Annotated in this window: 54 protein-coding genes, 1 tRNA gene and 1 pseudogene (2 of these 56 cut by a window edge); 28 read left to right on the top strand and 28 right to left on the bottom strand. The window is 67.6% G+C overall.

Translation table 11 applies throughout. The features are described 5' to 3' along the window. From JK358_RS34785 to JK358_RS34770, 4 genes are all read right to left on the bottom strand, one after another. Positions 1-83: the start of a DUF501 domain-containing protein gene (locus JK358_RS34785; RefSeq protein ID WP_201956428.1), read on the bottom strand. The gene continues 457 nt to the left of window position 1, outside the view; only the first 83 of its 540 coding nucleotides appear in the window; it begins with the start codon at positions 81-83; the stop codon falls past the left edge of the window. Further along, positions 80-682 carry an FtsB family cell division protein gene (locus JK358_RS34780; RefSeq protein ID WP_201956425.1) on the bottom strand — a complete coding sequence of 201 codons (603 nt, stop codon included), beginning with the start codon at positions 680-682 and terminating at the stop codon, positions 80-82. The genes JK358_RS34785 and JK358_RS34780 overlap by 4 nt, the downstream gene beginning before the upstream one ends. Positions 683-866: 184 nt before the next feature. Beyond that, positions 867-2,153 carry a phosphopyruvate hydratase gene (gene eno / locus JK358_RS34775; protein WP_201956412.1) on the bottom strand — a complete coding sequence of 429 codons (1,287 nt, stop codon included), beginning with the start codon at positions 2,151-2,153 and terminating at the stop codon, positions 867-869. A gap of 233 nt (positions 2,154-2,386) precedes the next feature. Next, a complete protein-coding gene (locus tag JK358_RS34770; RefSeq protein ID WP_372440784.1) occupies positions 2,387-3,142 on the bottom strand; it encodes a lytic transglycosylase domain-containing protein in 756 nt (251 codons plus the stop codon). A gap of 222 nt (positions 3,143-3,364) precedes the next feature. Between JK358_RS34770 and JK358_RS34765 the strand changes: the two genes are divergently transcribed. The 6 genes and pseudogenes from JK358_RS34765 (at position 3,365) to JK358_RS34740 (ending at position 11,150) form a co-directional block, all read left to right on the top strand. Then, on the top strand, positions 3,365-4,447 hold the full coding sequence (locus tag JK358_RS34765) for a TauD/TfdA family dioxygenase (RefSeq protein WP_232852413.1): 1,083 nt from the start codon (positions 3,365-3,367) through the stop codon (positions 4,445-4,447). 23 nt (positions 4,448-4,470) lie between these two features. After that, complete coding sequence (locus JK358_RS34760; RefSeq protein WP_201956551.1) at positions 4,471-5,433, top strand: ornithine cyclodeaminase family protein; 963 nt, start codon at positions 4,471-4,473, stop codon at positions 5,431-5,433. A gap of 186 nt (positions 5,434-5,619) precedes the next feature. Then, positions 5,620-7,131 (top strand): type III PLP-dependent enzyme domain-containing protein, encoded by a 1,512-nt coding sequence (locus JK358_RS34755; RefSeq protein WP_232852412.1) that lies wholly within the window; start codon positions 5,620-5,622, stop codon positions 7,129-7,131. Between the two features lie 178 nt (positions 7,132-7,309). Further along, positions 7,310-8,344: pseudogene (locus tag JK358_RS34750) on the top strand (PLP-dependent cysteine synthase family protein); the annotation flags it as partial. A 308-nt stretch (positions 8,345-8,652) separates the two neighbouring features. Further along, positions 8,653-10,050: an MATE family efflux transporter gene (locus tag JK358_RS34745; RefSeq protein WP_201956373.1), complete on the top strand. Its 1,398-nt coding sequence runs from the start codon at positions 8,653-8,655 to the stop codon at positions 10,048-10,050. Positions 10,051-10,190: 140 nt separating this feature from the next. After that, the gene (locus JK358_RS34740; RefSeq protein ID WP_201956370.1) at positions 10,191-11,150 is read left to right on the top strand and encodes a phosphodiesterase; all 960 of its coding nucleotides are present in this window, start codon (positions 10,191-10,193) and stop codon (positions 11,148-11,150) included. Positions 11,151-11,219: 69 nt separating this feature from the next. Here JK358_RS34740 and JK358_RS34735 read toward each other — a convergent pair whose 3' ends face one another. Beyond that, positions 11,220-12,650, bottom strand: coding sequence for a stealth family protein (locus JK358_RS34735; protein ID WP_307817885.1), 1,431 nt, complete (start codon positions 12,648-12,650; stop codon positions 11,220-11,222). Positions 12,651-13,085: 435 nt separating this feature from the next. On the opposite strand from JK358_RS34735, the gene JK358_RS34730 reads away from it, so the two are divergent. Next, entirely contained in the window at positions 13,086-13,571 is a 486-nt protein-coding gene (locus JK358_RS34730; RefSeq protein WP_201956364.1) for a hypothetical protein, read from the top strand. Positions 13,572-13,731: 160 nt separating this feature from the next. Further along, complete coding sequence (locus tag JK358_RS34725; protein WP_201956548.1) at positions 13,732-14,307, top strand: TerD family protein; 576 nt, start codon at positions 13,732-13,734, stop codon at positions 14,305-14,307. A gap of 112 nt (positions 14,308-14,419) precedes the next feature. Here the strand turns inward: JK358_RS34725 and JK358_RS34720 are convergent, their stop codons facing one another. The 6 genes from JK358_RS34720 to JK358_RS34695 form a co-directional block, all read right to left on the bottom strand. After that, on the bottom strand, positions 14,420-15,121 hold the full coding sequence (locus JK358_RS34720; protein WP_201956361.1) for a sensor domain-containing protein: 702 nt from the start codon (positions 15,119-15,121) through the stop codon (positions 14,420-14,422). 93 nt (positions 15,122-15,214) lie between these two features. Further along, positions 15,215-16,183 (bottom strand): STM3941 family protein, encoded by a 969-nt coding sequence (locus JK358_RS34715; protein ID WP_201956359.1) that lies wholly within the window; start codon positions 16,181-16,183, stop codon positions 15,215-15,217. A 91-nt stretch (positions 16,184-16,274) separates the two neighbouring features. After that, complete coding sequence (locus JK358_RS34710) at positions 16,275-16,973, bottom strand: nucleoside triphosphate pyrophosphohydrolase (protein WP_232852432.1); 699 nt, start codon at positions 16,971-16,973, stop codon at positions 16,275-16,277. A gap of 53 nt (positions 16,974-17,026) precedes the next feature. After that, positions 17,027-20,644, bottom strand: a complete 3,618-nt coding sequence (mfd, locus tag JK358_RS34705; protein WP_201956356.1) for a transcription-repair coupling factor — start codon at positions 20,642-20,644, stop codon at positions 17,027-17,029. 187 nt (positions 20,645-20,831) lie between these two features. After that, complete coding sequence (locus JK358_RS34700; protein WP_201956354.1) at positions 20,832-21,479, bottom strand: TetR family transcriptional regulator; 648 nt, start codon at positions 21,477-21,479, stop codon at positions 20,832-20,834. 202 nt (positions 21,480-21,681) lie between these two features. Continuing rightward, a complete protein-coding gene (locus tag JK358_RS34695) occupies positions 21,682-22,350 on the bottom strand; it encodes a TetR/AcrR family transcriptional regulator (protein WP_232852411.1) in 669 nt (222 codons plus the stop codon). A 188-nt stretch (positions 22,351-22,538) separates the two neighbouring features. Here JK358_RS34695 and JK358_RS34690 point away from each other — a divergent pair. The 5 genes from JK358_RS34690 (at position 22,539) to JK358_RS34670 (ending at position 26,316) form a co-directional block, all read left to right on the top strand. Beyond that, positions 22,539-22,609: transfer RNA gene (locus JK358_RS34690), tRNA-Gln, on the top strand. A 107-nt stretch (positions 22,610-22,716) separates the two neighbouring features. Then, on the top strand, positions 22,717-24,198 hold the full coding sequence (gene glmU, locus JK358_RS34685) for a bifunctional UDP-N-acetylglucosamine diphosphorylase/glucosamine-1-phosphate N-acetyltransferase GlmU (protein WP_201956350.1): 1,482 nt from the start codon (positions 22,717-22,719) through the stop codon (positions 24,196-24,198). After that, positions 24,195-25,175 (top strand): ribose-phosphate diphosphokinase, encoded by a 981-nt coding sequence (locus JK358_RS34680; RefSeq protein ID WP_201956346.1) that lies wholly within the window; start codon positions 24,195-24,197, stop codon positions 25,173-25,175. The genes glmU and JK358_RS34680 overlap by 4 nt, the downstream gene beginning before the upstream one ends. A gap of 163 nt (positions 25,176-25,338) precedes the next feature. Next, on the top strand, positions 25,339-25,656 hold the full coding sequence (locus tag JK358_RS34675) for a hypothetical protein (RefSeq protein ID WP_232852410.1): 318 nt from the start codon (positions 25,339-25,341) through the stop codon (positions 25,654-25,656). 21 nt (positions 25,657-25,677) lie between these two features. Continuing rightward, positions 25,678-26,316, top strand: coding sequence for a DUF2461 domain-containing protein (locus tag JK358_RS34670; protein ID WP_201956343.1), 639 nt, complete (start codon positions 25,678-25,680; stop codon positions 26,314-26,316). On the opposite strand, the gene JK358_RS34665 is transcribed toward JK358_RS34670, so the two are convergent. Continuing rightward, positions 26,300-26,761: a hypothetical protein gene (locus JK358_RS34665; protein ID WP_232852409.1), complete on the bottom strand. Its 462-nt coding sequence runs from the start codon at positions 26,759-26,761 to the stop codon at positions 26,300-26,302. The two genes, JK358_RS34670 and JK358_RS34665, sit on opposite strands and share 17 nt — an antisense overlap. Before the next feature lie 145 nt (positions 26,762-26,906). Between JK358_RS34665 and JK358_RS34660 the strand changes: the two genes are divergently transcribed. The 3 genes from JK358_RS34660 to JK358_RS34650 are packed head-to-tail and all read left to right on the top strand — an operon-like array spanning position 26,907 to position 28,574. After that, positions 26,907-27,242, top strand: coding sequence for a hypothetical protein (locus JK358_RS34660; protein ID WP_201956341.1), 336 nt, complete (start codon positions 26,907-26,909; stop codon positions 27,240-27,242). Then, a complete protein-coding gene (locus JK358_RS34655; protein WP_201956338.1) occupies positions 27,223-27,747 on the top strand; it encodes a DUF6879 family protein in 525 nt (174 codons plus the stop codon). Before JK358_RS34660 ends, JK358_RS34655 begins: the two co-directional genes overlap by 20 nt. After that, a complete protein-coding gene (locus JK358_RS34650; protein WP_201956335.1) occupies positions 27,744-28,574 on the top strand; it encodes a helix-turn-helix domain-containing protein in 831 nt (276 codons plus the stop codon). The genes JK358_RS34655 and JK358_RS34650 overlap by 4 nt, the downstream gene beginning before the upstream one ends. An 87-nt stretch (positions 28,575-28,661) precedes the next feature. On the opposite strand, the gene egtD is transcribed toward JK358_RS34650, so the two are convergent. The 4 genes from egtD to egtA are packed head-to-tail and all read right to left on the bottom strand — an operon-like array spanning position 28,662 to position 33,179. Next, on the bottom strand, positions 28,662-29,633 hold the full coding sequence (egtD, locus tag JK358_RS34645) for an L-histidine N(alpha)-methyltransferase (protein WP_201956332.1): 972 nt from the start codon (positions 29,631-29,633) through the stop codon (positions 28,662-28,664). Next, positions 29,630-30,532, bottom strand: a complete 903-nt coding sequence (locus JK358_RS34640) for a class II glutamine amidotransferase (protein ID WP_201956320.1) — start codon at positions 30,530-30,532, stop codon at positions 29,630-29,632. The genes egtD and JK358_RS34640 overlap by 4 nt, the downstream gene beginning before the upstream one ends. After that, positions 30,532-31,875 carry an ergothioneine biosynthesis protein EgtB gene (gene egtB, locus JK358_RS34635; protein WP_201956317.1) on the bottom strand — a complete coding sequence of 448 codons (1,344 nt, stop codon included), beginning with the start codon at positions 31,873-31,875 and terminating at the stop codon, positions 30,532-30,534. Before egtB ends, JK358_RS34640 begins: the two co-directional genes overlap by 1 nt. Further along, entirely contained in the window at positions 31,872-33,179 is a 1,308-nt protein-coding gene (gene egtA, locus JK358_RS34630; RefSeq protein WP_201956295.1) for an ergothioneine biosynthesis glutamate--cysteine ligase EgtA, read from the bottom strand. The genes egtB and egtA overlap by 4 nt, the downstream gene beginning before the upstream one ends. Before the next feature lie 210 nt (positions 33,180-33,389). On the opposite strand from egtA, the gene JK358_RS34625 reads away from it, so the two are divergent. Then, positions 33,390-34,565: an aminotransferase class V-fold PLP-dependent enzyme gene (locus JK358_RS34625; RefSeq protein WP_201956281.1), complete on the top strand. Its 1,176-nt coding sequence runs from the start codon at positions 33,390-33,392 to the stop codon at positions 34,563-34,565. Between the two features lie 33 nt (positions 34,566-34,598). Further along, positions 34,599-36,245 (top strand): fatty acyl-AMP ligase, encoded by a 1,647-nt coding sequence (locus JK358_RS34620; RefSeq protein ID WP_201956278.1) that lies wholly within the window; start codon positions 34,599-34,601, stop codon positions 36,243-36,245. A gap of 133 nt (positions 36,246-36,378) precedes the next feature. Here the strand turns inward: JK358_RS34620 and JK358_RS34615 are convergent, their stop codons facing one another. Genes JK358_RS34615 through JK358_RS34605 form a run of 3 tightly spaced genes read right to left on the bottom strand, consistent with a single transcriptional unit; the run spans position 36,379 to position 37,560 of the window. Continuing rightward, positions 36,379-36,588: a tautomerase family protein gene (locus tag JK358_RS34615; RefSeq protein ID WP_201956276.1), complete on the bottom strand. Its 210-nt coding sequence runs from the start codon at positions 36,586-36,588 to the stop codon at positions 36,379-36,381. A 1-nt stretch (position 36,589) separates the two neighbouring features. Continuing rightward, positions 36,590-36,979, bottom strand: coding sequence for a nuclear transport factor 2 family protein (locus tag JK358_RS34610; protein WP_201956273.1), 390 nt, complete (start codon positions 36,977-36,979; stop codon positions 36,590-36,592). Beyond that, entirely contained in the window at positions 36,976-37,560 is a 585-nt protein-coding gene (locus tag JK358_RS34605) for a flavodoxin family protein (protein WP_201956262.1), read from the bottom strand. The genes JK358_RS34610 and JK358_RS34605 overlap by 4 nt, the downstream gene beginning before the upstream one ends. Positions 37,561-37,655: 95 nt before the next feature. Between JK358_RS34605 and JK358_RS34600 the strand changes: the two genes are divergently transcribed. Next, positions 37,656-38,555 (top strand): LysR family transcriptional regulator, encoded by a 900-nt coding sequence (locus JK358_RS34600; protein ID WP_201956259.1) that lies wholly within the window; start codon positions 37,656-37,658, stop codon positions 38,553-38,555. Position 38,556: 1 nt separating this feature from the next. Here the strand turns inward: JK358_RS34600 and pth are convergent, their stop codons facing one another. From pth to JK358_RS34585, 3 genes are all read right to left on the bottom strand, one after another. Next, positions 38,557-39,138: an aminoacyl-tRNA hydrolase gene (gene pth / locus JK358_RS34595; protein WP_201956248.1), complete on the bottom strand. Its 582-nt coding sequence runs from the start codon at positions 39,136-39,138 to the stop codon at positions 38,557-38,559. 22 nt (positions 39,139-39,160) lie between these two features. After that, positions 39,161-39,757, bottom strand: coding sequence for a 50S ribosomal protein L25/general stress protein Ctc (locus tag JK358_RS34590; protein ID WP_201956245.1), 597 nt, complete (start codon positions 39,755-39,757; stop codon positions 39,161-39,163). A 229-nt stretch (positions 39,758-39,986) separates the two neighbouring features. Further along, a complete protein-coding gene (locus JK358_RS34585; protein WP_201956242.1) occupies positions 39,987-40,646 on the bottom strand; it encodes a lysophospholipid acyltransferase family protein in 660 nt (219 codons plus the stop codon). A gap of 118 nt (positions 40,647-40,764) precedes the next feature. Between JK358_RS34585 and JK358_RS34580 the strand changes: the two genes are divergently transcribed. Together JK358_RS34580 and JK358_RS34575 are read left to right on the top strand one after the other, a co-directional pair. Then, positions 40,765-41,319: a TetR/AcrR family transcriptional regulator gene (locus tag JK358_RS34580; protein ID WP_201956239.1), complete on the top strand. Its 555-nt coding sequence runs from the start codon at positions 40,765-40,767 to the stop codon at positions 41,317-41,319. An 83-nt stretch (positions 41,320-41,402) separates the two neighbouring features. Further along, complete coding sequence (locus tag JK358_RS34575) at positions 41,403-43,034, top strand: peptide chain release factor 3 (RefSeq protein ID WP_201956238.1); 1,632 nt, start codon at positions 41,403-41,405, stop codon at positions 43,032-43,034. Positions 43,035-43,048: 14 nt separating this feature from the next. Here the strand turns inward: JK358_RS34575 and JK358_RS34570 are convergent, their stop codons facing one another. Both JK358_RS34570 and JK358_RS39660 read right to left on the bottom strand, forming a co-directional pair. Continuing rightward, a complete protein-coding gene (locus JK358_RS34570; protein WP_201956235.1) occupies positions 43,049-43,573 on the bottom strand; it encodes a nuclear transport factor 2 family protein in 525 nt (174 codons plus the stop codon). A gap of 88 nt (positions 43,574-43,661) precedes the next feature. Next, positions 43,662-44,546, bottom strand: coding sequence for a DUF4393 domain-containing protein (locus tag JK358_RS39660; protein ID WP_232852408.1), 885 nt, complete (start codon positions 44,544-44,546; stop codon positions 43,662-43,664). A gap of 390 nt (positions 44,547-44,936) precedes the next feature. Between JK358_RS39660 and JK358_RS34560 the strand changes: the two genes are divergently transcribed. Together JK358_RS34560 and JK358_RS34555 are read left to right on the top strand one after the other, a co-directional pair. After that, entirely contained in the window at positions 44,937-46,220 is a 1,284-nt protein-coding gene (locus JK358_RS34560; protein ID WP_201956232.1) for a DUF445 domain-containing protein, read from the top strand. Further along, a complete protein-coding gene (locus JK358_RS34555; protein ID WP_232852407.1) occupies positions 46,211-47,053 on the top strand; it encodes an Abi-alpha family protein in 843 nt (280 codons plus the stop codon). The genes JK358_RS34560 and JK358_RS34555 overlap by 10 nt, the downstream gene beginning before the upstream one ends. Before the next feature lie 67 nt (positions 47,054-47,120). Here JK358_RS34555 and JK358_RS34550 read toward each other — a convergent pair whose 3' ends face one another. The 3 genes from JK358_RS34550 to JK358_RS34540 form a co-directional block, all read right to left on the bottom strand. Further along, complete coding sequence (locus JK358_RS34550; RefSeq protein ID WP_201956229.1) at positions 47,121-48,941, bottom strand: ABC-F family ATP-binding cassette domain-containing protein; 1,821 nt, start codon at positions 48,939-48,941, stop codon at positions 47,121-47,123. An 83-nt stretch (positions 48,942-49,024) separates the two neighbouring features. Beyond that, a complete protein-coding gene (locus JK358_RS34545; protein WP_201956227.1) occupies positions 49,025-49,957 on the bottom strand; it encodes a 4-(cytidine 5'-diphospho)-2-C-methyl-D-erythritol kinase in 933 nt (310 codons plus the stop codon). Positions 49,958-50,047: 90 nt separating this feature from the next. After that, entirely contained in the window at positions 50,048-50,800 is a 753-nt protein-coding gene (locus tag JK358_RS34540; RefSeq protein WP_201956224.1) for an SDR family oxidoreductase, read from the bottom strand. Positions 50,801-50,894: 94 nt separating this feature from the next. On the opposite strand from JK358_RS34540, the gene JK358_RS34535 reads away from it, so the two are divergent. The 5 genes from JK358_RS34535 to JK358_RS34515 all read left to right on the top strand — a co-directional run bounded on the left by JK358_RS34535 (position 50,895) and on the right by JK358_RS34515 (position 55,761). Continuing rightward, on the top strand, positions 50,895-51,485 hold the full coding sequence (locus JK358_RS34535; protein WP_201956221.1) for a TetR/AcrR family transcriptional regulator: 591 nt from the start codon (positions 50,895-50,897) through the stop codon (positions 51,483-51,485). Positions 51,486-51,667: 182 nt separating this feature from the next. Beyond that, entirely contained in the window at positions 51,668-51,874 is a 207-nt protein-coding gene (locus JK358_RS34530; protein ID WP_201956220.1) for a heavy-metal-associated domain-containing protein, read from the top strand. 1 nt (position 51,875) lies between these two features. After that, a complete protein-coding gene (locus JK358_RS34525) occupies positions 51,876-52,775 on the top strand; it encodes a DUF8832 domain-containing protein (protein ID WP_201956217.1) in 900 nt (299 codons plus the stop codon). 98 nt (positions 52,776-52,873) lie between these two features. Next, positions 52,874-55,066, top strand: a complete 2,193-nt coding sequence (locus JK358_RS34520; protein WP_232852427.1) for a heavy metal translocating P-type ATPase — start codon at positions 52,874-52,876, stop codon at positions 55,064-55,066. A gap of 194 nt (positions 55,067-55,260) precedes the next feature. Next, a complete protein-coding gene (locus JK358_RS34515; RefSeq protein ID WP_201956212.1) occupies positions 55,261-55,761 on the top strand; it encodes an LpqN/LpqT family lipoprotein in 501 nt (166 codons plus the stop codon). Here the strand turns inward: JK358_RS34515 and rsmA are convergent. Then, positions 55,758-56,479: the 3' portion of a 16S rRNA (adenine(1518)-N(6)/adenine(1519)-N(6))-dimethyltransferase RsmA gene (rsmA, locus tag JK358_RS34510; RefSeq protein WP_201956209.1), read on the bottom strand. The gene runs 169 nt beyond the window's last position; the window shows 722 of its 891 coding nt (coding positions 170-891); the start codon falls outside the window, past its right edge; its stop codon occupies positions 55,758-55,760. The two genes, JK358_RS34515 and rsmA, sit on opposite strands and share 4 nt — an antisense overlap.

The following is a 56,479-nucleotide window of genomic DNA, read 5'->3' as shown; positions in this document are numbered from 1 at the left end:
ATGACGCCGCGGGGCTCCCGGCCCAGTTGGTCGGCGACGATCTCGAGATCCCGCTCGCTGGGGTTGGTCTCGGATTCGGTCACCGGGATTGTCCTTCCTGGGGGGCGTCTGCGGGGGGATCGGCGGGTTGCGGCGAGGAGATGCTGCGCCACAGCTGGGTGTAGAAGGGGTCCGGGGCGCGTGTCTTCGCGGGATACGAGGGCACGGCGGACTCCTCGATACTCGGCACCTGCACGATGTACGGGGTTTCGCCGGGCATCACGAGGCGCAGTCGGTCACGCGCCTCGGTTTTGATGTAGTTCGGATCCTGTTGCTGGGCACGGCGATCGCGCAGGCGCGCCACATCGTCCTGCAACTGTTCGCGCTGGGCGGCGAGTTCGGAAGCCTCGGCGCGCTGCGTGAAGTAGGTGCGCAGCGGGACCGCGAGGGTCAGCGCGAGGCCGCACAGCACCGCGGCCAGCAGGACCGCGCGTCCCGTGGAGAGTCCGAGGATCTTGCGGTCGTGCCGCGGGGTTTTCACGGACTTGGTTGCCCGGCGTTGCGCGGCACGCTGACCTGCGGCGGTCTTGGCGGTGTCAGCACCGCCCTGCTTACCGCGGGCGGCTCGCGCCTTGGACGGCCGCGACGGGCGGCGGTCACCTCGTCCGGCCGGACTGGAACCGCGCGCTCGTCGCTCCGTCATCTCACACCTCGACTGGTAGTGGGGTTCGGCGCAAGCCCCGAACCCCCTTGTCGGTCAAGGGTTCCTCGCTCGGAACCCCGGAAGCTCTCGTCTGCCGGGGTTCCTGGGCGGAACCCCGAGAGCTCCCTGTCGGTCAGGGGTTTCAGGGGTGTAACCCCTGAGAGCCCCCGAGAGTTGGGACTTTTCAGCCTTCGAACGCGAAACGGGGGAAGGCGACATCCCCCGCGTAGCGAGCCGAGTCACCGAGGGCGTCCTCGATGCGCAGCAGCTGGTTGTACTTGGCGACGCGCTCGGAGCGAGCGGGAGCGCCGGTCTTGATCTGGCCCGAGCCGACAGCGACCGCGAGGTCGGCGATGGTGGTGTCCTCGGTCTCGCCGGAGCGGTGCGACATCATCGTCTTGTAGCCGTTGCGGTGGGCCAGGTCGACGGCGTCGAGGGTTTCGGTGAGGGTGCCGATCTGGTTGACCTTCACCAGGAGTGCGTTGGCCGCGCCCTTGGCGATGCCCTCCTCGAGGCGCTCGGGGTTGGTGACGAACAGGTCGTCGCCGACCAGCTGCACCTTGTCGCCGATGGCGTCGGTCAGCGAGACCCAGCCGTCCCAGTCGTCCTCGGACAGCGGGTCCTCGATCGAGACGATCGGGTAGGAGGCCAGCAGTTCGGCGTAGAACTTGCTCATCTCGTCGGCGGTGTGCGGCTTGCCCTCGAACTTGTAACCCTCACCGGTGGTGTAGAACTCGGTGGCGGCGACGTCCAGGGCCAGGGCGATCTCGGAGCCCAGCTTGTAGCCGGCCTTCTCGATGGCGACGCCGATCAGGTCCAGCGCGGCGCGGGTGTTAGCGACGTCGGGGGCGAAGCCGCCCTCGTCGCCGAGACCGGTGGCCAGGCCCTGGGCCTTGAGTACCGACTTGAGCGAGTGGTAGACCTCGGCGCCCCAGCGCAGCGCCTCCTTGAAGGTGGGCGCGCCGATCGGGGCGATCATGAATTCCTGCACGTCCACACCGGTGTCGGCGTGCGCGCCACCGTTGAGGATGTTCATCATGGGGACCGGCAGGACGTGGGCGTTGGGGCCGCCGACGTAGCGGAACAGCTCCAGGCCCGAGGATTCGGCGGCGGCGCGGGCCACGGCCAGCGAGACGCCGAGCAGGGCGTTGGCGCCCAGGCGCGACTTGTCCGGGGTGCCGTCGGTGTCCAGCAGCGCCTGGTCGACGGTGCGCTGCTCGACCGCGTCCAGGCCGATCACGGCCGGGGCGATCTCGTCGAGGACGCCCTCGACGGCCTTGCGCACACCCTTGCCCTGGTAGCGGTCGCCACCGTCACGCAGCTCGACGGCCTCGTGCTCACCGGTGGAGGCGCCGGACGGGACCGCCGCGCGAGTGAGGGTGCCGTCGTCGAGAACGATCTCGACCTCGACAGTGGGGTTGCCACGCGAATCCAGGATCTCGCGAGCTCCGACCTGTTCGATGATGGCCACGAAACGACACTCCTTCGGCTGCTGACACGGCAGGTCGCACGGCATGCGCCGTGCGCCCCCGAGCCTAGCAGTGCCTAATTTGCCCTCCGCTTCGCTCCGGGCGTGTTCGCGGCCCTGCAAGCTCGGTCTTCCCTCCTCCGCTCCTCCGCTTCGCTCCCCCGCTCCGTCAGTCCAGACCGAGCCGGGCTGCGAACTTGAATGCGCTCCGGCACAGCGCGGTCCAGCCGAGTAGCTCAGGCTTTGCGGCCCACCGAGTAGGCGGCGGCGCGGTCGCGGACTTTGTTCATGTACGCCGTGGACTGGTTGTAGGTGAGCAGGGCCTTCTGCCAGCCGGGGGCGGCGGTGAGGTCGCCGCCCATGGCGCAGAGGTAGCGGGCGGCGGTGAGGGCGGCGTCGTCGATGTTGTCGGGGTCGGCTATGCCGTCGCCGTTGGCGTCGACGCCCCAGCGGGTCCAGGTTTCGGGGATGAATTGCAAAGGGCCGACGGCTCGGTCGTAGACGGTGTCGCCGTCGAGTTTGCCGCCGTCGGAATCCTTGATGAGCATGACGCCGGGGGAACCGTCGAGGGCCGCGCCGCGGATGCCGGGTGAGACCTTGCCGTCGTCGGCCACGTCGGCGCCGCGGTGGGTGCCGTGTTTGCTTTCGACACTGGCGATTCCGGCGACGGTGGTCCAGCCGATGCCGCATTCCGGGCGGGAGCGCGCCATGACGGCGGCGGCATAGCCGTACGCCTGCAACGACACCTGCGGGATGCCGAGGGAGCCTTGCTGCTGCGCCCAGGCGCTCAACTGCAGGGCGGTGCGGCCGGGCGCGTCGAGGTCGATGGCGGGGAGCGGCGCGCCCGCGGGGGGCGGCATGTCGTCGGGGATGGGCGTGAGATCCGCTGAGCCGCAACCGGTCAGCAGCACGAGAGCAGCCGCCGTGCCCAACAGGCCGGCGCGTGAGAGTACGGCGCGGAGACCGGCCTTGGTGGGACGCACCCTGTTCATCATCCAGATGAATCGGCGTGTCAGCCAGGAACGTGAACGACGACTCCCCGGACACGCCGTCGGCCGATCGGTTCGTTACGCTGCCGCCGCGGGTGTTTGATACTTGTCAGCTATCTTTCGGATTCAGAATTAGGTAAGCCTTGCCAAATTTGAGTGCGGCGCATACGGTCTCACTCCGAGCGAGAATCCCAACCGTCACCTCCGATGCCAGGAAGGTACACCTTGGCGAAAAGCGTTCTCTCCGAACGTAAGGCGCTTCACCCCTCGGAACTCGAACGACGCGATCTGCCGGCGGACGCCGCCCGCGCGGTTCGCTCCCTCGCAGCTGAGATTTCCGTCACACTAGACGCGAACGCGGCGACGGCGGCCACGCTGACCGATCCGGCCCTGCTGCACCACATCGACACCCGCTACCGCGAACTTCCGGCGACCGTGCACGAGGCCATGCGCCCGCCCGCCGGCGACACGGGAGTCACGATCATCGGCAGCATCCCGCTGCGCGACGACGAACTGGGCCGCACCCCGATCGACTGGCAGCAGGCCGCCGCCTGGGCCGGACACCCCGAACGTCGTTGCGCCTCTTACGAACTCGATATCGTCATGCTACTGCTGGCGCGCTGCGCGGGCGAGCCCTTCGGCTGGCAGGGCCAGCAGGCGGGCCGCCTGGTGAACAACATCCTGCCGACGCCCGGCAAGGAGCACGAGCAGTCCGGCGCCAGCTCCACCACGCTGCTGGCCCCGCACACCGAGGACGCCTTCCACCCGCAGCGCGCCAACCTGCTCATGCTGGGCTGCCTGCGCAATCCGGACCTGGTCGGCACCACGGTGTCGTCGGTGCGGCGCGTGGAACTCGATGCGGCACAACGAGATCAACTCTCCAGACCGCTGCTGCCGATCCTGCCCGACGTCTCCTACGGAACAGACTTCCCGGATGCCGAGACGCCACCCATCCCCACCCTGAGCGAGGTGGACGGGCAGCACATCTTCCGCTTCGATCCGGCATACACCCCGCTCGACGACGCGGACCTCGACTACCGCACCGCCTACGCCCGGCTCACATCGGAACTCGAAAGAGTCTGTATCGCGGCCGCTTTGGAACCCGGCGAAGTGCTCTTGGTGGACAATGACGTGGTGGTGCACGGACGTGTGCCGTTCAGCCCCCGATACGACGGCACCGACCGCTGGCTCAAACGCGTGAACATCCGGCTGCCGCAACGCCTCCGCCCGGCGGCGGAAGCGACCGAAACCGGGTATGGCCAGTGTGTGGTGGCGCCGTTCCGCACGACCCTAGGAATCCACACGTGAATACCCGACCCACCCCGCTACGCGTGCTCAGCCGTAGCGATCTAGCCGATGTCCCGATCAGCCCGGCCGAGGTGGTGCGTGCCGTCGAAGACGCGTATCTCGCTCTGGCATCGGGAGATTCGGATAACCCGCGCAAACTCAGCGTGGCGCATCCGGACGGCTGGTCGGTGGCCTACGCCATGCTCGGCCGTGACGGCCGCAGGCGCGTGGTCGCCATGAAGACCTCGTACAAGTTCGACCCGCACCACGACCGCTCCACCAAGCGGTACTACACCACGATCACGCTCTACGACGACGCCACGGGCCTGCCCATCGCCATGATGGACTGCGCCCGGGTCGGCGCGCTGCGCACACCGGCGGTGTCGGCGTTGCTGGTGCGGGAGACGGTGCGGCCGGGCGCGCGCAGTGCGCTGCTCATCGGCACCGGTACACAGGGCCGCAATGCCCTCCCCCATCTGCTGGCGGCGAACCCGCAGCTGCACCGGCTCATGCTCTACGGCACCCATCCGGAAGGGCTGGAGGCCGTGTATCGCCAACTGTTGCAACATAATCCACAAGCGGAACTGGAAATCGTGAGCGATCCCCATGTCGCCGCCCGCACCGCCGACGTGATCCTGGCCGCGGCCGGGCCCGGCACCCGGGTGGCCATCGAGGCCAAGGATCTGGCCCCCGGCTCCACCGTCGTGCTGGTCGGCTACGGCCTGGCCCCGTCCACCCTCGCCGAGGCCGATCGCGTGGTCGCGACGAGCGCCGAGCAGATGTCGCTGACCGGCACCGATATGGCGGGCCCGGACGGCCGACTACGCCGCGTCGACGCCGAGCTACCCGAGATCCTCAACCGGCGCGCGGTGGGCCGGATCGGCGACGACGAAAAAATCTTCGTGTACAACAGCGGCCTGGTGCTCACCGATGTGGCGGTCGCGCACGCACTGGCCGCGCGGGCGATTGCGGAGGGGCGCGGCACCAACGTGCCGCTGTGGGATTGACCCGCACCGCTCGAGCGGAATTCCGCCATTGAGCCGACAGGAATGGCGGGGCTCGTGGAAGAATCGCGGCGCGTAGCAGGTGTAGAAAGCCATCGTCACAAATATCGCATTTCACGCGCCATTATTCGAGGAAACCACAGCTGTGTCCACGCTGTGCGCTATAGCGAAGGGGAATTTCAGACGCACATGGAAACCACACCGGTTCCGGACATTTCACCCATTGCCGCCGCGCCGATGCGCGCACATCGCGACGAATGGGAGGAACGGCTACTCGAACACCCGGAAAAACTGTACGCACTCGCGGCCATGACGGACGGCCCGTTCCACGTCATGTACCCCGGCCGAGTCGGCCGGAACATCCAGGGCTTTCGCGCCGCCTTCGAGAACGCGCAGGTGAACGCGTACGCCATCTACTACGGCAAGAAGGCGAACAAGGCCGCCTGCGTGGTCACCGAATGCGTGAAACACGGTGCCGGAGTGGATGTCTCGAGCATCGCCGAACTGGACTCCGCGCTGCGCGGCCTGGTCGCGGGCCGCGATCTGGTGGTCACCGGCCCGGCCAAGTCGGACGAACTGCTGCGCCGGGCCGCCCACGCCGACGCGCTCATCACCCTCGACGCACCGGACGAACTGCTGCGCGTACTCGGCCTCGGCATCCCCGCCCGGGTCACGCTGCGGGTCCGCGCACCGGGCTCACAGAGCCGTTTCGGCATGGATGACGCCCAACTGGATTGGGCAACAGCGAAAATCGCCGAGGCGCAAACCACCGGCAAGCGAATTCTACTGGAGGGATTCAGCTTTCACCTGTCCGGATATCGCACCGAACCGCGCGCCCGGCTGGCACATCGCCTCATCGACCGCTGTCTCGCGGCGCGCGCCCACTGCCCCGAGGTATCGATGATTTCCATCGGCGGCGGGTTCGGCGTGGACTACGTCGCCGCCGCGGATTGGAAGACATTCCGGGAAGAGATGACCGACAGCTGGTTTCACGCGGGCCGGATGCCCGCGCCGGACAACCTCTACCCCTACCATTTCGAGAATCCCGGCCCCGGCATGCTCACCGAGATCCTGCTCACCGAGCAGGCCGAATCCGGGCGCACCCTGGCCGACCGGCTGAACGAGCACCGGGTGCGGCTGGCCATCGAACCGGGCCGGGCCCTGCTCGATCGCGCGGGCAGCACGGTCTTCCGCGTCCAGGGCGTCAAGGAACTCGACGCCGACGGGCACCGGTACCTCATGCTGACCGCCGACGGCACCAGCCTGAGCCTGTCCGAGCAGTGGTTCGCGAGTGAATACCTGCCCGATCCGGAACTGGTCTCACCGCCCGGCTCCGCTGCCGACGCCGCGCTCCCGGCCTGCGTCGGGGGCGCCTCCTGCCTGGAAGACGACATGATCAGCTGGCGTCGAATTCCGCTGCCGCGCAGGGCGCGCCCCGGCGATCTGCTCGTCTACCCGAATACGGCCGGCTATCAAATGGACAGCAATGAATCCGCCTTCCATCAATTGCCGGTGCCGCGGAAAATCGTGCTGCGCGACAACGCCGACGGCGGTTTCGCCGTCGAGTTCGACGAAGTATCGGCCGTGCCGTCCCGACGGCCGCTGCGGTTACTGCTGCGCAGCGTTATCGGCTGGGTCCGGCCGAAACGCGACACACGATCGGCACCGGCCCTGCCCGCGCTGGATGCCCGCCCGCACTAAGGTTTTCAGTTCGTCGGACTCGGGGTGCGGGACCCGGTGGCCCTGTGTCACCGGCCGTGCTTACGGGTAATCTGAGCGAACCACGAGCATTCACAGCGCAAATTCCGGGAAAGGCATCGCACGCCCTTCCGGCCACAGAATTCATCCGCATCGCAAGTTTCCGCGAGGAGGCACATTAATGTCGGTTGTCACGCGCGTGACCGACTTGATCGGCGAGACGCCGCTGTTCGAGCTCGCGGTACACCCCGTCACCGGGACGAGAGTATTTCTCAAGCTCGAGACCATGAATCCCACCGGCGCCGCGAAGATTCGGATGGCGCGGGCCATGGTGCTCGATGCCGAGCGGCGGGATCTGCTGCGTCCGGGCGGGCACATCATCGAATCCACGTCGGGCAATACCGGCCTGGGTCTGGCCGTGGTGGCGCGGGAGCGCGGATACGACTTCACCGCGGTGGTCGATCACCACGCCTGCCGGTCGAAGCTCAACGCCATGCGGGCCATGGGGACCGAGCTGGTGTTCGTGGCCGAGGACGGCGACGGAAATCTGGCCACCTCGGCGCGCGAGGAGCTGGCCGAGAAGCTGGCCATCGACGAGGGGCCCACCGCGCATTTCCCGGCGCAGCACGACAATCTGGCCAATGGCATCGGCTATCACGCGCTGGCCGAGGAGCTGGTGGCCGATCTCGGCCGGGTCGACATCCTGATCGGGGCGGTGGGTACCGGGGGTTCGCTGTTCGGTACCGCGGAGGGGTTGCGGAAACTGGACCGGCAGACCCGGTTGGTCGGGGTGGAGCCGGAGGGGTCCATCGCCTTCGGCGGTCCCGCGCACGACTACTGGCAGTCCGGCACCGGCACGCCGCTGGGCGCGGACCCGGGTATCCAGGTCGATCGCGATCTGCACCTGATTGAAGAGTCCGATCGCGTCAAAGTCTCCGATGTGGACGCTTTCGCGGCCGCCCGCGTCCTGGGCGCCGAACTCGGTTTGCTGATCGGTGGATCCTCCGGCAGCGCGGTGTATGCCGCGCTCACCCGGATCGCCGACTACCCCGCCGGCTCGACCGTCGTCGTCATGATCAACGACGACGGCGAGAAGTATCTGGACACCGTCTTCGACGACGAGTGGATGAACGACCGCGACCTCATCGACAAGGCCCGCGAGGCCGAGATCGCCGGACTGCTGCGCGAATACGCGGCCGCGCACCGGCCCAGCCCCGCCGACTACCTGGTGCTGCACCACCTGTACTCCACCCTGCCCGACGCGTACGCGAGCGCGCACGGTCTCACCGGTGCGGCGCTGCGCGAGTACGCCGATCGGCAGGTGCCCGAGGCCAAGCTGATCCACCTGCTGCGCACGGCCGAACTGTCCCCGCGCGAGATCGGCGAGGTGCTGACCGCCGGCGAGGCCGGTGTGGTCGAGGTGCTGGAACGCCAACTGCGACGGCGCGAGGAGCAGACCGCCGTCCTCGCCCAGATGATCACCGAGATGAAGGTGAGCCGCTTGCTCGACGAGGTCACCGCCAAATGATCACCGTTCCCCGGCAGACCGACGGACGGCAGCTCACCGCCCTCGCGACGCCGATCGCGCTCACCCAGCTGGCGCAGGTCGCGGTGTCGACCACCAATATCGCGCTCATGGGCACGCTCGGGGTGGCGCAGGTGGCGGCCGGCGGGCTGGCCATGGTGCTGTTCAACCAGATTCGCACCATGTGCGTCGGATTGATCACGGGGACAGGCAATCAGGTCGCGACCGTGGTGAGCCGCGGCGAGAAACGCGGCCGCCGGGTGGACGCCGAGGTGCGGGAGGTGGTGCGGTCCAGCTTCCTGATCGCCACCATCGCCGGAATCCTCGGCGGCGCACTGCTGATCGGGCTCGGCTGGTCGCTGCACTGGCTCGGACAGGACGCCACGGTGCTCGCCGAGGCCCGGCCCATGATGGTGGCGCTGGCCCCAGGGTTGTTGCCCTGCCTGTGGTTCCAGGTGCTGCGCCAGTACACCGTGGGCATGCAGCGGCCGCAGGCGCTGCTGCTGGTGACGCTCGGGTCCGTGGCCCTGAACGTGGCGCTGGCGCTGGCGTTCATGCACGGCTGGCTGTTCCTTCCGGCCTTGGGGCTCACCGGAATCGGCGTCGCCACCTCGCTGGTCTTCCTCATCACCTTCGGCGTCTTCTGGGCCATGGTGCGACGCGACGCCAAACTCGGTGCGACACTGCCGATCCGGATGTGGCCGGTGCATATGGCAACGGTGCGTGCGGAATTGAAGCTGGGCACGCCCATCGCGCTCACCTACGGGTCCGAGGCGGGCATGTTCTCGGTGCTGGCGCTGGTGATGGGCAGTATCGGCGCGGCGGCGCTGGCCGCGCACAATGTCGTCTACCAGATCGTCTACATCGTGTTCCAGGTGGCGATCGGGCTCTCGCACGGCGCCTCGATCCTGGTGAGCAAGGCGGCGGCGCGCGACGAGTTCGCACACGCGCGCTCGGTGGCGTGGCTGTCGCTGCGGTACGCGGCCATGGTCGCGGCGGCCACCGGCATCGTCTACGTGGCCGCGCCGGATCTGGTGCTGCTGCCGTTCCTGGACGACACCGACGCGGCCACCGTGGCGCTCGCGCACACCCTGCTGTTGATCGCCATCGTGCTGCAGTTCTTCGACGCGGCCCAGAACATCGGGGTCGGTCTGCTGCGCGGTCTCAAGGACACCAAGGCCGGGTTCCGGCTGTCCCTGGTCGGCTACTGGGGTGTGGGATTGCCCACTGCGCTGCTGCTCGCATTTCCGGCGAATCTGGGCGCACCGGGCGTCTGGTGGGGGCTCACGGCCGGGCTGGCCACCACCGCTGTGCTGATGCTGCGCCGCTACTTCACCCTGCTGCATGTACGTGAGCAGGAGCATCCGCGCGTGCTGGCCAGTAGCTTCGGGCATTGAGGCGACACGCAAATCTCACCTTCTCGCAAGCATGTCGTCACTGGGGCCGGGCACGCTGAGATTAACGAACCTGCCTATTCTTGCGACGGAATCGGCAGAAGGTCCAAGGGCGCACCAACCACACGCCGGGGAGGAACTCCGTGCACATCTCGCGAGTCGCCGAACATCCGAGGGCAGATCATGTCCTGTTCCATTTCAGCGACACCCATCTGATCGCCGCCGACGCCGATCTGTACGGCGCGGTGGACGCCACCGAGCGGCTACGCCTGCTGCTAGGCCAGGCCGAGGCCAGCCGCATCACCCCGACCGCCATCGTCTTCACCGGCGACCTCACCGATCACGGTGAACCGGGCGCCTACCGCAAGCTGCGTGAGCTCGTCGACCCGTGGGCCGAGCGCATCGGCGCACCGGTCGTCTGGGTGGCGGGCAATCACGACGATCGCGCGGCACTGCGCGAAAACCTTGTGGACGAAACGGGTTCCGCCGCACCGTTCGACCGCGTGCACATGATCGACGGGCTGCGCGTCATCGCCCTCGACACCACCGTGCCCGGCCATCACTGGGGTGAGATCAGCGAAGCCCAGCTGGCCTGGCTGCGCTCGGTGCTGGCCGAGCCCGCGCCGTTCGGCACCGTGCTGGCCATGCACCACCCGCCGGTGCCCTGCGTGCAGGATCTGGCGGTCCTGGTCGAGTTGCGCGAGCAGCGCAAGCTCGCCGACGTGCTGGACGGCACCGATGTGGTCGCGATCCTGGCCGGGCACCTGCACCTGTCCACCTTCGCGACCTTCGCGGGCATACCGGTCTCGGTCGCCTCGGCCACCTGCTACACGCAGGACATGGCGGTCGAGGAGGGCGGTCAGCGCGGCCGCGACGGCGCACAGGCCTTCAACTACGTGCACGTGTACCCGGACACCGTGGTGCACTCCATCGTCCCGATCGGCGCGGGACCGACAGTGGGCAAGCCGGCGACGCCGGGGGAAGCCGCTGACCGCCTCGCCGACGCGGGCATCGTCATCCCCCAAGCGAGCCGCATCCCACATTTCCTCCGCCGCCGCACCACAGCCACCGAAGCGGACGGCGAGGCCAAGACGGTGGGTTGAACCGCCCGCGGCGTGAACCGCGGCGGAAACCGCCGGACGAGCACTCGTCCGGACCACACCCGGTGCGCGTCAGGCAGCGCCGGATTCGTAGGCGCTCATGCTGCCCGCCACGGTGTCCGGTTTCTCCCAGGGCGCGGGGTCCGGGAAGTACGTGTCGAGGAACTGGGAGACAGCGCGCACCCGGTCGGTCTCCGGGACCTCCGGGAAGCTGCCGTCGTTGAGGCAGAAGAAGTCGACGTTGCGACGCTTCTCCAGGCCGTCGAGCAGGGCCAGGCCGGTGTAGAGCGTGGTGTCCACGTAGCGCATCTTGGCGGCCTCCTGCGGGACGGCGCGGCCGGTGAGCAGGGCGTAGTAGTGGTAGAGCGAGTTCGTCACGGAAATGTCGGTGGCGGAACGGAATCGGCTGGCGGCGGTGCGGGCGAAGTCCGCGGGGAAGGTCTGCTCCATTTCGCGGAGAACGCTGCGGCGCAGGGGAACCGGAGTGTGCTCGAGGTGGCGGATGATGACGTGCCCGAAGCGTTCGGCCAGCAGGCGGCGGTTCATCCGGGCGGCGTTCTCGAATCCGCTGCGGCGCTCGTTGTTTCCGCCCGGTCCGATGCGGGTGCCCGCCTCGATGTAGCGGCTGATGCCCGACGGGGTGAAGAACATGGACGGGCGCACCGGGCGGGCGAAGAACATGTCGTCGTTGGAGTACAGGAAGTGCTCGGACAGCCCGTCGATGTGCTGGAGCTGGGCTTCGATGGCGTGCGAGTTGAACACCGGCAGACCGCTGACATCCGAGAAGTGGTCCACCGCACGGACGATCGTCACCTTCGGATCGTCGGCGAGCCAGTCGGGGATGCGGGAGTCGGTGCAGATGAAGATGCGCCGGATCCAGGGCGCGTTCTTGTGCACCGAGCGCAGCGCGTAGCGCAGTTCGTCGATCTGGCGGATGCGGGCATCCGCGTCGTCGCCCTCGCCGACCACCACCTGTGCGAGCATTCCCGCACGGCGAGCGCGGAATTCGGGATCGGAGCCGTCCACCCAGGAGAACACGATGTCGATGTCGAAGCCGACGTCGGTAGTGTGCGGGGCGAACATGCCGGCCAGGGTGGGCCAGCTGGCGTCGTACAGCAGCACCGTCGTCATCTCGACATCGGCGATATCGAAGACGTTGCGGGTCAAGGCATTCGGGCGGGGGCACTCCACGGTGTCGCCGTGGTACTCCCACAGTTCGATATCCACGTGGTGCGCCGGGTCCAGATCTCGGCCGAGCCGGAACACATTGTGCTGCTTCTCGTTACAGCTGAAGCCCGCCACCATGGCCGCGCCCAGCACGCGGCGCAGCGCGGATCGGTACACACTGTCCACCGCCAGCACCAGCCGGTGCGACGCATCCCGCACCAGCAGATACGGCACCTCCGCCGCCGCCATCTCACCCCGGAGATGACGCAGGTCGTCCAGCACCGCCGTCGACACCACCAGATTCGCCACCGTCGCCTGCCCCACCATCGCCACCATGTCCGGCCGCTGCCCCGAACCCGAATCCACCATCACCGTCTCCGCTCTCTCTGTGCCGTTCCCACCTCACGTGTCTCAACTGCCACCTACGCGACCGCACCCCGGCGTGCCGCGAAACCTGTTGTGCGCGATGCTGCTGCGTTCGTCTACGCCGGAACTGGGCGGACGATCTTCACCGGACGGTCATCGGCCGGTTACTCGCAAGACCTCGATTGGACGAGGGACTGTAACGAATGATGAGGCCGTAACCGCTTCTCGTCAATCGGTTCACCCGCAGGTCCGGATGTGTTTTCACGTTCGTTACCGACAAGTCGGACTCCGAAGGCGATCCGGGCGGGGGAATTCGGTCGCCAGCGGACCACTGCCACAACGGCATACACTCGTGGCAACACAGTCCAGCCCACTGTGTAATACCCGATCGTGAGGTGACGCAAGATGGTAGCCGAAGCGCGGGAACGTCAGGAGCCCTCGACGCAGGATTCCGACCACCCCTGTCTCACCGTTCTGCCGGAATGGCCTTTGGATACGATCGCGGTCCTGGTCACCACCGATCCGGCGCCACACGCGATCCCCGTCTCCTGGCCCGTACGCGCGGGCGACAGACGTATCCTGCTGAGTCTGAAATTCGATCGCGGGTCATTGGCCCGGCTGCGGGAGCGTCCCGATGTCGCCCTGTTGATCCTGGGCGGCGGCAATGTGGCCCTGTGCGCGCGCGGCAAGGCGCGGGTGATCGCCGATCCCATGCCCGGCGCGGACGACTATGTGGCGGTCGCACTGGACGTGGAGGAGATCGACGATCATCGGCAGTCCGCGTTCGCGGTGGCCGGGGGGATTCGGCGCACTGTGCTCGATCCCACTGAGCTGCGGTATCTGGAATCACGAGTGGCGACGTTGAAAGCCATGGCGGCGGAACGCAACTGACGGTCTCGGACAGGTTCGGCGGACCGAATCGGAATCGGACATTTCGGGCAAATCCCGTGGTACCTACGGTTCCGGGCGAATGTGATCGCACCCGCCGGACCTCCGAATCGACCATAATCTGGAAGGGATGCGGCGTGAAGACGTCGCGGGGAAGGAGATCATGAGCGTCAGCCTGGCCAAGGGCGGAAATGTTTCGCTGTCCAAGCAGGCCCCCAACCTGACCAAGGTCGCGGTGGGACTCGGGTGGGACGTGCGCACCACCACCGGTGCGGACTACGACCTGGATGCGAGCGCACTGGCCTGCGGGTCCAATCAGCGGGTGTTGTCGGACGGCCACTTCATTTTCTACAACAACCTGCGTTCGCCGGAAGGCACCATCGAGCACACCGGTGACAACCTCACCGGCGCCGGCGAGGGTGACGACGAGGTGATCAACGTCGACCTGGCGGCCATGCCGCCGACGATCACCAACATCTTCTTCCCGGTGTCCATCCATGACGCCGAGAACCGGCGGCAGTCCTTCGGTCAGATCCGCAACGCGTACATCCGCGTGGTGGACGCCTTCACCGGCACCGAACTGGCCCGGTTCGACCTGACCGAGGACGCCTCGACCGAAACCGCCATGGTGTTCGGCGAGCTGTACCGGCACGGCGTCGAATGGAAGTTCCGCGCCATCGGCCAGGGGTACGCCTCCGGCCTGGCGGGCATCGCCCGCGACTACGGCGTGAACGTCTGATCATTCGCGGATGACGCGCCACGGGCGCTGCCCACTCGGGAAGGGTCTTCCGATTGGGCAGCGCCCGTTGCTGTTTCTCCGAGCACCCGCCGAAACGGCCGCCCCGGCGGGATCACCGCTGCTTGATCTTGGTGGCGATCTTGTCGGCGATCACCGCGGAGGTCCGGGCATCGGCGTAGGAGCAACTCGACACCTCGATCACCGCATTGCCCATGGTGCGAATGGTGTCCGAGCAGACCCAGGTGCTGCCCTCGGAGGAGACCGTCCAATCCACCGAGAAGGCCGAGGGATCCGAATTGTGCGGCACCTTGGTCACCAGCAGCACGCTGGCCTTGCCGCCGGAATCCTTGGGCGTATTCGTGACATTCTTGCCATCGCACTTCGCCAGCACATCGCGGTACTGGGTGACCAGCGCCTCCGCGGTCAGAAAGCTGTGGAAGGTGGTGACCGTCTGATAGACGGCGTGCTGGTAGCTGTCGCCCGGCTCCTGCAGCGAACGCAGCCGGTACCCCGTCCACTTCTCGCCGTAGGTGTCCAGATCACCGGTGTACATCATGGGCGCGCAGTCGGCCGGGTTGTAGGTGAAGTTCGGCTTGGTCGGCACCGTGTTCTCGAACTTCTGCGTCAAACCCGTTGCAGCGACGATCTTTCCGACCTCATCGGTGGTCAGCATGACATCGGCGATCTTGTCCGGCGTCAGCCGCGGCAGCTTGGCCACGGCCGGATCCGGCGTCGCCGTCCCGCTGATGACCTTGCCGCACCCCGTCACCAGAAACAGCAGAGCCACGCACATGACGGCACTTCGCCCCCGCATTGGTCCTCCTTCGACCGAAATCAGCAGAAGCATAGCGGGCTACACGGCCGCAACGCCCGGCTCGTGACCAGCCTGTGTGCTTCGGAAAGTGGATCACGAAATGCGTTCGCGCATCCAACCCGGAATCTCGTCGCCCGCACGCGGATAGGCCTTGAGCTCGCGGCGGCATTCCTCGGCGTCGGGAGTGGGCAGCCAGTCGGGCACCTCGGTGAAGGACACCTCGAACTTCACCTGATCCACGCCCGCCTTGACCGCGATCTGCCCGCTCAGCCAGGTGCCGGTCATCTGGTCGTAGCAGATGTCCTTGTACCGGTTGAGCAGCGTGAGAATCTCCTCCGACGGGGTCAGATCCTCGACCTCGTCCGCGGCCGTCTGCACTTGCAACCCGGCATGCCCGTCATCGCCGATGAGCGCGAACCACATGACCGCGAACTGCCAACCGGCGGGCAGGATATCGGTGAGCGCGGCCCGCAGGGCCGTCTCCACCATCGCGCGATCGGCCGAACGGCGTTGCGCGGGAGCCGATTCGGTGGTTTCACCGGAACTGATCACCAGCGTCGGACAGTGCTCGGCCATGGCCTCCACCACCTCGGGCACCGGCACCGCCAGCCGCTCCGGCACGATGTAGAGCGGCTGATCCATCGCGCGCTTGGCGCGCACATCACCCAAAGCCACCACGCGGGAACGGAATTCCCCCGGATCGCGCAGCACCACCTCGGCGAACCGCTCCTCGCGGCCCTTCCCGCGTAGTCGGCCGATGCGCGTGCGCACCCGCTCCACCTCCGACCAGGTGATATGCGGATAGCCCAGGTAGGTGAAGCCCTCGTCGGTGATGATGAGCGTCGGCCGCGGGCGGAACAGCTCGTCCACCATGGCGATCACGCCGATGCCGAAGAGCAGCATGGCGAAACCGCCCAGCAGCCGCCACACCAGCGGTTCCGCGCCGTCGAACACCAGGAACGCGGGTAGCGCCGCCATCATCAGACAGAACGCTAGCGCGCCGATCGCTCCCGATTTCGACGGGTAGTACTCGGTCCTCGCCTCGCGTCCTGCCTCGTGCACACCGAAGACGCTAGCCCAAAGTGGGCCGAGGCAACACTGCCGCAATTCGCCCTCGCCATTCGGGCTGCTCTCAGCCGGAACGGCGAGGCGGTCAGCTGCGCGGCCAGTAGCGCCGCCACTCGTCCCCGGTGAGGCGCAGCCGTTCACCGCGCTCGGCTTCGGCGGCGTCCTCGGCGGCGCGGACGGCGGCGGCGAAGTCGAGAGTGGCCTTGCGCAGGCGCTCTTCGGCACTGCCCGGACCACCGAGATGGATCACGCGCAGCTCCTCGGGGACGAGCTCCTCGGGGAGCCCGGCCTGGCCGCTGCGGGAGCGGACCTTCTCCGCCAGCGCCAGCGCGGGCTGAGCCATGGCGATGCCGTCCAGACAGGAGCGGCGCGCCTTCTCCGCGGATTTGCGTTCCTCCCAGGCGCGTTCCTGCGCGGCGATCTTCTCCTCGGCGGTGGCGTCCACGCCGATGGACTCGTCGAGCAGGTGCGGGCTGCGATGCACCAGCTTGCCGACCAGGGTGGCGGCCACGTCGGCGACGGTGAATTCGCCTGCGGCCTCGGCGATCCGGGAGTGGAAGAGCACCTGCAGCAGCAGATCGCCCAGCTCCTCCCGGATGGTCTCGGCATCGGCGGCCTGAATGGCGTCGAGCAGCTCGTAGGTTTCCTCGAGCAGATAGGGCCGCAGCGAGTCGTGCGTCTGGGTGACCTCCCAGCCGCCGAAACTCCACAGCCGGTCCATCACCTCGACGGCCTCCCCGAGCGCCTCGGTCATGCGCGCGGTGTCGGCGAGGGTCTCGGCCATCCGGACGGTCTTGTCGAGCGCCGCGGTGAGGGGATCCGGCTCGGCTGCGGTGCTCATCGGACCGCGCTCACCTCGGTTTCGACTCGAACATCCACCGCGCCGGGGGCTTTGCCGTCCAGGGCGAGGAGGAGGTCGGCGACGAACTGCAGCAGCTGCACATCGCGGACGCGGGCCGCGCCGACGCTGTCCTCCACCCGCGGGAGCGGGAGCTGCACGATGCCGGTGGCGGCGCGGTAGGTGGCGTTGGGGTAGAGACGCTTGAGGCGCAGCTGCTTGGAGTCGGGCAGTTGCAGCGGGGAGACCTTCAATGTGGTTCCGGTGACACCGATTTCGGTGAGGCCGTACTCGCGGGCCAGCAGCCGGAGTTTGGCCACCGAGACCAGGCGGCCCACCTCCACCGGGAGCGGGCCGTAGCGGTCGACGAACTCCTCCACCACGCCGGCCAGCGCCGAATCATCCTGTGCCGTGGCCAGTTTGCGGTAGCCCTCCAGGCGCAGGCGGTCGGAGGCGATGTAGTCGGGCGGGATGTGCGCGTCGACCGGGAGATCGATGCGGACCTCCTTGGCCTCCTCGTCCACCGTGATGGGCTTGCCGTCGGCCGCGGCGCGGTAGGCCTCGACGGCCTCGCCGACCAGGCGCACGTACAGGTCGAAGCCGACACCGGCCACATGGCCGGACTGTTCCGCGCCGAGCACATTGCCCGCACCGCGGATTTCGAGATCCTTCATGGCGACGGCCATACCCGCGCCCAGATCGGAGTTCTGCGAAATCGTGGCCAAGCGGTCGTACGCCGTTTCGGTGAGCGGCTTCTCGGGCGGGTACAGGAAATACGCGTAACCGCGCTCGCGGCTCCGGCCGACACGACCGCGCAGCTGGTGCAGCTGCGACAGGCCCAGCGCGTCGGCGCGCTCCACGATCAGCGTATTGGCGTTGGAGATGTCGAGGCCGGTCTCGATGATGGTGGTGCACACCAGCACATCGAATTCCCGCTCCCAGAAGCCCTGCACGGTCTTCTCCAGGGTGTCCTCGTTCATCTGGCCGTGCGCGACCACCACCCGCGCCTCCGGCACCAGCTCGCGAATCCGCTTGGCCGCCTTGTCGATCGAGGCCACCCGGTTGTGCACGTAGAACACCTGGCCGTCGCGTAGCAGCTCGCGGCGCACGGCCGCGGCGACCTGCTTGTCGTTGTAGGCGCCCACGTAGGTGAGGATCGGATGCCGTTCCTCGGGCGGGGTGAGGATGGTCGACATCTCGCGGATGCCCGCCAGGCTCATCTCCAGGGTGCGCGGAATCGGCGTGGCGGACATGGTGAGCACGTCCACGTGCGTGCGCAGCGCCTTGATGTGCTCCTTGTGCTCGACGCCGAAGCGCTGCTCCTCGTCGACGATGACCAGGCCGAGATCCTTCCAGCGCACGCCGGTCTGGATGAGGCGGTGCGTGCCGACCACGATGTCCACCTCACCGGCGGCCATGCCCTCGAGGATCTCGCGGGATTCGGCGGCGTCTGTGAAGCGGGACAGGCCCTTCACGGTGACCGGGAAGCCGGCCATGCGCTCGGTGAAGGTCTGCAGATGCTGTTGTGCCAGCAGGGTTGTCGGCACCAGCACCACGACCTGCTTGCCGTCCTGTACGGCCTTGAAGGCGGCGCGCACGGCGATCTCGGTCTTGCCGTAGCCGACGTCGCCGCAGACCACGCGGTCCATCGGGACGGGCTTCTCCATATCCGCCTTCACCTCGGCGATGGCGGAGAGCTGGTCGGCCGTCTCGGTGAACGCGAAGGCGTCCTCCATCTCCTGCTGCCACGGCGTGTCGGGGCCGAAGGCGTGACCGGGGGCGGCCTGGCGGGCGGCGTAGAGCTGCACGAGTTCGGTGGCGATCTCGCGAACGGCCTTGCGCGCCTTGCGTTTCGTATTCGCCCAGTCGGAGCCGCCGAGTTTGGACAGGCTCGGCATCTCACCGCCGACATAGCGGGAGAGCTGGTCGAGGGAGTCCATGGGCACGAACAGGCGGTCGCCGGGCTGCCCGCGCTTGCTCGGCGCGTACTCGATGACCAGGTATTCGCGGCGCGCGCCACCCACGGTGCGCTCGATCATCTCCACGAAGCGGCCGATGCCGTGCTGATCGTGCACCACCATGTCCCCGGCGGACAGGGCCAGCGGGTCGACCTGGTTGCGGCGGCGGGCGGGCAGCTTCTTGCCCTCGCCGGGCGCGGTGACGCGGTTGCCCGTGAGATCGGATTCGGCGATCACCACGAGCTTGGCGTCGTCGAAGACGATGCCGTCGTGCAGGGAACCGCACAGCACGCCGACCAGTCCGCGCACCGGTTCCGCACCGGCGTCCAGGGCCGCCGCGGGCACCTCGGCGTCGGCGAGCCGTTCCAGAATGCGTTGCGCCGTACCGTGTCCCGCCACCACGATGACCGCGCGGCCGCCGGTGGCGACATGCGCGCGCAGCGACGCGAAGAGGGTGGCGACCAGTTCCTCGGAGCCGCGCGCGGACGGCGCGGAGAGCACCGGCAGCGGGATCTCGTTCGGATCGTCGGCGGCCAGCGGACTCAGCGTCCACCACGGCAGGCCGCGCTTCTCGGCGTCGGCGTGCACCACATCGAGCCCGCGATAGGCCGAGGCCCCGAGGTCGAGGCCGTGCGCGCCCAGCGGCGCGGCCCCGCCGAAGGAGGCCGCCGTCCAGGACGCCTCCAGGAATTCCTGCCCGGTGCGCACCAGATCGGCGGCACGGGTGCGGACCTTCTCCGGATCACACAGCAGCACATGGGTTTCCGCGGGCAGCGCGTCGACGAGCAGTTGCAGCTCACCCGGCTGCAGCACGGGCAGCAGCGCCTCCATGCCCTCGACCGCGACCCCCTGCGCGATCTTCTCCAGCATCTCCACCAGGGCGGCGTCGGCCGGATTCTCGGCGGCCACCCGGGCGGCCGTTTCGCGAAGTTCGTTGGTGAGCAGCAGTTCCCGGCACGGCTGGGCCACCACCAGTTCCACCGGCACCTCGGCGATAGAGCGTTGATCGGCGATGGAGAAGGCGCGCAACTCGGACACCTCGTCGCCCCAGAACTCCACGCGCACCGGATGATCGGCGGTGGACGGGAACAGGTCGAGAATGCCGCCGCGCACGGCGAACTCACCGCGCTTGCCGACCATGTCGACCCGTTCGTAGGCGAATTCCACCAGCCGCGTGAGCAATTCGTCGAAATCGTGTTCGGCCCCGACGCGCAGCACGATGGGTTCGATATCGCCCAGACCCTGTGCCATGGGCTGCATGAGCGAGCGCACCGTGGTGACCACGACCCGCAGCGGCTCCGCGTACACGCCGTCTTCCGGATGGGCCAGTCGGCGCAGCACCTGCAGGCGCTTGCCGATGGTGTCCGCGCCCGGCGACAGTCGCTCGTGCGGCAGCGTCTCCCAGGACGGGAACAGCGCGACGGTGTCGCCGAGGATCTCGGTGAGCTCGACCGTCAGATCGTCGGCCTCGCGCCCGGTGGCCGTCACCACGACCAGTGGCCGCTGCTCGGCAATGGTCGCGGCCACGAACGGCCGCACGGCCGAGGGCGCGACCAGCATGGCCGTATCCCGCCCGATCAGGCTTTTCACCTGCTGAAGAGCGGTATCGGCACCGGCCACCGCGGCCAGTCCCGCCAAAGGTGGGCGATTGGTCGACATTGGGCAGACTCCTGGGCACAGGTCAGGTGTTCAGAACGGCCAACCGAGTCTATAAGCCCGAACTGACAGCTTCGTTCACCGCCATTGCTTCGCGCATCCCACGCCCGGAACCGACCGAAAGCAGGACGCGCGCAAATGAGACACCGGCTCTCAAAAGAGACACCGGGGCCGAATCGATGTGAAGTTACTACTGCACGTAGCGGCGGAGCCTACGTGCGGCGAATTCCCGGAAGTACGCGACCTTTTCGTCCGGGACGATGGACGGGAGCAGGAAGAACCAGGCCCGTTCCATGCGCGTGGCCATCTGGTCGATGGACTCGGTGGAGACCGCGACGATATGGACGCCCGTGGTCATCTCCTGCAGGAGCAGGCCGATGGTTTCCGGGTCGAGATCATGCTTCAAATCGCCCTGGGCAATGGCGCGTTCGGCGAGCAAACGGTGCGTTTCGCCCCAGGTTTTGGCGATGTTGTCGCCGGCCGCGCCCCGGTAGTCACCGATCTGGTGGGTGAGTTTGAGCATGGCCCCGACCATGGGATCGTTCATGGTCAGATCCGCCACCACGTAGGTGATCCCGATACACGCCTCGAGCGCGGGCACGCGCGGATCGAAGAAACCCTGGCAGGCGCTGATCAGTCGCTCGTTGCCCTGATCGACGACCGCGCGGGCCAGTTCTTCCTTGGATCCGAAGTGAAAGTACAAGGCGCCCTTGGTCACATTGGACTGCGCGATGATCTCGGACAGGCTCGCGTTCGCGTAGCCAAGTCGCAGAAAGACATCGGCTGCGCCCGCGAGCACGGAATCGCGAGTGATCTCCGCACGCGCTTGCCTAGCCATCAGATCCGCCTGTCATCAAACCAGCCATCCTGAAGTAGACCGCCATCCCGAAGTAGACCGACACCACAGTTCGAACAGCACACGTAGGATGGGTGAACCGTACCATCCGACGGCAGGATGCCAGCCGATTCGAGCATTCGACCCGTCCTCCATCGCAATTCATTGGCTAACTGTCCAGTTCCGGCCCCATCCGCCGAATATTTCAGACCGTTGGGTTCGATAGCCCTTTGCCGCTGGGCCATTCGGACGCCAACTCGGGCTCCGGCTCCAGATGCGTGAGCCCGTTCCAGCACAGATTCACCAGATGCGCGGCCACCACTTCCTTGGACGGCTGCCGCTCGTCGAGCCACCAGGTCGCCGCTGTCGCAACCATTCCCACCAGGGCTTGGGCGTACAGCGTGGTGAGCTCGGTATTGAAACCACGCCGCTCGAAATCCCCGGCGAGGATGTGCGCGACCTGATTCACCGCCTCGTTCAGCAGGCTCGAGTACGTGCCCTCCGCCGCGGACACCGGCTGATCGCGCATGAGGATGCGGAAGCCGTCGGTGCGCTCCTCCATATAGGTGAGCAACGCCAGCGCCACCTGTTCCAGCCGCACCCGGGAACGGTTCTGCGTCAGCGACGTTCGGATCATCTCGAGCAGCGTGGACATCTCGCGATCCACCACGACCGCGTACAAACCCTCCTTGCCCCCGAAGTGTTCGTACACGACCGGTTTGGACACCTGCGCCCGCTGCGCGATCTCCTCGATCGAGGTCGCGTCGTAGCCCCGCTCCGCGAACAGCGCGCGCCCGATCTCGATCAATTGCTGCCGGCGCTGCGTGCCGGTCATACGCTGCCGGACCCCCCGCTGTGGCTCACCCGAAGCCATCGTCCCGCCTCCCTGCGTATCTCCCGACTGTCCCCACAACTGTTCCAGACACTTGACCTGGAAGCCGCATCACCCCGCCGTCGAACATGTGCGGGCATAAGAATCGCGTTTCGGCGGCCTAGTATGCGAGTATCTAGGCGCATGCCAATGATGTAAGCCGCGCGTACCGTACGGTCCGCTGGCGTCGATCCGCCGTAGTGTAATGGCAGCACCACTGATTTTGGTTCAGTTAGTCCAGGTTCGAGTCCTGGCGGCGGAGCTCGCGAGCAGGGGCACTATCGTTGCCCCGGCACATAGCTGACGCAGCACAACTGTGGCCCAGCACAACCAGCACTCAGCACGATGACGCGCAGCCGAGGGAGATCCATGCCACAGCAGACCGCCGTCGTCGTTCTCGCCGCCGGAGCCGGAACCCGAATGCGGTCCAAGACCCCCAAGGTGTTGCACCCGCTGGCCGGCCGCAGCATGCTCGCGCACGCGCTGCATGCGGCGAACGAGATCGACCCCGCGTATCTGATCACCGTCGTCGGACACGACCGCGAAGCCGTCGGCACCGCGGTCGGCAAGGAAGCCGCCGAACTGGGTCGCGAGATCACCCTGGCGGTCCAGGAGGAACAGCGCGGCACCGGGCACGCCGTGCAGTGCGCGCTCACCGCGGTACCCGAGGACTTCAGCGGCGATCTGCTGGTCACCTACGCGGATGTGCCTCTGCTGGACGGGCATACGCTCACCGCCCTGCTCGACGAGCACCGCAGTTACGCCGACAAATCGGCCGTCACCGTGCTCACCTTCGAGCCCGAGGATCCCAACGGCTACGGGCGCATCGTGCGTGACGCCGAGGGCCATGTCATGGAGATCGTCGAGCACGCCGACGCCACTCCGGAACAGGCCGGAATCACCGAAGTCAATTCCGGCGTCTACGTTTTCGACGCCGCGGTGCTGCGCGTCATGATCGGGCGCATCGACACCGCCAATGCCCGCCACGAGCTGTACCTCACCGATGTGCTGAAGCTGGCGCGCGAGGCCGGTCACCCGGTTCACGGTGCGCGCCTGGTGGATTCGGCCAAGGTGACCGGCGTCAACGACCGCGTGCAGCTGGCCGACGCGGGGCGCACGCTCAACCGGTACATCGTCGAGCGGCACATGCGCTCCGGTGTGACCATCATCGATCCGGCCACCACGTGGATCGACGGCGGCGTGGTCATCGAACGCGACGCGATCATCCGGCCGAACGTGCAGCTGCTGGGCGACACGGTGATCGGTGAGGACGCCGAGATCGGCCCCGACTGCACGCTCACCGATGTGACGGTCGGCGCGGGCGCGAAGGTGATCCGCACGCACGGCGAGAAGTCCAGCATCGGTCCGGGCGCGAACGTCGGCCCGTTCGCGTATCTGCGGCCCGGCACTCAGCTCGGCGAATCCGGGAAGATCGGCACCTTCGTCGAGACCAAGAACGCCACCATCGGGGCCAAGTCCAAGGTCCCGCATCTCACGTATGTCGGCGACGCCACCATCGGCGAGTCCAGCAACATCGGCGCGTCGAGCGTGTTCGTCAACTACGACGGGGTGCACAAGCACCACACCGTGGTCGGCTCCCATGTGCGAACGGGAAGCGACAATATGTTTGTCGCACCGGTAACGGTGGGTGACGGCGCGTATACCGCAGCAGGTACTGTGCTGCGTAGAAATGTTCCGCCGGGGGCTCTCGCGGTGTCGGGCGGAGCGCAGCGCAATATCGACGGCTGGGTGCAGCGCAAGCGACCCGGCACCGCTGCCGCCAAGGCAGCCGAATCAGCCTTAGCGGCTACCGAGCAGACCAACGAGCAAAAGGATGGCGAACGTCCGTGACCGCGTTCTCTACCGACAACCAGAAGAACCTGATGCTGTTCTCCGGACGCGCTCATCCAGAGCTCGCCGAGGCGGTGGCCAAGGAACTCAACGTCCACGTCACCCCGCAGACCGCGCGCGACTTCGCCAACGGTGAGACCTTCGTCCGGTTCGAGGAATCGGTTCGCGGCTCCGACGCCTTCGTGCTCCAGTCCTTCCCGGCCCCGCTGAACCAGTGGGTCATGGAACACCTGATCATGATCGACGCTTTGAAGCGCGGCTCGGCCAAGCGCATCACCTCGGTGCTGCCCTTCTACCCCTACGCCCGCCAGGACAAGAAGCACCGCGGCCGCGAGCCCATCTCCGCTCGCCTCATCGCCGACCTGCTCAAGACCGCCGGCGTCGACCGCATCATCACCGTCGACCTGCACACCGATCAGATCCAGGGCTTCTTCGACGGCCCGGTCGATCACATGCACGCGCAGGTGCAGCTGGTCGAGCACATCCGCAACAACTACCCGCTCGACAACATCACCGTCGTGTCCCCGGACGCGGGCCGCGTGAAGGTCGCCGAGAAGTGGGCCAACAACCTCGGTGACGCGCCGCTGGCGTTCATCCACAAGACCCGCGACCCGCTGGTGCCCAACCAGATCGTCGCGAACCGCGTGGTCGGTGAGGTCGAGGGCCGCACCTGCATCCTGATCGACGACATGATCGACACCGGTGGCACCATCGCCGGCGCGGTCAAGGTGCTCAAGGAAGCCGGCGCGGTCGACGTGGTCATCGCCGCCACCCACGGCATCCTGTCGGCCCCGGCCTCCGAGCGCCTGGCCAACTGCGGCGCCAAGGAGGTCGTGGTGACCAACACCCTGCCGATCGAGGAAGCCAAGAAGTTCCCGACGCTGACCGTTCTCTCCATCGCCCCGCTGCTGGCGCAGACCATCCGCGAGGTGTTCGAAAACGGCTCCGTCACCGGCCTTTTCAACGGCAGCGCGTAGTCCGACACCGATTAGCCGCACGAACGCCCCTTCCGGTTCGGGAGGGGCGTTTTGCTGTGAAAAAGGCAGCAATCTAGTGCCGGGCCGGGGTACGGCGGTAGCGTTGAAGCCGAACTCAGCGGTTAGCTACGGGTGCGCTGCAGCGCGGAGAGGTGGTTTCGTCATGGCCGATCGAAGCGGCGACAACGACGACCAGCTGATGGACGAGGTCTTCGACACCGACGATATCGAGAACCTCGACTACGACCTCGGCGACGACGACCAGGAAGACGAGATCCGCGAGTACGAGCGCTACATCGCCGACCCGCCCGCGGACCTGGTCATCCGCAACCGCGAGAACGACGACACCGGCCGCCTCGGCATCGCCGCCGAACTCGACCAGGAATGGACTCGCCGCCGCGGCCGCGAGGAACGCAAGGACGAAGACGACCGCCCCGCCGAACTGGCGGCCATGGACATCGTCGACGACATCGGCGAATAACCGGTTCCCTATAGTTCATCCATGCCGAAGTTCACCGGTTTCCCCCTGACTGGACTCGACTTCTACGAAGACCTGGAAGCCGACAACAGCAAAGCCTTCTGGAACGCCAACAAGAAGGTCTGGGAGGAGTCCGTCCGCGACCCCCTGCAGGCGTTGGTCGCCGACCTGGAACCGGACTTCGGCCCCGCCAAGATCTTCCGCCCGTACCGCGACGTCCGCTTCTCGAAAGACAAGTCCCCCTACAAAACCCACCAGGGCGCGGTGATCCACACCGCCTCCACCTCCGGCTGGTACGTCCACATCAGCGCCGCCGGCCTCTTCGTAGCAGGCGGCCTCTACGCCGCCTCCCCCGCCCAACTGGCCGCCCTCCGCACCGCCATCGACGACGATGTGCGCGGGCCCGAACTGGAAACCATTCTTGCCCAGCTGATTTCGTCCGGCTACACCATCGGCGGCGACAAACTCGCCACCAAACCCAAGGGATTCGCGATCGACCACCCCCGCATCGATCTCCTCCGTCACAAATCCCTCACCGCCGGAAAAGAATTCGGCTCCCCCACCTGGCTCCCCACCCCCCGCGCCGCCGCAGAAGTCCGCGCCGCCTGGGAACAACTCCGCCCCCTACAAGAATTCCTGGCAGCGGTCACCGACCAGAAGTAACCCCCTCCGGCGACACCGTCACCACATCCACCCGTCGCACCAACTCCCCCGGTATCACCCCACCCACGAAATGCTCCACGCTCGGCACCACAACAGCCTCCGCCGCAAGCCGAGTCACCTGCGCCCGCAACCGAGCCAACGGCGGCCGCCCGAACCGCGGGTCATAAACCACCATATCCGCGAAGTCGTACCCCAACCGCTCCGCCACCTTCCGTATCTGCGCCTGATCCCAAAGCTGCCCCACCCCCGACACATCCGTCCGCAGATACCCGAGACACGTTGGCCTGTACCGCATTCCTTCCCCCTGCCGTTCCTCGCCACGGTCGCACTCGTCGCGTCGACCGATATGTTCCAGATAGACGCCGGACCCATCGGCCTGGTCTCCGTAGGAGTTGATCTCCAGCAGACCGCCGGGGAACTCAAAGAGCCTTGTATGCCAACTCATCAACCGAGAATATGAATAGGTGCATCGCATCTACCAGCGATTTGCAGATGTTTGCAGCAATCGCCTCCGAACCATTGACCGGACCTGTGGTTCCGGATCACCCTCAGATACAGGTTTTCGACAACTCCGACTGTGAGGTCCGGTCATGCTGCTTCGCCTTCTTGGAGTAGATACACGCAACGGCGGTTCGCCGACCCTGTATGCCTCCGACAGAGACACCTACGTGGTACTGGGTTGGGAAGTCCCAGAACGAAACTCCCGCCACATCGAGATCCCTCATCGATTGCTGTCCTACCTCGAGCGTGGAACCTGCCTCGGTACGCTGCTCCGAGATACCGGACACGGGACGTTCTTCCTCGAAGGCGAACCCCTGACCGATCCGGCCGCGCTGAACACGATCGGCGCACCGGCCGGAGAGCGCAGTATCGAGGTGCCGATCGGAAAGGAGGTTCGCCCGGACGATGCAACTACTCACCGTTGAAGAGCAAGAGCGACTGTTCAGGGAATGCCGGTCTCGGGCATTCCATCTGGAGGTGCAGGACGACTACGCGGTCGAGGACGAAGCCGAGGCTTTGGCGAGGTTCCTGCGGACCGGCGAGTTCGAGTACGACCCTGCGTGGCGGCACTGGGATGACCTGATGCGAGAGGTCACCGACTCGGGACGGCAGGTACAAAGGGTCCGGGTGGTGACCGAACCTCACACCGACTACACGAGGTTCTTGTTGGCCACGACAGGGACGAATCTCGATTCCGGAGAGGACATCCGCTGGCTTCCAAGGCATTTGATCAACGCAGATAACCTGACAGCCGATGACTGGTGGTTGTTCGACGACGACGTCGTGGCATTCACAGCCTTCCGCGTGGACGGCACTCTGGGAGGATTCGCGGTCACTCGCGACCCGCGAATCAGCGAATACTGCCGAAGCGTCCGCGACGAGGTGTGGGTTCTGGCGACACCGCACGTGGAATACCACATCGCACAGTGAGCAACGTCCAGCAAGCACGAGAAACACTGGGTGCGCGGCTGCGTGAGCTGCGCAAACAGGCCGGCCTGACGGGCCGGGCGCTGGCCGAGCTCGCGGGCTGGCAGAACTCGAAGGTTTCCAGATATGAACATGGCCGGCAGACACCGACCGAGCAGGACATCCGCACATGGTGTGAACTGACGAACTCTGCGCACGAAGTCACCGACTTGATCGCCTCGGTCCGGAGTGTCGAAGCGGCCTGGCTGGAATGGAAACGAATCCAGTCACACAACGCTCAGAAGAAGATCGCGCGGACCGAAGCTGAATCCCGATGGATCCGTGGCTACGACCCAGACCTTATACCCGGACTCCTGCAAACCAGGGACTATGCGACAGCAGTCCTGCGGGAGTGCATCGAGTTCATCGGTAGCCCGGATGATCTCGCGGCAGCCGTCGCCGTCCGCATGGAGCGTCAACGCGTCCTCCGAAAGGGGACAAGGCGATTCCACTTCGTCATCGCCGAACAAGCCCTGTACACAACTGTCGGGTCCGGCAACATCATGACCGGTCAGCTCGAATACCTTGCAACACAGGTTCGTTCGTCCCGAGTCGGCGTGGGAATAGTGCCGCGAACGGCACACTTCAAAGCCCCAGCGACCAACTTCCTGATGTACGACACCAGCCAGGTCCAAGTTGAGACCGTAAGCGCCGAACTCACCATCACCCAACCCCGTGAGATAGCGCTGTACGAAAAGGCGTTCCACACCCTCGCGAGACAGTCCGTCAGAGGCGAATCGGCGCATGCCCTGATTCAGCAGGCGATCCACACACGGAGATCCGCACACTGATTGCCGACGACGTGGTGAGGTAGCCGGTCGAGGGGACTCGACCACCGCCGTGGAGTCCCGTGCGGCACTCCACGGCGGGGAGTGGGGTCAGCGGCGTTCGGCCAGGACCAGGGCGAAGCGGGTGTCGGGGTCTGTCCAGGTTCTTTCGGCGGTGAAACCGGCTGTGGCCAGTTCGGATTCGAGGGTCTCGCGGCGGAATTTGGCGGAGATTTCGGTGCGCATTTGTTCGCCGGCGGTGAAGTCTACGGTCAGGTTCAGGGCGGGGATGGTGACACTCATGTCGGCGGTGGCTCGCAGGCGCATTTCGATCCATTCGTTCTCGGCGTCCCAGAGGGCTACATGGTCGAAGCGGGAGGGGTCGAAGTCGGCGCCCAGACGGGCATTGAGGACGTGCAGGACATTGCGGTTGAACTCGGCGGTGACGCCTGCGGCGTCGTCGTAGGCGGGGACCAGGATGGACGGGTCGATCACCAGGCCCGCGCCGAGGAGCAACTGTTCGCCGGGCTCCAGGACTTCGTGGATGCCGGAGAGGAATTCGGCTCGTTCGGAGGGGATGAGGTTGCCGATGGTGCCGCCGAGGAAGGCGATCATGCGGCGGCCGCCTCGGGGGAGGTTGTCGAGGGTGGCGGTGAAGTCGCTGACTACGCCGTGCACGGAGAGGCCGGGGAATTCGACCGCCACCTGATCGGCGGCTTCGCGCAGGGCGGAGACCGAAACATCCTGGGGGACATACTTCTTCAGGGGGCCACCGGAGGTGAGGGCGTCGAGCAGCAGACGGGTTTTGGCTGCCGAGCCCGCGCCCAGCTCGACCAGGACCTCGGCCTGGGCGATCTGGGCGATCTCGCCGACCACGCGTTCCAGCAGGGCGCGTTCGGTGCGGGTGGGGTAGTACTCGGGCAACGCGGTGATCTGCTCGAAGAGTTCACTGCCGCGGGCGTCGTAGAACCATTTGGGCGGCAGGGACTTCGGGGTGGCGGTGAGGCCTTCGCGCACGTCCTTGCGCAGGGCGGCGGTCAGGTCCTCGTCGGTGAGGTGGATGTCGAGCGTTGCCGGGGTCATGAAGTGGCCCTTCCGAGTTCGTTTTCCAGCGAATCCACCGATTTCCAGCCGGGGCGTACCCGAACCAGCATTCGATCCCCGATCGCTTCCCAGCGCGGGTCGTCGTCATACGGTTCGGACGCCACCACGGCGTACTCATCGGTGACACGTACCGACAGCGAGTGGTGCCAGGTGGTGGCCCAGATTGTCTCGCCGTCTCCCAACAGCAGATTCAGTCGCGCCCTGGGTGATTCGGCCAGGACGGCCGCCGTCACCCGGCGCAACACGTCGTCCGGAGCCGCGGCGGCTCCGGGGTGCGATGCCCCGCGTTCGAGCAGGCGGCGCAGGATCACCCACAGCGCCGCCGAATCGGTCAGCGCTTCCGCCTCCAGGAGAGACGGCGAATCGAACTGTGCGGCAACGGTGCTCAGTGCCCGCCGCCAGTCCGGGATCGCGCCGTTGTGGCTGAAGGCCCAGCGCCCGTAGGTGAACGGCGCACAGGCCGCACGTTCCACGGGCATGCCCACCGTGGCGGAACGGATCGCCGCCAGCACCGCGCGCGAACGCAGTTGCGGCAGTACCTCTTCCACGGCGGGGTCGGTCCAGATCGGCGCGGCATTGCGGTATCGGCTCACGGTCGGTGCACCGGCGGGATGTTCCTGCGCCGCGGCGGCTGCAGCGCGTGCCTCGTCCACCGGGTCGGGGCGCGCGCCGCCGTGCCAGGTGACGCCCGCGCCGTGATCCTCGGGGGCGGCTTCGGCGGGGAGCCACCAGGCCACCCCGAAGCCGTCGGCGTTGATCGTTCCGCCGCCGCGCATTTCACGCGGAGCCCAGGACTGGGTGCGTAAGGAGTGCGGGCCTCGGGTGAGGAGCTCGCCTACCGGGGTGGGTGGGCCGAGGTAGGCGAGGTGGCGGCACATCAGAGATCCTCCGGGCGGAGGTCTCGGGCCAGGCGGAAACCGGCGAAGATCTGGCGGCGGATGGGGTGGTCCCAGTTGCGGAAGGTGCCGCGGACCGCGACCTGGTCGGCGGCGAAGGAGCCGCCGCGCAGGACCTTGTAGTCGCCGCCCCAGAAGACCTCGGAGTACTCGCGGTAGGGGAAGAACTCGAAACCCGGGTACGGGTCGAAACCCGAACTGGTCCACTCCCATACGTCACCGATGAGCTGGTGCACGCCGAGCGGGGACGCGCCCTCGGGGTAGGCCCCGACATCGGCCGGTTCGAGGTGGCGCTGGCCCAGGTTCGCGAGGTACTCGTCGGGGTCGGTGTCGCCCCACGGGTAGCGGTGCGAGCGACCGGTGGCGGGGTCGTGGCGGGCCGCCTTCTCCCATTCGGCCTCGGTGGGCAGGCGTTTACCCGCCCAGTTCGCGTAGGCCTCGGCCTCGAAGAAGCAGACGTGCACCACCGGCTGATGCGGGCGCAGCGGGCGCATGGTGCCGAAAACCCTTCGCCACCAATGACCTCCGCCGTCCTGCTCCCAGAACTGCGGGGAGACCAGACCGGCCTCCACGCGATGCGCCCAGCCGCGTTCGGACCACAGTTCGGGGCGGTCGTAGCCGCCGTCGGCCAGGAAGGCCAGATACTGCTCATTGGTGACGGGTGCGGCGTCGATCGCGAAGGCGGGGACGTGGACGGGGTGCGCGGGGCGCTCGTTGTCCAGTGCCCAAGGGTCGGTGTCGGTGCCCATCGTGAATTCGCCTGCGGGGATGACGACTTCACCGCGCACGGTGATCCGGGCGGCGGGTGTGTCCGGCGCGGCGAGCACCGCGTCGCCGGTGCGCAGCTGGTGTGTGGCCAGCATGGTCTCGTCGTGCTGCTGTTCGTGCTGGGCGATCATGCCGAAGGCGAAACCCTCGGAGACCAACGCGTCACCGCGTAAAGGACTGTGCTCCAGCACATCCCAGACCTTGCGGCGCACCTGCCCCACATAGTCGCGGGCCTGCCCCGGATTCAGCAGCGGCAGGGCGGGGCGGTCGGCGCGCGCGTGTTTGAAGGCGTCGTAGAGGTGGTCGATATCCTCGCGGACCGGCTCCCGGCCGCCCACGTCACGCACCAGCCACAGTTCTTCCTGATTGCCGATATGCGCGAGATCCCACACCAGCGGGCTCATGATGCGCGAATGCTGTGCGACCAGTTCGGCTTCGTCCACACAGTCGGTGAGGCCGGTGGTGCGGCGGCGCGCTCGTTCCAGTACGTCCGCGATTCGCTCGCGAAGGCGTTCGGTCTCGGCACGATCCGTGCCCGGCACATGCTGAACAGTCATGAGAGAACTCCGGATTCGAAATCTTCGAGGGGCGTGCGACCGCTGCGACATCGCTGCGCGGCGGCGGCCAATTCGAGTGCGGCGGTGCGGGTCGCGGCGAACTCGGTGGCCAGTTCGAGCAGCGAGACTGCGACAGCACGCAATTCGGGGTCGGCGAGGCCGTGGCGGGCGGCCTCCGTCCACAGTTCGGCCACGGGTTTCGCCAGCGCGGTGGCCTCGGAAACCGTTGCGGGCGTGGACATGAGGGCATCGATCGCATGGATCGGCACCGACCACGAGTCGCCGGGCTGGGCGTCGATATAGCGGACTTCGAGATGCCCGCCCGCGCGGACCGGCGGGAACACCGTGGTCAGGTGATAGTCGAGATCGGTGTGATCGGGGCGGCGGCCGAGCTCGTCGTCCAGCGCACCGCACAGCCAGTCGGCGAAGGTGGCCCCGGGCGGCGGCGACCAATCCTCGCCCTCGGAGCGCACGCAGAGCAGCGGCACATCCAGCGCCCAGTGGCCGTATCCGGCGATCGGGCCCGGCCAGTCGTGCACGGATGGTCGCGTGCGCAGATGATCGAGACGCAGCCAGGCCCGCATGCGCTGCGACGCCCACTGCCCCGGCGGCGCACCGTGCAGCACGGGTGAGCAGGCGAAGGCGGCGAGCAGCGCCGGGCCGATGGTGTACAGCGCCGTCCAGCGCGCGGCGACCTCGTCCGGATCGGCTCCGGCATCCACGCTGACCTGGGTGGCGGCCGTATTGCACATCATGAGCGCGCCGAACGGCCCGATATTGGCGAAGGTGTTCTCCATGGCGCAGTAGCGCGGCAGCTGGAGCAGGCGGCGCGGCGCGCGGAAAGCGTCCGCGGCGGCGGAAAAAGTTCTGATGGAACGGGATTCGAGGAGTTCCCGGAGGCGGGCCGCGTCGATCCGCAGGCTCTCGCACAGTTCGGCGGCGGTTCCGAACGGGGCACTGGACAGTTCGATCTGACCGCCGGGTTCGATCGTGACCCGGCTGCCCCCGGGCAGTGCCAGAGCGGGGGACTCAGGAGACAGGGACCGTGGCGCATACGGTCCGAGTGCGTCGGCGAGCGTGGCGAGCTCGGGACGCGGGGCGGACGCCGAATACTCACCCTGCGCGGTGAGCCATTCCAGTTCGGCGCCGATGAGCGCCGGTGGGCCCTGCTTGAAACAGACACCGCCGATATAGGCCTCGGCCGCCGCCCGGGAGGAGAATTCACCCGGCGGTAGCTGTCTTCGACGGCCGGCGACCGGTGCGGCCTCCCGTGCCAGATCGGCTGGAGATGCGGTGACAGCCATGACAACCTCCACTCTCTCCCCCTACCGGCCTCCGTGCGGACACCGATCAATCCAGAGTAGCGAGGGAGTCCGACAAACAAACCTGACGAATCAGTGAACACCGCAGGCGAGTTCGTGGATTCCCGGCCACCCGCATGATCGTCGCGGGCAACCGTCATGATCGTTTATCGCCGCCCGCCGACCGGGATTACAGGCGCTAGGGTCGCGTACATGCTGAATCTCGCGCAGCTCCGCGCCGACACCCCTGGTTGCGAAAGCCAAGTATTCCTGGACAGCGCCGGTTCCTCCCTGCCGCCGCGGGTGGTTGTCGACACCGAGATCGCCCACCTGTACCGGGAGGCCGAGGTCGGCGGCTATCGCGCAGCGAATGAACGGCTGGCGGATCTGAACGCCGTCAAGACCAGCATCGGGCGGCTCCTCAACGCGAGCCCGGCCTCGATCGCACTCAGCGACAGCGCCAGCCGCTCCTGGGCGGACTTCTTCTACTCGGTGCCGCTGGCCCCCGGCGACCGGATCCTCATCTCCGGCGCGGACTACGCCAGCAATGCGATTGCCGCCCTGCAGCGGGCCCGGCACACCGGCGCGACCGTCGAAGCCATCCCCAGCGACGCGAACGGTCAACTCGACCTGGAGGCGCTCGAGGCCATGGTCGACGAGCGCGTGAAGCTGGTGTCGCTCATCCACGTACCGACCAATGGCGGGCTGGCGAATCCGGTGGCCGAAGCGGCGGCGATCGCCCGCCGCGCGGGCGCCCTGGTGCTGCTCGACGCCTGCCAGTCCGCCGGTCAGCTGACCCTCGATGTCGAGGCGCTGAATGTGGACGCACTGTCCGCGACGGGCCGCAAATGGCTGCGCGGGCCGCGCGGCACCGGCTTCCTGTACGTGCGGCCGGAACTCGCCGCCACCCTGGAGCCGAGCCGCCTCGACCTGCACAGCGCCCAATGGACCGCGCCCGCCGAATACAGCCTCGCCCCCGACGCCGGCCGCTTCGAATTCTGGGAATGCGATGTCGCGGGCCGCCTCGGCCTCGGCGCGGCCGTCGACTACCTGCTCACGCTCGGCCCGGAACTCGTCTACGCGGCCATCGCCGAACGCGCCGCCTATCTACGCAAACTCCTGCCCGAGATTCCGGGCGTCAGCGTCCGCGACAGCGGCGTGCAGCACGCGGGCATCGTGTCGTTCACTGTCGACGGCCTGGAACCCGTGCGGGTCCGCGACCTACTGGCCGAACAATCCATCACGGTCACCGTCAGCCACCGCTCCTCCACCCTGCTCGATATGACCAACCGCGCCCTGAGCTCCGTGGTCCGCGCCTCCCCGCACGCCTTCGTCAGCTTCGAGGATCTCGACCGATTCGTCATCGCGGTACGCACTCTGCGCGGATAGTGGAGATGATGGCCAGCGTTCGAGGAGTACGCCATGAGCCGCTTCACCGAGGAAATGTATGCGACCGCGCGGGTTTCCGAGCGGGGGTTGGTGACCGGGGAACCGGATGCGCCGCTGCGGCAGACGTGGGGTGAGATTCACGAGATCGCGCGGCGGATGGCGGGCGGGCTCGCGGCGGCGGGGATCGGGCACGGGGACGCGGTGGGGGTGCTGGCCGGGATGCCGGTCGATATCGCGCCCGCGTGCCAGGCGGTGTGGATGCGCGGGGCGTCGATCACCATGCTGCATCAGCCCACTCCGCGCACCGATCTGCAGGTGTGGGCGCGCGATACCGAGACCGTGCTGAACATGATCGAGGCGCGCGCCGTGATCCTGGGCGCGCCCTTCGAGGTCGCGGAACCGCTGCTGCGCGAACGCGGTATCGACGTGGTCACCATGGACGGTATGCGCGCGGGCGCGCCCGTCGACCCGCTGCCCACCGGTGAAGCCGATATCGCGTTGCAGCAGTTGACATCCGGCTCCACGGGTATCCCCAAGGCGGTGCGCATCACGCACGGCAATTTCCACGTGAACGCCTACGCCATGTTCGATCGGGTGAAATTCAAGCTCGACGATGACGTGATGGTCAGCTGGCTGCCCCTCTTCCACGATATGGGCATGGTCGGATTCCTCTCGGTGCCCATGCAATTCGGCGCCGAAGTGGTGTGCGTGACCCCACTCGACTTCCTCATGCGCCCCATGCTGTGGGCCGAGCTGATTTCGAAATACCGTGGAACTGTCACCGCCGCACCGAATTTCGCCTACTCCCTGCTGGCCCGCCGACTACGCAACGCCGACGACGGCGCGGTGGATCTCAGCAGCGTCCGCTACATGTGGAACGGCGCGGAACCGGTGGACGCCGACACCATGGACACCCTCGCCGCCGCCGGAAAACGCTTCGGCCTCAACCCCATGGCCCTCACGCCCGTCTACGGAATGGCCGAAACCACACTCGCCGTGTCGATTCCGGATCCGGGCCTGGGCCAGGTGCTCGACCTCGTCGACGCCGACCTACTCGAAGCGCTCGGCAAGGCGGTGCCGGTCCGTCACCCCGAACACCACCACGGCAACCTGCGCCGCCTCCCCACTCTCGGCTACCTGGTCGACAACCTGGAGGGCCGGATCGTCGACCACGAGGGCACCGTCCTGCCCGTCCGCTCCGTCGGCATCATCGAACTCCGCGGCCCCGCGGTGACTTCCGGCTATGTCACCACCAACGGCTTCCGCCCCGCCCTCGACTCCGAGGGATGGCTCGACACCGGCGACATCGGCTACTTCACCGAGGACGGCCTGGTGGTCGTCTGCGGCCGCATGAAGGACGTCATCATCATGGGCGGCCGCAACATCTACCCCACCGACATCGAACGAGCAGCCCTGCGCGTCAAGGGCGTCCGCCCCGGCAACGCGGTAGCCGTCCGCCTCGACGCCGGCCACAAACGCGAAAGCTTCGCGGTCGTAGTCGAATCCAACGACTTCCAGAACCCCACCGAAGTCAAGCGCATCGAACACGACATCATCCACGCCGTCTTCTCCGAGGTCGGCGTCCGCCCCCGCAGCGTCACGGTACTCGGCCCCGGAGCCCTCCCCAAAACCTCCTCGGGCAAGCTCCGCCGCTCCGCCACCGCAGCACACCTGAGCTGAAACCGCTTCCGCCGCACGCCCTGCACCACCCCGACGCCCCTGAATGCGTTCGAGGGCAGTCCGGGCGCACTGGACTTTCGTGCCCAGTTCGTCGGAGTCGGTCGGATCGCTCCGCCTGGCCGACCTTTCCGGCCTATTTATCGATCGCTCGGCGACGGTATTCCGGGACCTGGAGGCCGCCGATGCCCCAATCGTCGAGGGCCACTTCGTCGATGACCACGAAGGTGGTGGCGGGGTCCTTGTTCAGGATCTTGACGAGGAGGTCGGTGACGCCGGCGATGAGGTCGCGTTTTTGGGCGGGGGTGACGCCTTCGTCGGTGACCTTGATGTTCACGTAGGGCATGTCAGTCCTGTTCGAGGTCGTAGTGGAAGACCTTGGCGATGATCTGCCAGCGGTTTTCCAGGTGGACGAGGGTTAGTAGGTCGGTGAAATGTTTTGGGGCGAGGGCGCATTCGACTCGGGCCAGGGCGGTGACCGGGCCGGCGAAGTCGATGGAGAGGATGCGGTCGCGGCGGGGGGCGTTGCGGGCGGCGGGTGCGGGGCGGGCGGCGACGATGGGGAAGTACTCGGCCATGGTGAGGTGGGTGAGGGTGCCGTCGGTGGCGGTGGCGTAGATCGCCTTCGGGTGGAAGACCTCGGACAGCAGGGTGGTGTCGCTGTGATAGAGGCCGTCGAAGTAGCGGTGCAGGGCGTCGGCCACCTGGTCGCGCGCGGCCGTGACCGGCGCGTTCATGAGGCGGCCTCGGCCAGCTCGCGCGCGCCCGCCCAGCGCAGGGCGGCCTGGGCCACGCGGCGGCCGAGGTGTTCGGCGGTGGCGAGATCGCCTGGGCCGGGGGCGATTTCGGGGGTCGCGTCGACTGGCGAGTGGGCCATCGCGCCGAGGAAGCTGCCGAGGCGGTTGAGGTCGGCGGGGGTGTGGACGTCGCCGGGGAGCAGGCCGAGGCCGACCCAGACCATGCCGTGCTGCATGGCGAACAGCGAAAGGGATTGCAGCGTATTGAGTTTGTCGCCGCTCGCGCCCGCGGAGTTGGTGAAACCGGCGGCGATCTTGTCCTTCCAGAGTTGCTGGGCCCAGCGGCCGGAGGTGGCGTCGAGGAAGGCTTTGAAGGGGGCCGAGACGCCGGCCATGTAGGTGGGGGTGCCGAAGACGATGGCGTCGGCGGCGTCGATGGCCTCCCAGGCGGACTCGTATTCGTCGACGGAGACCAGGCGGGCCTCGACCCCGGGGACCGAAGTTGCTCCCCGGCTCACGGATTCGGCTTGGACGCGGGTGTGGCCGAAACCGGAGTGGTAGACGATCGCGATTGTGGTCATCGGGGTTCCTTCTCTCAGGTTGGTACAACCCACGCTAGGAACAGCCGGCGCATAACACCACGACCAAGGTTGGATAGTTGATATAAGCTCAGGTTATGGATGTCGATATCCGCGATCTGGAGCTGCTGGAAGCGCTGGGGAGTCAGCGCACGCTCACCGCGGCGGCACGGCAGCTCTATGTCAGTCAGCCCGCACTGAGTCAGCGGCTGCTGCGGCTCGAGGACCGCATCGGGATGCCGCTGTTCGATCGGCGCGGGCGGGTGCTGGAACCCACCACCGCCGGTCGGCGCATGCTGCAGGCGGCGGGGCGCACCCTCGGCGAATTGCGTTCCGCGCGACACGATTTGCGTCAGCTCGGCGCGGGCCGGACCCGGCCGGTGCGGATCGCCTCGCAGTGCGCGGCCAGCTACGAGTGGATGCCGTTGGTGCTCAACAGATTCCGGAACCGAATGCCGGATTCGGAGATCCAGGTGGAACCCATCCGCGACGACGACATGGTCGAAGCGCTGCTCGAGGACCGCCTCGACGTCGCGCTCGTCGCGAAACTGGATCGCCGGGTGGACCGGGTGCGGCTGGACCGGTTGTTCGACGACGAGATGCGCGCCGTGGTCGGCATCGGGCATCCGTGGGCGGGACGCGACTACGTCACCGCGGCCGACTTCGACGGCGTTCACGTGGTGCTGCCGGATACCTATGACCAGCAACGCATTCCGGCGCCGCCGCTACCCCTGCCCGAGGGTGCGCGACACGGGAAGCTGACCACGCTCTCGACCGGCTTCGACACCATCATCGAGGTGGTGGCCTCGAGTGATTCGGTGAGCGTCATGCCGCAGTGGGTGGCCGAACGCGTCCACGGCCGCACCGATGTGGCCAGCGTTCGCGTCGGCGAGATCCCGGAGCGGCGCACCTGGTACTGCGCCACCCGGCACGACGAAACCTCGGACGCCGTCACGACTTTCAAAGAACTCATCACCGAGCAGATGGCCCGGCGCTGAGTCAGTGCAGCTGATTCTGCGCGGTTTCCAAGCCGACCCGGAGCAGCAGCTCCACGGCGTCGGCGGCCTGCTCCACGATCACCGGAACCTCTTTGCGCTCCGGCGCGGAGAACGGCTTCAACACGAAATCCGCGGGATCCTGGCGGCCCGGCGGACGGCCGATGCCGAAGCGGACGCGCAGGTAGTCCTTGGTGGTGAGCGCCTGCGACATGGAACGCAGGCCGTTGTGCCCGCCCTCGCCGCCACCGCGCTTGAGCCGCACGGTGCCGAAGGGCAGATCGAGTTCGTCGTGCACCGCGATCACGTCCGTCGCGGGCACGGAGAAGAAGCGGGCCAGCGCGGCCACCGGGCGGCCGGACAGGTTCATGTAGCTGCGCGGCTTGGCGATCAGCACCTTGCGCCCGTCGAGGCGGGCCTCGATCAGGTCCGCGCCCGACTTCTTGTGCACGGTGAAACGGCCGCCGACGCGCTCCGCGAGCACATCGGCGACCATGAAACCGACATTGTGCCGGGTGCGCTCGTATTCGGCTCCGGGATTACCCAGTCCGACCACGAGCGCGGCCCCGGCAGTTGCCTCGGTCATCGAGAACCGTTGCGCGAGTTGATTACTCGGCGGCTTCCTCGGTGGCCTCGGCCTCGTCGGCGGCCGGCTCGGCGGCCGGGGCGGCGATGATGTTGACGATCAGGGCCTCGGCGTCGCCGGCCAGGGTGACGCCCTTCGGCAGCGCAATGGAGCCCGCGGTGATCTGGGTGCCGGCCTCGGCGCCCTCGATGTTCACCTCGATGGCCTCGGGGATGTTCAGGGCCTCGGCCTCGATGGAGAGGGTGGTGGCCTCCTGGGTGACCAGGGTGCCCGAGCCGGCCTCGCCGACCAGGGTGACGTGCACGTCGGCGGTGACCTTCTCGCCCTTGCGGACGATCAGCAGGTCGGCGTGCTCGATGTAGCGGCGGATCGGGTGCACGACGACCGACTTGGTCAGCGCCAGCTGCTTCTTGCCCGCGATGTCCAGGTTCAGGACGGCGTTGGTGCCGTGCTCACGCAGGATGGCGGCGAACGCCTGGGCGTTCACGGACAGGTGCTGCGGCTCCTCGTTGTGGCCGTACAGCACGGCGGGCACATTGCCGTCGCGGCGGGTGCGACGCGCGGCGCCCTTGCCGAATTCGGTACGAACGGTGGCTTCGAGAAGGTTGGCGTCAGACATGACAGGCTGCTCCTACGGCATCGGCTCTTTATCGGCGTGCGAAACAGGGGAACGTGCACCCTGATTCGGCTTGGTCTGCTAGTCAGGCGAATGAACCGAGCAGGGACGGCCGATCAGCCGCGCCGCGTCGATCACGGTGGGCAGTTGAGTGCCGCACCCTCGCCGAGACAACCCGAGAACTCTAACACGCAGCCGATTACCCCTTGAAATCGGGACCCCCCGTGCACTATTAGGCGCTGGCCTTGAAGGTCGCGGCGTAGCAGTCGACGTAGGGACGGCCCGATCGGCGCACGATATCGGCCATCAGATCATCGGTCGCGCGACGCACGCCCTGCTGATCGGCGGGCAGGAAGTAGCGGGGACGACCGAAGGAGACGCGCACCTTGGCCGGGCGCAGGAAGCGCCGGTGGCGCGGATTCACCTTGTCGGTGCCGGACAGCACCACCGGAACCACCGGCGCACCGGTCTGCATGGCGACCCGGATGACACCGGTGCGGCCGCGGTAGATCCGGCCGTCCGGGGAACGGGTGCCCTCGGGATGGATGCCCCAGATGCCGCCGCCCTCGAGGATGCGGGACGCGGCGGTCAGCGAATCGGATCCGGCGCTGCCGCCGGTGCGGTCGACCGGCACCTGATGGGTGGCCTTCATGACCCAGCGGTTGATCCGGCCGCGCAGGCCGCCGCCGGTGAAGTACTCCTGCTTGGCGAGGAAGGTGACCGGGCGGTCCAGCACCAGGCACAGGTAGAGCGAATCCACCACGGCCAGGTGATTGGCGGCGATGATCACCGGGCCGTCCTTCGGAACATGGTGCAGCCCCTCCACTTTCGGCCGCCCCAGCAGGCGCAGCACCGGCCCGACCAGAATGTGCTTGAGCACCCAGTACCACATGGTCTTTCCTCCCCGGAACGATTTGGTAGACACTGTCTACGTACTGGAATCAGGTCTACACGATGGAGTAGACAGTGTCTACAGACAATCCGACGAAGGGGCGGAGACAATGACGGCCATGAGTGTCGTTGAGCCGCTGCGCGACCGGCTGATCACCGCCGGTGTGGACATGCTCGAACAGGTCGGCGCGAGCCAACTCGGCCTGCGCGCCATCGCCCGCGAAACCGGCGTCTCACACGGCGCGCCCCGCCGCTACTTCCCCACCCACAACTCCCTGCTGGCCGCCGTCGCCGCCCGCGGCTACACCGACCTGCGCACCGAAATCGAAGCGGTACAGGGTGATTCACCGAGCCAACGCGTGGAGGCCGCCGCGCGCGCCTACGTCGCCTTCGCGACCCGCCGCACCGAGATGTTCACCCTCATGTTCCGCCACGACCTCCTCGAAGGCGCGGGCGAGAACCTGCGCGCCACCGTCACCCTCCCCCTCTTCCGCTGGTGGCGCGACCTGGTCGCCGCCTGCGCCCCCGACCACGCCGACGATCGCGCGTTAGCCCTCTGGACGAACCTGCACGGCATCGCCGTCGTCACCGCGAACCGCAGCCTCGAGGCCGTCGCCCCGCAGGCGGATGTGGACCGGCTCATCACCATCGCCGTCACACGGCACCTCGGTTAGGGCCGCCGGACCGGCTGGTCGGGCGGAACGGCCGGTCGCGTAGCCTGGATAGGTTGCCTCGTCTGCACAAAAGGAGTCCCCCGGTGAGTTCCCCGACGTCCAGCGCGACCACCGCACCCACACCCGGGCGGTTGGGCGACGAGGTCGCTCGGCGGCGCACCTTCGCGGTCATCTCCCATCCGGACGCCGGTAAGTCGACGCTGACCGAGGCGCTCGCACTGCATGCCAAGGTGATTTCCGAGGCCGGTGCCATCCACGGCAAGTCCGGTCGCAAGTCCACCGTCTCGGACTGGATGGAGATGGAGAAGGCGCGCGGTATCTCCGTCAGCTCGACCGCGCTGCAGTTCGAGTACGGCGACTGCGTGATCAACCTGGTGGACACCCCCGGTCACTCCGACTTCTCCGAGGACACCTACCGCGTGCTCACCGCGGTCGACGCGGCGGTCATGCTCATCGACGCGGCCAAGGGCCTGGAGCCGCAGACGCTCAAGCTCTTCCAGGTGGCGCGGGATCGCGGGATTCCGGTCATCACCGTCATCAACAAGTGGGACCGGCCGGGCCGCGAGCCGCTGGAACTGCTCGACGAGATCATCGAGCGCATCGGCCTCACCCCGACGCCGCTGTTTCTTCCGGTCGGTATCGCCGGTGATTTCCGCGGGCTGCTGCGCCGCGGCGAGGACGGCGCGGCCACCGAGTACATCAACTTCACCCGCACCGCGGGCGGCGCGACCATCGCCCCCGAGGAGCACTACTCCCCGGAGCAGGCCGCCGCGAAGGAAGGCGACGTGTGGACCACCGCCGCCGAGGAGAGCGAACTGCTGTCCGCCGCCGGGCAGGACCACGATCAGGAACTGTTCCTCGCCGGCCACACCTCACCGGTCATCTACGCCTCCGCCATGCTGAATTTCGGTGTGCGCCAACTGCTCGAGACCCTCGTCGAGCTCGCGCCCGCACCGCGTTCCCGCAAGGACGTGAACGGCGATCAGCGCGAGACCACCGATCCGTTCAGCGCGGTCATCTTCAAGGTGCAGGCCGGTATGGACACCGCGCACCGCGACCGGCTGGCCTTCATGCGCATCGTCTCCGGTGAATTCGAGCGCGGCATGGTGGTGACGCACGCGCAGACCGGTCGCCCGTTCGCCACCAAGTACGCGCTCACCGTCTTCGGCCGCGAACGCACCACCGTCGACACCGCCTATCCGGGCGATGTGGTCGGCCTCGTCAACGCCACCGCGCTCGCCCCCGGGCACACGCTGTTCGTGGACAAGAAGGTGCAGTTCCCGCCGATCCCGTCCTTCGCACCCGAGCACTTCGCCATCCTGCGCGCGCAGAGCGCCGGCAAGTACAAGCAGTTCCGCAAGGCCATCGACCAGCTCGACTCCGAGGGCGTGGTGCAGGTGCTGCGCAACGATGTGCGCGGCGACGCCTCCCCCGTGCTGGCCGCGGTCGGCCCCATGCAGTTCGAGGTCGTGACGGCCCGCATGCTCGGCGAGTACAACGTCGAGACCAACCTCGACAACCTCCCCTACCAGCTGGCTCGCCGCACCGACGCCGAGTCGGCCCCGGAGCTGGCCCGCCAGCGCGGCGTCGAGGTCTTCACCCGCACCGACGGCGTGATGCTCGCCCTCTTCGGCGACAAGTGGAAGCTCGCCTACGTCCAGAAGGAACACCCGAACCTCACCCTGGAACCGCTCGTCGCCGGCAACGACCAGTAATCCACGGGGCTCCCTCAGCCCATGGTGGCCTGGCCGTCGGGGGGCATGGGATCGGTGCGGGGGATGTCGGCGGGGTCGCGGGCGATGAGGCCCCAGCGGCTGGAAGTCAGTCGGAGACTTGGTAAGTCGGACAGCGAGAGCACGACCTCGTAGGTCCGCTCGTAGCCGGTGTGCGCGATCCGCCACTGGCCGTCGTCGCAGCGGACGTACTGATCGGAGTAGAAGGCCGCCCCGCGCAGCAGCATGTTGTGGCCGGGGATGAGCACCGTATCCGCGAGGTACCAGGTGCCGACGGCGGTATCCCCGTCGACGTCGATCTCCGGGTGGTCGCACCGGTGCTCGGTGATGACATGGGGACCCAGGGTGTTCCGCATGAATGCCAGGAACGCATCGCGCGACTCGAACTGGAGGTACTCGCTGTAGGTGGCGGTGGCCTCCGGAATCATGGTGTCCGCGAACTCCTCCCACGACTTGGTGTCGAGGGCGCGCAGATACCGGAACTTCAGCCGGCTGATCGCGGCGACGGCGTCGGAATCCATACCGTCCACAATCCCATCAGGAATGCGGAATCCTGCACATATTTGCCGAGATTTGTACCGTATCGCTATCAGCCGACCGAACGTGCGCTCAGTGCCCGTTGCCGATGCTGAAGCAGGTCTGGCAGAAGTCTTCGCCGAATTCGGTGAGGCGCAGGCTCTTTCGGACGATCTTGGGGACTCGGCCGGCCTTCTTGAGGGCCACTTCGACCACCGGCTGTACCTCCAGCACCATGTAGCGCGAGAGCACCACGGGATCCTCGGAGGTCATGGTGAGGCCGAGGCGGTTGAGGTTGATCAGGTAGTGGCGGGAGCGGTCCGGGTAGCGGACGCCTGCCTGCTCGGGGACCGAGGTGAGATCGCCCGCGACGAGTTCGGAGCCGATGCCGAGCGGGCGGTTGGTGCGCACGTCGACGGTGGGCTGCGGGCCGTTGAGGGCCATGAAGCGCAGGATGCGGGCCTCGTCGGGGGCCAGCTGATCGAGGATGCGGTCGTAGGCCGGGTGCACGTTCTCGGTGAAGTAGACGTCGGCCGAGCGGGCCAGCAGCGCGTCGCCGCGGCGGCGCAGTTCCTCGTTGGTGCCCGAACGCACCAGGTTGCCCATGCCGATGGACTGCTGACCGGGGCCGATGGGAGTCGGAACATAGGAGACGATCTCGCGCACCGACCCCTCGGTGACGCCGAGCGCGCTGCGGGCGATCGAGCGCAGCGCATTGCCCGTGCGCTCCGCGATATCGGCCGACGAATCCCCGTCCAGCGCTGCCTGAGTCAGCTGTTTGGTGATCTCGACGCTGGTGCCGACCGCCCACTGTCCCCCGCGCACCGCCGTGCCGACCGCGAGTCCCGCTGCCCGGAAAGCCCCTCGAATCAGCCGCGCCTCATTGCTGATCTGCCGCTCGTCCACATCGGACTTGCGTTCCACGGCACGGGAACCCGGACGGACCACCTCGCCGGTCCTGTCGTCTGCCACGTCCATCTCCGAATATCGCCAGGTGAACCAAATCGTCCACAGATTATTGCCCCCGACAGGCAACCGGGCATGTCGAACCCGCAAGCCATGTGGAGGCTACCCCGTTCATGCCTGCCGACACGCGGCGGACATGACCCCCAACACCTCTGTACCGCGTGCGATATGGATGTGGTCGGAGTCATTCTCACCGCTGCGGGCAAGTACGCGGAACAGCGGGGTACACCAATGTGACCGAGATCTCCGGCCCAGACACTCCGTCACTGGACTCACTTCCTAAAGGCACAGTAAGGTCCGGGATGCCGATGGGGTGCGTACACCGGCGGCGGTGAACGGTGGCGGGTCGGCAGGAGGGTAGACGTGCTAGAGAGTGTTTTCGGAGTCCACCCGACAATTCTGATGGAACTGATCACGATTCCCTTGTTCACGGGTGTGATCGGCTACATCACGAACTGGACCGGCATCCTGATGCTGTTCAAACCGATCAAGTTCCATGGGGTTCGAGTGCCGGGGTTGGCGGCACTCTTTCCGTTCCTGCCCAAGAAGATTCAGGTGCTGCCGCTGCTGCAGTACGACGGGCGGATCGGCTGGCAGGGGATCGTTCCGTCACGTGCCGACAAGATGGCGAGCATCGCCGTCGACAAGGGGCTGGCGAAACTCGGCAGTGTCGCGGACTTCTATCGGGAACTGAATCCCGAGAAGCTCGCTGAACATTTGACCGAAATTGCTGAAGTTCAGATTCGAGAGATCATTGAAGAGATCTTGAAACGCGAGCATCCGCAGCTCTGGTACAACCTCCCGACGCAGGTGCGTGAGTTGATCCATGAACGCGTGCGGCAGCAACTGCCCGAGATTCTGCGCGAGCTCACCGATGAAATCGGCAACAACATAGATCAACTGCTGGACGTGAAGCAGATGGTCATCCGCTACTTCCAGGCCCGGCCGCAGTTGCTCAACAGCGTCTTCCAGGTGCTCGGGGCCAAGGAACTGCGGTTCATGCAGAACTTCGGCTTCTACTTCGGCGCGCCCATGGGTGTGGTGCTGGTCGGCATCCTGCACCTGACCGGATGGTCGGCGCTGGCCGTGCTGCCCATCGGCGGCATCGTCATCGGCTGGGTGGTCAACTGGGTCGGCATCAACCTGATCTTCGCGCCCGCCTACCCGAAGTGGTGGTGCCCGTGGCGGCAGGGGCTGCTCATCAAACGGCAGGACGAGATCACCGAGGGCTACGCCGAACTGGTGTCCCGCGAGATCATGACCTTCGCCAATGTCGGCGACGAACTGCTCAACGGCCCGCGCTCGGACCGCACCATGCAGATGCTCGAGGAAACCCTGCGCCCCGCCGCCGACCGCGCGCTCGGCCCGGCCAAGGGCGCGGTGCGATTCATGATGGGCGGACGCGAGTTCGACTCGCTGCAGGCCACCCTCACCACCGAGGCCACCCGCATCGCGCCCATCGGGTTCGCGGACCCGGCGTTCAATGTGCAACAGGGCAAACAGGTCTCGGAGTACATCGCCAAACAAATGTCGGCGCTGCCGCCGCCGGAGTTCGTGGACATGCTGCGATCGGCCATCAAACAAGACGAATGGCTTTTGTTCGTCCATGGCGGCGCGCTGGGGCTCTTCGCCGGTTACGCTCACCTCCTGATATTCGGAACAGGAGTTGCGACGACATGGCTATGACCGAATCCGGTTCGGGCGCTGCAGAACCGGCCACCACCTCGACAGAACTCGTGGTACGGCCGCAAGCGCCCACACCGGTACCGGTCACACCACGCAAGACCACAGTCGCCTCCCCAGTGCGCGCCGCCACCGGCGTGATGCGCGTGGCCGTTTCGGCGGCCGTGGAGGCCAGCGCCTGGGGCCTGAGCACCGCCCTGGGCGTCACCGGAATCGTGCTGCGCGGCAGCATGGCCGGGCAGCCGCCCCGCGAGGTCCTCTCCGAAGCCGGTGCGCAGGTACGGGATTCGGTCCTGCAGGCGCTCGGGGTGCCCGAGCGGCAGGTGATCGAGCAGGTCGCCACCGAACAGCCGGCTCCCGCCGCCGAACTCCGGGCGCGCGGGGCCGAATTGCTGCGCCGTTCAGCCGATTTCCACGAGGACGACACGCACCATCCGGCCTATTCGCGCATCCTCGGCGAGCTCACGCCCGATGAGGCGCGCATCATCCGGTTCCTCTACCTGGACGGGCCGCAGCCCATCCTGGAGGTGCGCACCGGGCGGGCCTCCGCCGGGGAGTTCAACCTGCTCGGTGAGGACGCCGGACTGCGCTACCCGAACCGGGTCGACCAGTACCTGATCAACCTCGACCGGCTCGGCCTGGTCGACATCGCCCGCGAACCACTCGGCAATCCGAATCGGTACCAGCTGCTGGAGGCGCTGCCCGAGGTACGGCAGCGGTTGAAACGAGCCGGATTCGGCACCAAGGTGCTCTACCGCACCATCGAACTCACCTCGTTCGGCGCGGGCTTCGTGCGCATCTGCCTGCCGGTGCCGAGCCTGGACCAGGCGCTGTAGCCACCCCGCATCCGGTCGCACGCGCATCAGCCCGGTGCGCACACCGCCAGCCCGGCATGCGGGGGACTTACGCGTTGTCGGCCAGTTCCAGCCAGCGCTCTTCGGCGGTTTCCTTCTCGGCCTGCACCTGCTTGAGCTCGGCTCCCAGGCTGATCAGCTTGTCGGGATCGGTGGCAGCCTCGGCGAAGGCGGTGTGGAGTTTGGCCTCGCGCTCGGAGAGCTTCTCGATGGAGCGCTCCAGCTTGGCGAGTTCCTTGCGGGCGGCGCGGTAGGCGGCCGAATCCGTGGCGGGGGCAGTCGGATTCGCGGTCGACGTGCCGTTCGCTGGGGCCGGGGCGGATTTGGCGGGGGCGGACTTGCCCGCGGCCAGGGCCGAGCGCTTCTTCAGGTACTCGGTGATGCCGCCGGGCAGGTTGGTGAGCTTGGCGTCGCCGAACAGGGCCCAGGTGGTGTCGCAGATGCGCTCGATGAGGTAGCGGTCGTGGGAGATCACGACCATGGTGCCCGGCCAACCGTCCAGCAGGTCTTCGAGCTGCTGGAGGGTGTCGATGTCGAGGTCGTTGGTGGGCTCGTCGAGCAGCAGGACGTTGGGCTCGCTCATGAGGATGCGGGTCAGCTGCAGGCGGCGGCGCTCGCCACCGGAGAGGTCGCGCACCGGGGTGCGCTGTTTGGCGGGGGTGAAGCCGAGGCGCTCGGCCAGCTGACCGGCGCTGATCTCCTTGTCGCCCAGGGTGGTTCGCATGGCGACGTCCTGGACCGCTTCCAGCACACGCATTTCCAGCGGCAGGTCGTCGAGTTCCTGGCGCAGCCAGCCGATTTTGACGGTCTTGCCCTGAATCCGCTTGCCGGACTGCGGTTCCACCTCGCCCGCGAGGGCGCGCAGCAGGGTGGTTTTGCCGGAGCCGTTCACGCCGACCAGGCCGACCCGCTCGCCCGGGGCCAGCCGCCAGGTCAGATCCTGGACCAGTTCACGGCCGTCCGGGGTGGCGAGGGTGGCGTCCTCGAGCTCGATCACCACGCGGCCCAGGCGCTTTCGCGCGAAGGAGGCGAGCTGCACGGAGTCGCGCGGCGCGGGCACATCGGCGATCAGCGCTTCAGCGGCCTCGATCCGATAGCGCGGCTTCGACGTGCGCGCGGGCGCGCCGCGCCGCAGCCAGGCGAGTTCCTTGCGCGCCAGGTTCTGCCGCCGCGCCTCGGAGGCGTCGGCCTGCCGGACGCGTTCGGCGCGCGCGAAGATCCAGTCGTTGTAGCCGCCCTCGTAGGTTTCCACCTTGCCGCCCTGGACCTCCCAGGTGCGGGTGGCGACGGTGTCGAGGAACCAGCGGTCGTGGGTGACGACGACGAGCGCGCTGCGCCGCGACAGCAGATGCTCGGCCAGCCATTGGACACCCTCGACATCGAGGTGGTTGGTGGGCTCGTCGAGCACCAGCAGGTCGAGATCGCGCACCAGCGCGGCGGCCAGCGCGGTGCGGCGGCGCTCGCCACCGGAAAGATTCGTGACCGGCGTGTCCATGCCCAGATCGGCGATGCCGATGCCCTCGACCACCGACCGGATGCGCGGATTCGACGCCCACTCGTGTTCGGCGACACCATCGGTCTGCTGATCCTCGGCCAGCCCCGCGAGCACCACCTCGCCGACGGTCGCGCCCTCGGGCAGCACGCCACGCTGCGTGACCACAGCCATCCGCAGCCCGCCGACCCGGCTCACCCGCCCGCTGTCCGGCTCTTCGATCCCGGTCAGCACCTCCAGCAGCGTGGTCTTACCGCCACCGTTGAGTCCGACGACGCCGATCCGCTCGCCCTCCTGCACCCCGAGCGAGATGTTGTCGAGCAACGGCTTCACGCCGAAGCTCTTGTTGACCGCTTCAAGGTTGATCAGGTTGGCCATAAATCCTTCTGATTCGTGCGACGAAAGGTGCGCTTGCCGCTAGCAAGCGTACCGAGCGCACGGATGCCGCCTTCGGGCAGCGATCAGGCGCGGCCGGAGGAGTCGCTGATCACGCGCGCGCCCGGGACCGGGCCGCTGGCGGTGCGGACGCTGCGGCACACGCCCGCGCCGGAGAGTTCGGCCGCGACGGCGACTGCCGACTCCTCGTCCGCGCAGAGGAAAGCGCAGGTCGGACCCGAGCCGGAGACGATTCCGGCGAGTGCGCCCGCCGCGACGCCCGCGCGGAGGGTGCGGCGGAGTTCCGGTTTCAGGGAGAGGGCGGCGGCTTGCAGGTCGTTACCCAGTAGTGGGGCAAGCTGTTTCGCGTCGCCGGAGGCCAGTGCCTGGAGCAGTTCTTCGGGGTTGCCGAGGCGGGGCGGGTCGCCCGCTTCGCGGAGGCGGTCCAGTTCGTGGAAGACGGACGGGGTGGAGAGGCCGCCCTTGGCCAGGGCCAGGACCCAGTGGAAGGTGTTGCGGGACAACACCGGAAGCAGTTTCTCGCCGCGGCCGCGGCCGAGGGCGGTGCCGCCGTGCAGGGAGAACGGAACGTCGCTGCCCAATTCGGCGGCGAGGTCGAACAATTCGGCACGGCTGAGACCGAGTTCCCAGAGGTCGTTGAGGCCGACCAGTGCGGCGGCGGCGTCGGCGCTGCCGCCCGCCATACCGCCGGCGACCGGAATCCCTTTGGCGATGGCGATTTCCACCAGCGGGGCCCGGCCCGCGATGTGCGCGAGCCGGACGGCCGCCTGCCACACCAGATTGGTGCGGTCGGTGGGGACCTGGTCGGCGCTCTCGCCGGACACCTTCACGGTGAGGGTGTCCGAGGGCGAGATGCGCAGGTCGTCGCTGAGTGAGAGAGCTTGGAAGACCGTGGTGAGGTCGTGGTATCCGTCCTCGCGGAGATCGCCCACGCCGAGGTGCAGATTCACCTTGGACGGGGCGCGCACGACAAGCGGACTGGGCACTACGGACAGCACGCTCACAGCCTAGTGCGCGGAACCGGCTCCCGAGACCCGCAGGGGCTCCGTCCCCGAACCCCTCGATCGGGTGCGGAGGCCCGCACCCGCTCACAGCAGCGCGCCGCCGGTGGCGTCGATCCACTGGCCGGTCACCCAGCGGGAATCCTCGGAGGCCAGGAAGGCGACGATGTCTGCGATCTCGGTGGGTCCGGCCACGCGCCGCAGCGGGGACATGGTGGCGACCGAGGCCATGGTCTCGTCGTTGCGGAGCCAGCCGGCGTTCATATCGGTGTCGACGACGCCGGGCGCCACGGCGTTGACGGTGATGCCGCGCGCGCCGACCTCCTTGGCCAGGATGGAGGTGAAGGAGTCGATCGCGCCCTTGGTCATGGTGTAGGCGATGAGCTCCGGCATGCGCAGGCCCTGGGTGAGGCCGGTGGAGACGTTCACGACGCGGCCGTTGTCGCGCAGCCGTTCCAGGCCGAGTTTGGTGACGAAGAACGGGGCCTTGGTGTTGACGGCGAAGACGCGGTCGAAGGATTCCTCGTCGGTACCCCCGATGGGTTCCCGGATGCCGTCGATACCGGCGTTGTTGACGAGGATGTCGAGCCCGTCGGCGTGTGCGTCGAAGGCCGCCCACAGTGCTTCGGCGTCGCCCGCCGCGCCGAGCGGGGCCTGGATCGCGAAGGCCTGTCCCCCGGCGGCCTCGATGGCCGCGACGGTCTCCGCGGCGGCGGCGGTATTGCCGTTGTAGTGCACGCCGACGCGCGCGCCGTCACGTCCGAGGCGTTCCGCGATGGCCCGGCCGATGCCGCGTCCGCTGCCGGTGACCAGTGCCGTCTTGCCGGTGAGTGCGCTCATGACGCTGTCCCTTCATCCCGCGATCGCATTCTCTAGCGATCGTTACAGAAAGGACCGTAGCACATTATTTAACGAGCGCTATAAAATAGGTGGCATGGCCACACAAACCCGAGGCCGGCCCCGCAAGTTCGATCGAGATGCCGCCCTGGACAAGGCATTACGACTGTTCTGGCGACAGGGCTACGAAGCCACCTCGATCAGCGACCTCACCGGCGAACTCGGCATCGGCGCACCGAGCCTCTACGCGGCCTTCGGCGACAAGCAGAAGCTGTTCAACGAGGCCATCCAGAGCTACGGGCTCCACTACGGCGGCTTCGCCTTCCGCGCACTCACCGAGGAGCCGACCGCCCGCGCCGCCGCCGCACGCACACTGCGCGAGGCGGCCACCGAGTACACGCTCCCCGGCAGGCCCGCAGGCTGCATGGTGATCAGCGCGGGCCTCAACACCACCAATCACGACATCGCGGACATGCTCGAGGGCATGCGCAACAACAATGTCGCCGCCTTCGAGCAGAAGATCACCGCCGATATCGAGGCCGGAGTCCTGCCCGAATCCACGAATGCGCGAGCATTGGCCCGGCACATCGCCGTGGTGATGCAGGGCATGTCGCAGTCCGCACAGGACGGCGCGAGCCTGGAGGAGCTGCGATACGTCGCTGATTTGGCCATGCGCGCCTGGCCCTGACACGCCCCGGCAGAAGTTCGGCACAGCGACTTCGCGCCCTCCACCTGGGGGTTCGGGGGCGCAGCCCCTGAGAGCCCAGCGAGTTGGCCCGACCCCCTTGCGATGGGTACCCATGGGGGGTATGTTTCTCGGTGTCGGGGATACCCCCACACCGTATTGAGCGCGAGTGAAGGAGCCGAACAATGGCCACCAGCACCTACACCGTCACCGGGATGACCTGCGGCCACTGCGTCGGGTCGGTCCAGAAGGAGATCGGGAAGATCGACGGAGTGACCAGTGTCGACGTGGACCTCGCCAGCGGTCTCGTGAAGGTCGAGTCGAGCAGCGCGCTCGCCGACGCCGATGTCGTCGCCGCCGTCGACGAAGCGGGATATCAGGTGGCGAGCTGAGATGAACGATCGACTGAGGTTCGCCGCCCTGGGCGGCGGACTGGTCGTACTGTTCGGGGCCGCGCTCGGAATCGGCGCCCTGGTGGGCGATCCGACCGAGCCGGCCCCCGGCACCACGGCCGCACACAGTGAACACGGCACGACCGCCCCCGAATCGACCTACGGCCTGACCGAATCCGAATCCGGCTACGCCCTCGGCGAGGTCTCCGCCCCCACGGCCGCGAATCAGCAGGGCGCACTGCGCTTCCGGATCACCGGGCCGCAGGGCACCGTCACCCGGTACCAGACGCTGCACGACAAGCAGCTGCACCTGATCGTGGCCCGCACGGACGCGAGCCAATTCCGGCACGTACACCCGGAACTAGCCGCCGACGGCACCTGGTCCATCGATTGGACGTGGGCCGAACCCGGCACCTACCGCGTATTCGCCGACTTCGCCGCCGCGGACGGCCCCGAACTGACACTGAGCCGCACGGTGAAAGTCGAAGGTGCGGTACAGGATCGGCCGCTGCCGCCGGTGTCCAAGACCGCCGAGGTGGACGGCTACCGGGTCACCCTCACCGGCGACCTGGCCACGGCCGGAAGCGAATTGAAGTTCACGATCACCCGCGACGGCAAGCCCGTCACCGATCTGCAGCCCTACCTGGGCGCTTACGCGCACCTCGTAGCATTGCGGGCGAGTGACCTGGCCTACCTGCACGTCCATCCGCAGGGTGAGGTCGGCAAGACGCCACCCGGACCGGAGGTGGGTTTCCACGCCGAAGCGCCGAGCGACGGCAAATACCGTCTCTACCTGGACTTCTCACATAACGGCAAAGTACACACCGCGGAGTTCACCGCGGACGCAACGACCGCACCCGCATCGGGCGGTCCCGCACGGCACGAAGGAGGTCACCAATGAGCGCGCCCGCACCCGAACGCGATGCCGAGCAGCTCGGCGGCGGCAGCCTGCGCGACAGCAGTCTGCCGAACCAGTCGATCGAGCTCGAGATCGGCGGCATGACCTGCGCCTCCTGCGCGTCGCGAATCGAGAAGAAGCTCAACCGGATCGAGGGCGTCACCGCCACCGTCAATTACGCCACCGAGAAGGCGAAGGTCAGCTTCCCGGAATCGGTGACCACCGATGATCTGATCGCCAAGGTGGTCGACACCGGGTACACGGCCGGCGTGCACAACCCCCAGCCGGTGAAAAGCGCCGGGTCCGAGGATGATTCGGCCCCGAGCGCAACCGGGCAGCTGCGCCACCGCCTGCTGGTGACACTGGCGCTGGCGATCCCCGTGGTCGCCATGGCCATGATCCCGGCCCTGCAATTCGAGAACTGGCAGTGGCTTTCGCTCACCCTGACCGCGCCCATCGTGGTGTGGGGCGGCGCGCAGTTCCACCGGGCCGCGTGGGTGAACGCCAAGCACGGCGCGGCCACCATGGACACGCTGATCTCGCTGGGCACCATCGCCGCCTTCGGCTGGTCGGTGTACGCGCTGTTCTTCGGCAGCGCGGGCATGGCCGGCATGAAACACCCCTTCAGCCTTGCGATTACCCGTGGCGACTCGTCCTCGGCGCTGTACTTCGAGGTCGCGGCGACGCTGATCACGGCGATCCTGGCGGGCCGCTACTTCGAGACCCGGTCCAAGGAGAAGGCCGGATCCGCGCTGCGCGCCCTGCTGGAACTGGGTGCGAAGGATGTCGCCGTCCTGCGTGACGGTGTCGAAATCCGCATCCCCGTCGGCGAATTGCGGGTCGGAGAGGAGTTCCTGACCCGCCCCGGCGAGAAGATCGCCACGGACGGCATTGTGGTGAGCGGCAATTCGGCGCTCGATATGAGCATGCTGACCGGTGAGTCGGTGCCGGTCGAGGTCGGCCCCGGCGATCAGGTGATCGGCGCGACCGTGAACGCGGGCGGTCTGCTGACCGTGCGCGCCACCCGGGTCGGCGCGGACACCCAGCTGGCGCAGATGGCCCTGCTGGTGGAGGACGCGCAGAACGGCAAGGCTCCGGTGCAGCGGCTGGCGGATCGGGTGGCCGGGGTGTTCGTGCCGATCGTCATCGCGATCGCCGTTGCGGCCCTGGGCTTCTGGCTCGGCACCGGCGCGGCCGTGGCGACGGCCTTCGGTGCGGCGGTGGCCGTGCTGATCATCGCCTGCCCGTGCGCCCTGGGTCTGGCGACTCCGACCGCGCTGCTGGTCGGCACGGGACGCGGTGCGCAGCTGGGCATTCTGATCAAGGGCCCGCAGGTACTGGAGTCGACGCGGCGCATCGACACCGTGGTGCTGGACAAGACCGGCACCGTCACCACCGGCAAAATGACTCTCGCGGAAGTGATTCCGGCCGACGGCGTGGACGCGGACGAACTGCTGTCCGTAGCGGCGGCGGTGGAGCACGGCTCCGAGCACCCGGTCGCACGGGCCGTGGTGACCGGCGCGGCCGAGCGCGGACTCGACACCGAGCCGGTGGAGCAGTTCGTGAGCCACGGCGGCAAGGGCGTACAGGGTCTGGTCGGTGCGCGCGCGGTGGTCATCGGACGCACCGAGCTGCTGCGGGATTGGTCGGTCGAGGTGCCGGATACCTTGGCGCAGGCCAAGTCCCGGGCCGAGTCGGCCGGTCACACCGCCATCGTGGTGGCGTGGGACGGACACGCCCGCGGCGTGCTGGTGATCGCCGACAAGATCAAGGACACCAGTGCCGAGGCCATCGCCGACCTGCGTGCCCTCGGCCTGACCCCCGTCCTGCTGACCGGCGACAACGCCGCCGCGGCCCGCACCGTCGCGGACCAGGTCGGTATCGAGGAGGTCATCGCCGAGGTGCTGCCCAGCGACAAGCTGGACGTGGTGAAGCAGCTGCAGGGGCAGGGCAAGGTGGTCGCCATGGTCGGCGACGGCGTCAACGACGCGGCCGCACTGGCCCAGGCGGATCTGGGTCTGGCCATGGGCACCGGCACCGATGTGGCCATCGAGGCCGGGGATATCACCCTGGTGCGCGGTGACCTGCGCACGGTGGGAACGGCCATCCGGCTGTCCCGCGCCACCCTGCGCACCATCAAGGGCAATCTGTTCTGGGCGTTCGGCTACAACGTGGCGGCGATCCCGCTGGCCGCCGCCGGTCTGCTGAACCCGATGCTCGCGGGTGCCGCCATGGCCCTGTCCAGTGTCTTCGTGGTCAGCAACAGCCTGCGCCTGCGCCGCTTTCGCGGATGAGCCGCAGCGCACACGCCGCGGACGGAACACCCTGTCGCACCGGGCCGTTCGGATCACACGATCCGAACGGCCCGTTTCTTCGCGACCGCGCCGCTCCCCTGGCGGGCCGCGACCCGGACAGTGCCCGCACGGCTACGAAGCTCATCCGATAGCGTTCCGGATCGGAACGGCCCATCGACCGAGGAGCACATGCCGTGACGACCATCGCCGAATTCCTGACCGCGGCGGATATTCAGATCGCCCCCGCCGAACCGGGTGAGCCCGGGGTGCCGGATGTGACGATCACGCTGCCGGAGGAATGGCAGGCGGTCGACCGGGCCGTCTTCCCCGGCGCGTACGGCGTGTGGACGCTGCCGCCCGCCGGCGGCTGGGCCGACAATGTGGTGCTGCTGGTCGGCAAGTTCTCCAAGCCGGTGGCCGCGAACGACCTGCTGCAGTGCGCGTTCACCGATGCCCGCGCGCTGCCGAAGTGGCGTGAGATCGTCGCCGATGTGGCCGATTTCGAGGCCTACCCGTCCGCGGACGTGGTCGGCACCTACAGCCTGGAAGCGCTCGATCTGTGGGTGCACACCCGCTACGTCGTCGTCGCGGCGGCGAGCGGCGAGTACCTGGTGCAGATCACCGTCACCGCCAAGGCCGATCACGAGAACGTCGACTCGGATCTGCTCAACGGCCTGGTGATTCGCACCAACTAGGGCTGCCGCGCCTGGTCGGCGAGGCGGACGAAGGCCGCGGTGTCGAGCGTCTCGCCGCGCGCGGTGGGCGCGATTCCCGCTGCGACAAGGCGCTTTTCGGCTTCGGCGGGGGAACCCGCCCAGCCGGAGAGCGCGGCCCGCAGCGTTTTGCGGCGCTGCGCGAACGCGGCGTCGACCACCTCGAAGACGCGGCGGCGGTGGGCCTCGTCCACCGGCCACGGGGGTTCGGCGAAGCGGTCGATCCGGACGAGCCCGGATTCGACCTGCGGGACCGGCCAGAAGATCTGCCGCCCGACGGTTCCGGCGCGGCGGACGGTGCCGAAGAATCCGGCCTTCACGCTGGGGACGCCGTAGGTGCGGCTGCCGGGTTCGGCGGCCAACCGGTCGGCCACCTCCAGCTGCACCATCACCAGAGCCGTTCGGATGCTCGGCAATTCGGACATGAGGTGCAGGAGTACCGGCACCGCCACGTTGTACGGGAGGTTGGCCACCAGCGCGGTCGGCTCGGCGGGGATGTCGGCCGCGGAGACGCGCAGGGCGTCGGCCTCGACCACCGTGAGGCGGTCCTTCAGCTCTGGTGCGCGGGTGGCGACGGTCTCCGGCAGGAAGTGCGCCAGCGGCGGATCGATCTCGACGGCGACCACCCGGTCCACCACATCGAGCAGGGCCAGGGTCAGCGAGCCGAGGCCCGGCCCCACCTCGAGCACCACATCGTCAC

The organism is Nocardia acididurans, assembly GCF_016741815.1.
In the GTDB taxonomy this organism is placed as follows: domain Bacteria; phylum Actinomycetota; class Actinomycetes; order Mycobacteriales; family Mycobacteriaceae; genus Nocardia; species Nocardia acididurans.
Note: the sequence above shows the minus strand (reverse complement) of the source record. Positions and strands in the feature narration are given on the sequence as shown.

Bases quoted from the DNA above. Each gene is read 5' to 3' on its own strand.
- JK358_RS34675 (WP_232852410.1), top strand. From the start codon at position 25,339: ATGGCCGATCGAAGCGGCGACAACGACGACCAGCTGATGGACGAGGTC.
- JK358_RS34605 (WP_201956262.1), bottom strand. From the start codon at position 37,560: ATGACCACAATCGCGATCGTCTACCACTCCGGTTTCGGCCACACCCGC.
- JK358_RS34665 (WP_232852409.1), bottom strand. From the start codon at position 26,761: ATGAGTTGGCATACAAGGCTCTTTGAGTTCCCCGGCGGTCTGCTGGAG.
- JK358_RS34530 (WP_201956220.1), top strand. From the start codon at position 51,668: ATGGCCACCAGCACCTACACCGTCACCGGGATGACCTGCGGCCACTGC.
- JK358_RS34780 (WP_201956425.1), bottom strand. From the start codon at position 682: ATGACGGAGCGACGAGCGCGCGGTTCCAGTCCGGCCGGACGAGGTGAC.
- JK358_RS34695 (WP_232852411.1), bottom strand. From the start codon at position 22,350: ATGGCTTCGGGTGAGCCACAGCGGGGGGTCCGGCAGCGTATGACCGGC.
- JK358_RS34555 (WP_232852407.1), top strand. From the start codon at position 46,211: ATGGCTATGACCGAATCCGGTTCGGGCGCTGCAGAACCGGCCACCACC.
- JK358_RS34620 (WP_201956278.1), top strand. From the start codon at position 34,599: ATGAGCCGCTTCACCGAGGAAATGTATGCGACCGCGCGGGTTTCCGAG.
- JK358_RS34570 (WP_201956235.1), bottom strand. From the start codon at position 43,573: ATGGATTCCGACGCCGTCGCCGCGATCAGCCGGCTGAAGTTCCGGTAT.
- JK358_RS34535 (WP_201956221.1), top strand. From the start codon at position 50,895: ATGGCCACACAAACCCGAGGCCGGCCCCGCAAGTTCGATCGAGATGCC.
- JK358_RS34540 (WP_201956224.1), bottom strand. From the start codon at position 50,800: ATGAGCGCACTCACCGGCAAGACGGCACTGGTCACCGGCAGCGGACGC.
- mfd (WP_201956356.1), bottom strand. From the start codon at position 20,644: ATGTCGACCAATCGCCCACCTTTGGCGGGACTGGCCGCGGTGGCCGGT.
- JK358_RS34755 (WP_232852412.1), top strand. From the start codon at position 5,620: ATGGAAACCACACCGGTTCCGGACATTTCACCCATTGCCGCCGCGCCG.
- JK358_RS34720 (WP_201956361.1), bottom strand. From the start codon at position 15,121: ATGCGGGGGCGAAGTGCCGTCATGTGCGTGGCTCTGCTGTTTCTGGTG.
- JK358_RS39660 (WP_232852408.1), bottom strand. From the start codon at position 44,546: ATGGACGTGGCAGACGACAGGACCGGCGAGGTGGTCCGTCCGGGTTCC.
- JK358_RS34600 (WP_201956259.1), top strand. From the start codon at position 37,656: ATGGATGTCGATATCCGCGATCTGGAGCTGCTGGAAGCGCTGGGGAGT.
- JK358_RS34585 (WP_201956242.1), bottom strand. From the start codon at position 40,646: ATGTGGTACTGGGTGCTCAAGCACATTCTGGTCGGGCCGGTGCTGCGC.
- JK358_RS34730 (WP_201956364.1), top strand. From the start codon at position 13,086: ATGGTAGCCGAAGCGCGGGAACGTCAGGAGCCCTCGACGCAGGATTCC.
- JK358_RS34670 (WP_201956343.1), top strand. From the start codon at position 25,678: ATGCCGAAGTTCACCGGTTTCCCCCTGACTGGACTCGACTTCTACGAA.
- JK358_RS34560 (WP_201956232.1), top strand. From the start codon at position 44,937: ATGGAACTGATCACGATTCCCTTGTTCACGGGTGTGATCGGCTACATC.
- egtD (WP_201956332.1), bottom strand. From the start codon at position 29,633: ATGACCCCGGCAACGCTCGACATCCACCTCACCGACGAGGACCTGACC.
- JK358_RS34625 (WP_201956281.1), top strand. From the start codon at position 33,390: ATGCTGAATCTCGCGCAGCTCCGCGCCGACACCCCTGGTTGCGAAAGC.
- JK358_RS34520 (WP_232852427.1), top strand. From the start codon at position 52,874: ATGACCTGCGCCTCCTGCGCGTCGCGAATCGAGAAGAAGCTCAACCGG.
- JK358_RS34700 (WP_201956354.1), bottom strand. From the start codon at position 21,479: ATGGCTAGGCAAGCGCGTGCGGAGATCACTCGCGATTCCGTGCTCGCG.
- JK358_RS34710 (WP_232852432.1), bottom strand. From the start codon at position 16,973: ATGGCCGAGACCCTCGCCGACACCGCGCGCATGACCGAGGCGCTCGGG.
- egtA (WP_201956295.1), bottom strand. From the start codon at position 33,179: ATGGCTGTCACCGCATCTCCAGCCGATCTGGCACGGGAGGCCGCACCG.
- JK358_RS34660 (WP_201956341.1), top strand. From the start codon at position 26,907: ATGCTGCTTCGCCTTCTTGGAGTAGATACACGCAACGGCGGTTCGCCG.
- JK358_RS34745 (WP_201956373.1), top strand. From the start codon at position 8,653: ATGATCACCGTTCCCCGGCAGACCGACGGACGGCAGCTCACCGCCCTC.
- JK358_RS34655 (WP_201956338.1), top strand. From the start codon at position 27,223: ATGCAACTACTCACCGTTGAAGAGCAAGAGCGACTGTTCAGGGAATGC.
- JK358_RS34525 (WP_201956217.1), top strand. From the start codon at position 51,876: ATGAACGATCGACTGAGGTTCGCCGCCCTGGGCGGCGGACTGGTCGTA.
- JK358_RS34615 (WP_201956276.1), bottom strand. From the start codon at position 36,588: ATGCCCTACGTGAACATCAAGGTCACCGACGAAGGCGTCACCCCCGCC.
- JK358_RS34590 (WP_201956245.1), bottom strand. From the start codon at position 39,757: ATGTCTGACGCCAACCTTCTCGAAGCCACCGTTCGTACCGAATTCGGC.
- JK358_RS34580 (WP_201956239.1), top strand. From the start codon at position 40,765: ATGAGTGTCGTTGAGCCGCTGCGCGACCGGCTGATCACCGCCGGTGTG.
- egtB (WP_201956317.1), bottom strand. From the start codon at position 31,875: ATGACTGTTCAGCATGTGCCGGGCACGGATCGTGCCGAGACCGAACGC.
- JK358_RS34640 (WP_201956320.1), bottom strand. From the start codon at position 30,532: ATGTGCCGCCACCTCGCCTACCTCGGCCCACCCACCCCGGTAGGCGAG.
- JK358_RS34610 (WP_201956273.1), bottom strand. From the start codon at position 36,979: ATGAACGCGCCGGTCACGGCCGCGCGCGACCAGGTGGCCGACGCCCTG.
- pth (WP_201956248.1), bottom strand. From the start codon at position 39,138: ATGACCGAGGCAACTGCCGGGGCCGCGCTCGTGGTCGGACTGGGTAAT.
- JK358_RS34725 (WP_201956548.1), top strand. From the start codon at position 13,732: ATGAGCGTCAGCCTGGCCAAGGGCGGAAATGTTTCGCTGTCCAAGCAG.
- JK358_RS34735 (WP_307817885.1), bottom strand. From the start codon at position 12,650: ATGGTGGCGATGGTGGGGCAGGCGACGGTGGCGAATCTGGTGGTGTCG.
- JK358_RS34550 (WP_201956229.1), bottom strand. From the start codon at position 48,941: ATGGCCAACCTGATCAACCTTGAAGCGGTCAACAAGAGCTTCGGCGTG.
- JK358_RS34770 (WP_372440784.1), bottom strand. From the start codon at position 3,142: ATGAACAGGGTGCGTCCCACCAAGGCCGGTCTCCGCGCCGTACTCTCA.
- glmU (WP_201956350.1), top strand. From the start codon at position 22,717: ATGCCACAGCAGACCGCCGTCGTCGTTCTCGCCGCCGGAGCCGGAACC.